Source organism: Streptomyces sp. NBRC 109706 (assembly GCF_000974485.1).
Lineage (GTDB): Bacteria > Actinomycetota > Actinomycetes > Streptomycetales > Streptomycetaceae > Streptomyces.
In genome coordinates this window covers 226682-279275 of sequence record NZ_BBOM01000011.1, presented here as the reverse complement: position 1 = coordinate 279275, position 52594 = coordinate 226682, and the positions used below count along the sequence as shown (strand labels likewise).

Sequence of the window (52594 nt, the reverse complement as noted above, 5' to 3'; positions counted from 1 at the left end):
GGTGGAGGCAGGCACGTGCGGGCAGCGACGAACCGCCAGCACCCGGGATCGACTGGGAGGCGGACGGCGGCCCCAGGGTCTACAACTTGCCCGAGGGGAAGAGCCTGGAAGATGCCGCTCAATCCCTCGCCTCACACCTCGCAGCCCCCGCGATCAGAGAATTCCAGGAGTCTCCGGCGATGGTTGAACTTCGCGAGTCGATGCGCCGCGCTCTTGAGGGTCGGTCATCCCGAGGTTGATCCCCCTTCCGCGTAGGCGGTGCAGCCTTTCGACTCCCGCTCGAAATCGCCCCGTTGCCGCCCCGGCCCCCGCTACGCCAGCCTCAGGCCCGCACTAGCGGCCCAACGAGAGGAGAGCGCGGCACCATGTGGCCGTTCAAGCGTGAGCGTCCGGTCAGCGACTACCAGCGACGGAAGGTCGACTTGCTGGCGAAAGCCGCCAGTAGCTCGGAGGTGGTACTCGTCTGCCATCCAGACACCTGGCAATTCATCGTTGAGCGGTGTTCCGAGAAGGAGGAGCACTTCAGCGCTCCCACCGAGGAGGCAATCTCAGCAGGGGAGGATGGCCGGGTTCGCGTCCCGGTCTCCGGGAGGACGCTCGCCGCGATCCTCAGCCGGATGACCTTCGACGCCGCCCCAGTCGACTACGTTAAGGCGATCAACGGGATCGCGACCCATGTCAAGGACTCGATCACCAGCGCCTTGGAGGGTGATCACCCCCAGGAGATCGTGATCGACGCTCATCCGAACGACCAGGCACGTTGACACACCTCCGCCCCGGACCATGGCAGTTGGCCCGGGGCGGAGGTCGCCTTCGGTCAGGCGCCGATGGCGGTCTGCGCGCCATCCTCGAACGCGCGGACCACCTCGACCATCTCGCTGTACACCTGCTCCAGCAGCGGCCGGTCATCCTCGGAGTACACCGCCACCTTGTCGATCCGCGACCCCGCCGGGCCCGGAATCTTCTCCGGCCGGCGGCCGTGCACCTTCAGGTAGCGGTCCGACGCTCGCCGACCGAACGGCGACTGGAACTTCGTGACCGTCTTCGGCTTGTGGCCCTTCTCCGCGAGGAACGTCGAGGCGTACAACGGCGTCTCCGCCGCCTCCAACTCCGGCCGCTCGCCCATCACCCGCGCCATGATGATCTTTCCTGTGGCGACGGCGTAGGGCTCCGGCAACACCGGCCGCAGGATCGCCAACACCTCCGCCTGCTCCCGATACGGCAACGGGCCAGCAGCGGCCGTCACCTCCCGCCGGCCAGGAGCATAGGCCCCCGTCCGGCGAATCTGCGGAATCACCTCATGCGTGATCCAGCGCTTGAACGCCTTCGCCTGCGGCTTCCGAGAGCGCAGGATCAACGAGTACAGCCCCGGCTCGTTGACGACGTAGGTGTTCGGCTGGTGCCGCCCCGTCGAATCGACGACTTCAGTAGTACTGAACTCATCCTCGTCCAGGCCGCGCAGGGCCTCGGTGACGTTCTTCAAGGTGAGAACCTTCAGGACGTCGGCGGCCACCCACCACGGCTCGCCGTCGACCAGCACGGTGCGCACCTCGGCGCCCTCGAACGCGAAGACCTGGGGCTCACCGCTCACTGGGCGACCGCCCGCCGAGCCAGCACCCGCAGCTGCTCCGCGAACGCCTCCAGCGAGTCGGCGAACGTGGCCACCTCGGCGGCCGGCACCGACATGCCGCTCCCGTCCAGGACCAGCATCACGTCCGGCGCGTCCGCGTAGTCATCGTCGATCGCCAGCCGGGCCTGGAACGTGCCATCCCGCCACCCCGCCGGCATCACCAGCTCGACGGCCTCCGACTCGTGCACCGTCGGGAACCGGTCGCCGTGGTCGGCGCACCACGAGTAGTGGGGGGTGGGGGCGACGGGGGCGGGGGTGGTGGGTTGCTTAATTCTATGAGTCGCTGTACTCATGACTTTGACACCTCTCTGCTGAGGTCTTGTCGATCAGCGGGCCACACACCCGCTCGGTCATCCGATGGATTGGCGTCCACCGGTCTTGCGGCGCCCGGGGCATCCCAACTGCCCCGGGCGTTCGTGCTGTTCAGAGACGTTAGAGCGAGTGGACAGGCCGACGCGAATCCGCCCCTCAGCCACCGCGCGCTTTCGCCAGCATGTCAACCGGTAGAGCACCCTGATCGCGGGCGGCAAGTCACCCTGGTGGCCGTCCCAGGGTTGACCGAAATCCCCCGGCCATCTCAGACGCTAGGTCATGATCCGCACCGGCAGGTCGCGAACCAGAAGATGCCGCAATGTGGGACATTTTCCATTCTTCTATTTTCCCTGTCGCAGCAGGTCAGGCGAGCCGAAGGTAGGAAACCGGCGAAACCGACCTACGGCTCGTAGCGGAAGTCGACACCAGCCGGCGGCGACCGAAACCCGCCCCTCACCCGCCCGACTCGAACCGCAGACGAGCAACGTGGGCTACGGGGCGCGTCGTGAGACGAAGAGGCCGAGGCCACCTCTATGGACGAGCACTCCTTCGCGGAGCAGGCGGTCGGTGGCGGTCTCGGCCGTGCTCAAGCTGACGCCGACCGCCGCCGCCATCACCTCGCGGCTGGGCGTCTTCTGGCCGGGCCTCCATCGCGCGGAACGGATCTCCTGTCGGATCAGCTCGGCGAGGGCGTCGGCCTTCCCGCGCTTGATTCCCGCGAGGCTGGGCCAGTCGTTGCCCAGCTGGGCCGTCTCGAAGTTGTCGCGGTTGTTGTGAGCCGGCCGTTCGGACTTGATGGCGGCGACCTCGGCGACCTCGGCCGTCCGGCGCGAGGTGAGCCACTCGACTTCCCGGCGGGAGATCTGCCGGCTCCACGGGCTGAGCTGTTGGTGCTCCCTCCAGCGCTGATCTGGGTCCTTGCTGATGCCGACGTAGAGTAGTCGGTCGCGCTCGTCGTAGAAGCGGTAGAGCGCGGTGCGCTCGGAGGATCTCGGCATGGCGTCCTTTCGCGCAGGAAGCTGCGCCACGCTCCGTGTGGAGCGGGTGACGCCAAGACGGTAGCCGCTTAATCGCATCCATATCAAGCGGTTGCGTGAATCCAGGCACAACTCAGCCCTCCGTCCATGGGCGGAGGGCTGGTAGAGGTGCTGGTCAGTTCGCCGTGATGCTATAGCTCGCCTTGTAGATGTGCCCCGGCTTCACCAAGAGGGTGACCTCGATCGGACGCCGGTTGTCGCTGAAGACGACACGGAAGAGATCCAGGACCGGGATTTCCCCGGGGAGTTCGAGGAGCAGGTACTCCTCCGTCGTAGCGAAGCGCGTTCCCCAGATGTCGTCCTGGCCGCGCGTGGGGTACCCCATCTGCTCCAGTAGCGCCGGGGACCCGCCGGGGATCTTGCGCCGGTCGGCAAGGCGGGTGCCGTGCGCCAACTCCAGCGGGTAGTACGACCACACGACCTCAGCGGGCGAGTTGTCCAACAGTCCGACGCGTTTCCTCAGCTGCGCCCGGCCGCCCTCCTCCAGGTCGAACACTTCGCGGACTCGCCGCGGGGGCGCGACCTCCGCGACCTCCAAGATGCGGTTGCTGCCCTTCTGGGACCGCTTCTCGGCCTCGCTGATCCACGAGTACGGCCGCCCGGGGGCGGCCGGGGTCATCAGGGAGGCGGGGGCGATCTCCATCGGCGCCCTGTCGCGGACGAAGACGCCCTGCCCGGAGTGGCCGACGAGGAGCCCTTCCGACTTGAGCTTCTTCAGGGCCCTCTGGACGGTCACATTGGAGGTGCTGAACTGCCGGCACAGCTGCTCCGTGGTGGGGAGTCGCCGGCTGGGCTCCCACTCCCCGAGCATGATCAGCCGACGGATCTCATGAGCGATGGTGTCCGCGATCGGACGCGGGTCCGCTCGCTCCTCAGGCGTGGTCACTGAACCTCCAGTTCATAGCGGAGGCGTCGCGGGGCCTTCATGACCATGAGCGATGCCTCAACAGGTGTGTGATCGGAGTAGGTCGTGCGGGTGAGCGTGAGCACGGAAGCCCCGGCGGCGAGGCAGAGGAGCGCGCCCTCCTCGTCGCTGGCGATCCGCTGCTCGATGTACTCGACGGCTCGGGTGCCCGGGTAGCCGAGGTCGGCGAGAGCGGTCGGCGCCCCGCCACGGATCTTCTTCGAGCTGGCCAGCGCTGTGCCGGCGGCGATCCGTGATGGGTAGTACGAGCTGGCGATTTCGATCGGTTCCCCGTCGAGGAGGATCAGCCGCCGCCGCACTACCGAGCTGTCCCCAGCGGCCAGGTCCAACAGCTTGGCGACCTCCAGCGGCGGGGCGACGTCGTCAACGGCCAGCAGTTGCTGGCCGCTTCGTCCGGGTGCTGCGCTGGTCCAGGTGTCGCTCTCTCCGTGCGTGCGGGGACGCAGGTATGCCGCCGACGACGTGGTCCACTTCTCGGCCATTGTGCCTCCTGCTCATCTCCGGCGGTCCGCGGTCTGACCTCAACCTTAAGACCTTGATGCGCCAAGAAACCGGCCACGCCGTGGACTCGCGTGACCCGACACGCTTGATACCTGGATAGTCATGCGCTTATGGTTCTCCACGAACGCGACAACTGCGATTAGGAGTCCTGATGCTGCGTGTGAAGGAGGTCGCCGACCGTCTGAGAGTCCACCCCGCCACCGTTTACCGGTGGATCAACGACGGCCACCTCCCGGCCGTGCGCTACGGCCGGCCCGTGGTGGCCGGAGCGGCCCGACGCGGTGGAGGGGCGATCCGAGTGCCCGAGGAGGCGCTGACCGAGTTCGCCGCCCCCGCCCCCGTCCCTGACGCCGTCCCGGTGTTGGCGGCTTGAAGTGGAGCGGCCCTCGGGGAGCGGCTACTCCCCGGGGGCCTGGTGATCAACCCCGTTCTCAACCCAACTCGTGTCGAGAGAAAGAGAGATCAACGTGAAGCGTAGTGGAAGCGCGCTGTTCGACGGCGACGCCGCCGGCAGCAGTGAGCTGGCCCGCGCGGCCCGGTCCCGCACCACGGTGGCGGATGCCGACGGCGCCTACCGGGCCGAGCTGCTCACCGAGTACCTGCGGGTCCAGGGTGACCTGGCGCGGGAGATCGAGCTGTTGGCGCATGCGCAGCGGTACGACAACGCGCACCCGACCGAGGAGCCGTTGGTGGCCGAGCTGGTCGCGGCCGTCGAGGGCGACCAGTACGAGGTGGCGGCGTGAGCGGGCAGCGGACGGCCGACTGGCCGGCGGGCGTCATCGCCCGCTACGCGACCGTCGGCGGCGGATTTGTGGATGTGGCTGAACGGTCCGGCCAATACAGCAAGCCGGAGCCGACGGAGACCGCTGCGTCGTGCAGCGGCTGTTCGACGGTACACGTGGTCGACTGGGGCTGGTCTGCGTACCACGACGAGTTCGGGACGGGGCTGCAGCCGGACTTCGACGAGGGCGGGCGGTGCTCGACTCCGGAGGCCCGTGAGTGGGCGCAGTCGCACGCCGAGTCGTGCCGCGCCCTGCCCAGGCCGGGGGGTGCGTGATGAACGACCCGAGCCTGTACACGGCGGTGCGGCCGGCGGTGTCGTCGCCGGCTGGGTGGCGGCGGCGTGCGGCTGAGGAGGCGGACGCGTCCCGGCTGTGGACGGGCATGGACGGCGGCATCCTGTCGGGCCGGGAGTTGGCTGATCTGCTGGCTGGCGCGCGCGAGCATCTGGTGCGGGTCGGCTGGGAGCCGGTGCCGTTCGAGGGGATCGTCGGCGCGCTGATGGACGTCTCCAGCGGCGACCTGGCGCTGTGGTCGGCGGCCGAGCGGCTGCTGGAGATCGTGCTGGCGGCCCGCTCGACGGTGGCCACCTGGGGTGTGGACCTGGACGCGTGGGAGCGCCGGACGGGCCGCACCTGGGCCGAGGTGTCCGAGCTGCTGACCACCGCCGCCCAGTTCGCCCGCGAGCACGGCCCCCAGGGGGGTGCGCGGTGAGCGAGCAGACGCCGGCGGAGGCGGCGGCTGAGGCCGCGAAGCGCGCGGAGGAGCAGCGGCGGCAGGCCGAGGCGGACCTGCGGGCGCACGCCGCGCAGGTCGCCGCCAGCACCTCGCCGCTGGAGAAGACCCGGTGACGGACGCCGAGCTGGGCCTCCAGCTCGCCGCCGACGGCGAGGCGGAGGCACGGGGGATGCACCCCGACGACCGCCGCACCTGCCACACCCACCAGTGCTGGGCCGCCGACTGCGCGGACCACCCGATGCACGCGGACCCGCACGGCCACGTTCTGCGCGGTCTCCACCGCACCTGACCATCACTCAGCCCCGGACCCGCCGCGATGGCGCCGGATCGGATCCGGCCCGGGGCGCGCCCCCCACCCCCATCTGAGAGGACATCATGCGAGACACTCTGCGCCCCATCAACTACCGCACCGCTGGCGGGAACACCGTCACGGTCGAGCTGAGGCAGTTCGAGCTGTGGCGCTCCGCTGTAGCGGAGGCCCGGTGCGGCGGCTGCCACGAGCAGAAGACGGCCCGGCTGGACCGTGACCGGTTCGGCCACAAGGTTGCCAGCGACGCAGACCAGGACGTCGTGAACTCCCTGCTGCCGTGGGCCGGGTCGCACGCGAAGTCGTGCCGGGCGCTGTGATGGGCGCCTCGATCGTGGCGGCGCTGGCTGCTCTGTCCGGCGTCGGGATCACCACGCTCACGCAGGGGTTGCGGGACCGGTCTGGTCTGCGACGGGCGGCGCGGGAGCGGGACCGCAGGCTGGTGGCGGATCTGCTGGCCGCGGTCCGGGCGCATCGCGCTCAGCAGTATCTGAAGATCGCGGACCGGCGGGAGGGGGTCGCCGACTCCCGGGAGGCCCGCGCCGAGCGGTACGCCGCCCGGTCCGCCATGTTCGACGCGCTGGATGACGTGGTCCTGCTGATTGCCGACGCCGAGGTTGTGGCCGCCGCTCAGGTGGCGGTCGACGCGGCGGTCGCGATCGGTGACCTGCCGAATACCGTCCCGGACTACGAGATCGAGCTGGCTGCGGCCGGCGGCCGGGCCCGTGAGGCCCACACCCACCTGCGGCAGACCGCCGCATCGAACATCTGAGGAGGGCGAGATGCCCGAGAACAGGATCGACGGCTCCACGGCGGAGACCGTGGTTCAGGCCGGCGAGGTCAAGGGGGATGTCAAGGCGGCCCCGATCGTCGGCGGCAACAACTACGGCGTTGCGATTGGCGAGTCGCACGGCCCAGTCCACACCGGGACCGGCTCCATCATCACCAACAACAGCTGACCGTCTGGCGGTAGCCCACGCGTCCCGGCGCATCCCGGGGCGGGTGGAGATCCGCCAGTGGATCACGGACACGACCACCCAAGGACTGATCATGCACATGACACGACTAGATCGACGGTGGGCGAAGGCCCGCACCGTCCCCGATCTGGCCGGGTTGACGGCCGACTGGCTGGAGGGTCGCCTGCCTGGAGGCCACCCCGGCGGCTACGACCGACCCGACGAGGAGACCACCGACCTGGTCCCGGACCTGGCGCGGCTCAACCGGGCCGGCTGGGCAACCGACTGCAGCCAGCCCGGCGAGTCCGGGCCCCGGTGGGACCAGCGGGCCGCCGTGGACGGCTGGGTCGCTGACGACCGGCTGTGTGACGAGATCGCTCATGTCGCCGACGGGTGGGGCCTGATCGTCGTGCGGCAGTCCGACGAGGAGTGCATCGGCCCGGACACCGGGGTGCCGGTCACCCGTGCCGGCGGCCGCGCCGAGACCTGGTTCGGACGGCGTCTCGCCGGTCGGGACCTGCGGCACTCGCTGCCGGGCCTGCATCGCCGCGCCTACCGGGCGCTGGACGGCGCGACCTACCTGACCGTGGTCGACCCTGCGTGGGGTCGAGCCGACCGGCTGTGGCACGTGCTCGACAGGGCGGTGCGGTGATGCTGCTCAGCTACTTCTGGACCGTCGAGGGCGTGATCGTCGGTCAGGGCCAGTTCAGGGCCAGTTCAGGGCCTACGGGTCCTCCGTCGCGACGCCCGGCACCAGCGAGGACGATCTGAAGGCCGCCATCGCCCGCGACATCGCGGGACAGCGTGACGTCGCCGAACCGGGCGACGTCATCGTCGGAACCCTCCGCTACAGCGTCGGCTGACGCGTCATACCTACCGAAAGGAACTCCCTCATGGCGAAGATTTACAACCCCGGCACGTACATGGCGTCCTTCCTGATCGTCTGGGCCGAGCGCGGCCCGGCCGGCCAGGACGCCAACCACCGAGTCACCCGCGTCACCCTTGACCGGCCTACCTCGGAGGCCGTGATCCGCAAGTACGTCGTCGACCTCGCCCTCCAGGACATGAAGGCCGAGCGCCGTCGTCACCACGTCACCGAATTCCGCATCACCCGCGCCTGACTACCGAGAGAGGACCCCCATGTCCACCACTGATTTGGCCCGGCTGGCTGGCGCGGTGGCGACCCGGCTGGACAGCATCCACGGAGTGATGCTGCCGCTGGTGGTGCTGCTGGCGACTGCCATGGCCGTGGTCGCCGTCCCCGTCGTCGCCTCCGGAGGCGCACTGATCATCCTGCGGCGCGGCGTGCGGAGCGCCTCCAACTGGCAGCCCAAGCGGGCGCGCCGGGCGGGGGGTGTGCGGTGAGCTGGGCCGAGGACCGCCGCGCCGACCGCGCGGCCGACGCCGAACAGAAGCGCCTCGACGCCGCCGCCCGCGAGGAGTTGGCCCGCAAGCGGCGCGAGGAGGAGGACGAACGGCAGCGCGCCAAGAAGGCCGACGAGAAGCGCGAGAAGAAGCAGCGCCGGAAGGACCGCCGCGAGCGGTGGGCCACCACCCGCGCCAGCCTGCTGGCGAACCTGGACACCAGCCTGGCGATCGTCGCGATGACGTGCTCGATCGGTCCGGCCTTCTACTTCCAGCTGAAGGCGATGATCGGCGCCGGGGCGCCCCTGATGGTCGCGCTCGCGCTCGCCATCATGCTGGAGTCCGGCGCCCAGGTCGCGACCATCACCGGCGAGAAGGCGAAGCGCGACGGCCGGCCGGTCGGCCCGCACCGCATCGCGATGTGGGGCTGCGCCTCGATCGCCGCCGGCATCAACGGGATGAAGGCGCCGGCCATGTTCCCCGGCGCCAGCTGGATGGTCATCGTCCTGGCGCTGTCCTCCTACGGCGGGGTGGCGTTCTGGGAGCTGCGGAGCCTCGGCCGGCACCGAGGGAAGGGCGCCCGCACCAAGCAGCAGCGCGCCGAGGCGAAGGCCCGCCGGAAGCACGAGAAGAAGCGCCGCAAGGAGAAGCCGGTTTGGACCCGGTACGAGGAGATCCTCACCGCGCACCCCTACGGCACGGTGGACCGCGAGGAGGCGTGGGCCGAGGCGTGGCAGGACGTGACCGGGGCGCCGCTGGGTCAGACCGTGGCGGTCGTCGCGGGCCGGCTCGCCGCTACCCGTGCGGTGGAGCAGACGGTTACCGATGCCGGGCACACGCCCGAGTCGCTTGCCGTCGAGGCGTTCCTGCGCGACGTGTTCCCCGCCTCTGGGAGGGGCGACGACGGCGAGGGCGGTATCCCCCTGCGCAGTCCCTCCGGTGGGCCGTCTGGCGGCGCCCCCGAGGCCGCGAAAACCCTTGGGCGTAAAGGGAAGCAGGCGTCTGGACGTGCCTCGTCGAAGACCCCGCAGAAGCCCATCGAAGAGGCGGACCTGGAGAAGGTCCGGAAGTTCGCCGATGCGCTCGGCGACACCTCGAAGCTCTCCGCGCGGAACGTCCGCGAAGTCCTCGGCGGCGGCGCCAACGAGTACATCATCCGCGTCCGCGATGCGGTGAAGAAGGAGCGTGAAGACCAGTGACGACCGAGACGATCCAGACGGCTGTCGAGCCGTCGAACGTGGTGCAGCTGTCGGACCGCCGCCCGACCATGCCGGCGGACACGAGCGTGGGCACGATCCGGATGCCGGAGGCGCCGCACGCAGAGCAGTTGCCCGACGCGTCGGTGAGGCCCACAGTCCGCGAACGCCTCGGGCAGGCGGCCACCGTCACGGGCGCCGCCTGGACATGGCGGCACGGCACGTCGATCGCCCGCCTGACCGCCCTCGGTGTGGCCGTGCCAGTCCAGCGCGCCTGGGACTACGAGCGTGCCGGCGAGGTCGCCGATCAGATCCGCCTCGCACAGGAAGAGCTGCGCCTGTGTGTCGACCCGCAGCGGCGCCGTGAGCTGGACACGGAGATCGAGGAGTTGCGGGCGCGCCGTCAGCGCGTCGCTGCCGCCCGTCACCGGGAGCACGCCACCCTCGCCGGGCTCGGCGCGGGCGGGGCCGCCGTGGTCGCCCTCCTCGTCGCCACGGTGATGGTGGGGCTGGTCGTGCCCGCCGGGGCGGCAGCCCTTACCGGCACCGCGGCCTACGTCGCCGGCCGCAGGGAGCAGGCCCGGCGCGACAGCACGGTGTCGCTCGGCGCGGCCAGCGGCAGCAGCAACGGCGGCGGGACGGGGCGGCCCCAACTGCCCACCGGCGGTGGTGACGATGAGGGAGGGGAGCGCGACGAGCAGCCGGCGCAGGTCGCCACTGCCCCAACGCGCCCCCTGTTGGGCGAGGAGGTCATCACCTCCGCACTGCGGACAGCGGGCCTGCTGACCGACAGCCAGGCTGTCGAGATGGTCGGCCTGCCAACCCCGGCCGGTGAGGGCGCTGTGGAAGCTACGTTCGCCCTGCCTGGCAAGACCACGGTCGCTGACCTGCTGGACAAGTCCGACAGGGTCGCGAAGGCGTTCCGGGTGCCGAAGTTGCGGATGGACATCCGTGAGGGTGAGCACCCCGGACAGGTCCGCCTGTGGTTGGCGTCGACCGACCCGTTTGAGCAGGCGGTCCCCTCCCCGCTGCTGGCCAATGCGGTGCGTCAGGACGTGTGGCACCGGGGCATCCTGATCGGCTTCAACCGGCGCCGGCAGCCAATCGCGCTCCGTTTGCGGCACGTCATGGCGCTGCTGGGCGGGATGTCCCGCACGGGTAAGGGCATGATCCTGCGCTCTCTGCTCTGCGGCCTGGCCCTGGAACCCCGCTGCAACATCCGCCTGGTCGCTGGCGCGAAACCGGGCGAACACGTCGGCTACGGCCGGGTGTGCAGCACGTTCTTCGGTCGCCGCCCGAAGAGGCTGATCCTCCTACTGGAGGCGCTGTTGGAGGAGGCATACCGGCGGGAGGAGTACCTGGAGGACCAGGGCCGCGCGAAGCTCTCCGAGGCGGATCTCGATGAGTTCCCGCTCGAAGTGCTGATCATCGACGAATACAAGCAGTACGCGAACTCGTCGGAGCGCTACCTCGACCCGAGCGACCCCAAGGGGGAGCGCACCCTGAAGTGCGCCGACCGGATCGCTGAACTCCTCGAATCCCTTGCGGCGTTCGCGGCCGCGCTGAACATCACGGTGCTGATCTCGACACAGGACCCGGACGCCAACACCATTCCGCGCGGCTACAAGTCCAACTCCGGCGCTCGGGTTTCCACCCGGACGGGTGGGGCCGCGCAGACCAACGCCATTTTGAAGGACGGCGCCACGGGCGCCGGCCTGCGCGCCCACGACATTCCCGAATCCCTCACGGGCGCGGCGATCGTGGACATCGATGGGAACGCCGGGGAGTTGATCCGCGGCTTCTTCATCGAGGACGAACACTACGACGGCGCGCGGCCGTTGATTGACGCCGGCGTGGAGCTCCGCCGCGAACTGGGCCGGTTGCCGGGCCAGTTCGCGGATCCGATCGAGGCTGAGCTGGTGGCCTACACCGGGTACACCTCAATGGCTGGCGGGCCGGGCGGTCGCGGCCGACCGGGAGAGCCGGCGGTGACTCCCGACGCCGGGGAGCTGGGTGTCATCCAGCTGATGGTGGCAGTGTTCCGCGCCGCTGGCGAGGACGGGAAGCCGGCCGACCGCCTGGCCACCGCTGACCTCCTGCCCCGGTTGGCCGACATGGCGCCGGGGACCTGGTCGCCGGAAGCCCTCGCCGCCGGCGGGGACGACCAGGCTGGCTATGTCCGCGCTGGCGGGACGGCGTTGCGCAAGGCGATCGAGGAGGCGCTGGCCGGGACCGGCCGAGAGCTGCCCGTGAGGCAGTGGAGCAGGGGAGGCCGGGCCAACGGCTACCTGTGGGCGGACGTTCAGGCCGTCGCCGGGATTGTCCTGGAATAGCCGTCGGTACGGGGTCGGTACGCCTCACAAACCCGCAGGTCAGAGACGGGACGATGCCGGTACGCCGCCCCTGGTGGTCGGTACGCGTACCGACCGGATCGCTGGCCGTACCGACTCCATCCCGTCTCTGACCTGCGGCGAAGCTCAGCGTACCGACCGCATACGGACGAACAAACCATCACAAACAAACCACTCCCCGAGAGGAGCCCCACATGGGCTGGATGATCCAACATGCCCGCCACGCGCCGTCCTACGGCGCCATGAAGGTCCTGATCGCCGAGTTGAAGCGGGTGCTGCCCGCTGATCATCTCGCCCCCCTCGATCCGCTGATTGCGGGCGTCTGCGGCACCGGAGGCTGCCACTTCGACCTCACCCCCGGCCAAGCCTGGGCGACGGCGCGGGCACTGGACGCCGCCGAGGCTCGAATGAAGTGGCGCCCCAGTTCCCGCCGGCATCTGCCGCTCGTCCGCGACCTCGCGACCGCCGCCGACACTGCCCACCGCACCCGCCAGCCCTGGCGCTGGCGCTGACAGCCCAGCCACAAACCGACAGGAGACAGAAAGTCATGAAGTTCAAGATCAAGACCCCGAAGCTGCCCAAGCCCACTCCCAGTCTGCGTAAGCAAGCCAAGGACTTCGGTCGCCGCGCTAAGCCCGGTCGCCCCTACTACGTGGTTGACGAGTTGGTGGGCGGGCCCGACCGGGGCCTGCGTGTCGTCACCGAGGTCCGCTTCACCCGCCGCGCCCTGGTTGGTCTCATGAGCGGCTCCATCACCCCCGAGGGGCTGTGGGAGCAGTACGGCGGCCAGGTCTACGAGGACCGCGGGCACCCCGCCATCCGGCATCTGAAGACCACGGTGGAAATGAAGGAGGACGGCGACAAGTGGGAGGCCCAGCTCCTCGGGAGCGCCGGTCACGCCCAGCAGGTCGCCGATGCGGCCACCGGCACCCGGTTCCGCTCGATCTGGTAGCCCCGCCTGGGGCGCCCCCTTCGCCTGGCAGCACCGGGGCGCCCCTGCACCACCGAACCCACCAACGAGCACGGAGGTAGACCTCATCATGCCCGCGCCCCTGCTTGATATCCGAGTCAGCAGAGCCGATCTCGATCGGCTGCATGCCGGGATTGAGCAGTACCTCACCCAACAGGCCCCGGCCGCCCCGCCGTCGTCGGTCGGCCGCGTGGACGATCTGATCCGCCAGGCCGGCATCGTCACCGGGCCCGCGCCCCGCCAGCCCGGCCGCATCGCCCGAGCCATCCGCCGCCACCGGGCCGTTGCACGGCAGGTGACGGTGGCCGACCACCTCGACCTGGCCGCGCACATAATCCAGACCCGCGGCTGGGCTCAGCGAACCCTCCAGGACGCCCGCGGCGCCGTCTGCATCCTCGGCGCCCAAACCCTCCTCGTCCATCTCGGACACCCACGTGAAGTCACCGAGCGGGCCGGTGACTGGCTCAACCGCCAACTCGGCGGCGGCGCCACCTACTGGCAGTGGCAGGACTGCCGGTGGCGCACGCGCGATCAGGTGCTCAACCTGCTCCGGACCGCCGCCGCCAATGCGCGGATGGAGGGCATCTGATGGCGCGCACCCTCGTGCGGGACGCTGACCGCTGGGTGCTCACCGTCGGCGGCGTAGTCGTCGGCCACCACGCGCCGTTCACCTCCGACATCAATGCCGATATTGAGCAGGCTGCGGCCTGGGCCGAGGGTGTCCTCGGTGCGACCGAGCTGTTGCCCTGGCGGCACGTCAGGAGCCGCCGCGGCGAGCAGTGGGAGGTGTGATGGCCGATCTGTTCGTCCTGCTCTTCGTCGCCCACCTACTGGCCGACTACCCGCTGCAGACCGACCGGCTGGCGGGCCGCAAGGCCGGCTGGACGGAGGGGCCCGAGGACCCCAACCCCGGCCTGCACCACCACGGGTGGGGCGCCAACCTGATCCACGCTGGGACGCACGTCCTGGTGTGCGGGATCGCCCTGCTCGCCGGTGTCGTGGTCCTCGGCGCCGACATCAGCCCGGCCGGGGGCATGCTCGCCCTCGCCTGGATCGGGGTGACGCACAGCCTGATCGACCGGCGTTGGCCCGTCGTCTGGTGGCTGGAGCACACCGGCCAGAAGGAGTTCCTGCGGCACGGCGGTGCGGCCCACGTCGACCAGGCCGCGCACCTGCTGGTGCTCGTCATCGCAGCCGTCGCGCTCGCCGCTTGACCAGCGATCACCGACATGTCACACTGCTCGCGGACGCCACCCGTGCGTCGCGAGCCACCGAAACCCCCGCCACCGCGCGGGGGTTTCGTCATGCAGGGGGTGACCGTGACCCAGGAGCCGCCCTACCCAGACGAGCTGGTCTACGGCCACGAAGCCGCCGCCGAGGTCGGGGTTCCTGAGCAGGTCATCCGATCCTGGGCCAGCCGCGGGCGCGTCCGGCGATACCCCGGCGACGGCCGGCCGTCTGGCCAGGGCCACGGCTACCGCACCATGTATGCCCTGCCCGACGTGCGCGCCGCCGCAGCCGGCTACCGACCTCGCCAGCGCGCCGCATAGACAGCCCTGCACGGGCGGCCGTGCAGGGCCGAAACTCCCGCCGCCCGGCGATGGGGTGAAGAGCCTCCTCCACGGGCCCCACGGCAGCGAGCACGACGCCAGGGTGGTCGTGGAGCGCGCGGCGACCGGGCGGCGGGACAGACTACCCGAGGCGGGTGGAGTGGGGACGCGCCGCCCGGCGGGCACCGGGCGGCGCAACCACCGTCACGGAACGATCACTCGCCGGACGGCGGGCGGGCAGGTGCGAGAAGCTGCCCGGCATGAGAACCCGCACTGCCGTACTGGCCACCGTGACCGCCGCCCTAGCCCTCTCCGCCTGCTCCAGCAGCGACGACGACTCCGAGGCTGGCGACCGGGCCGCCGCCGAGTACAGCGTCCTGAACGAGGAACTGCCCGATGGGGGGATCGGCGAGGCCGAACTCCTCATGCCCGACGCCACGGTGGACACGGCTGAGGCCGCGATCCGCGACTACGCCGACAGCATCGACGGGCCAACCGCCGTCACCGTGCAGGTCGTGCGAAGCGAGGACGCGGCCGTCATCGTCTGCCGAGCCGACTGGCCCGAGGTGGATACGACCATGAACTGCCCGGACCCGGGCGGGAACTGACCCAGCTCGGGGGGTGAGCGTGCCGTCTCGCCCGCCCCGCGTGTGCCTCGGGTGCCGCCAATCGATACCCCCCGGGCCCTGCCCCGAGTGCACCCCCCGGGATACTCGGGGGGTCGACCGGGCCCGCGGCTCAGCCCACCAACGGGGCTACGGCCGACGCCATCGCGGCAGGTTCAGGACTGCCGTCCTCGCGCGGGACGAGACGTGCACCTGCGACCAGGAGTGCCGCAACCACGGCGCGCTGCTCCACGAGCCAGGCGACTGCGACCAGCTCAGCACCGTGGCCGACCACTGGCCCCGGGGAAAGCGGACCCTCCGGGCGGCCGGTCTGGACGATCACGATCCGCAGTACGGGCGCGGCTTGTGTAAGGGCTGCCACGACAGGTGGACTGCTCGATCCTCTCCAGGTGGCTGGGCTGACAGAGGGTAGGGGCGTTCGCATCGCTCAAATCGGACATACCGGAGACCGCCCAGGTGGTGAGCGCTCTACCGCTGGCGGTTTCCTGCTTTTGTGACGGGTGGTGACGTGACCGTGGGTGCACGTGGCCCCCTGAAGATCCCGAAGCACCTGAAGGCGGTCCCGACCGGCGAGCAGGCGGCCGGCACGGTGGCCGAGCGCGTGGATGCCTCGGCCCCGCCGAAGCCACCCGGGTTCCCCGACGACGACCCGGAGTTGGTCGCGCTCTGGGACGCGATCGTCCCCCAGCTCGACCGCGCCGGGCTCCTGACTCCTGCCGACGGCCCGACCATCGAGCTGGCCCTGAGGCACTTCCTCGCGGCCCGCCAGGCCGGCAACGCGTTGGCCGGCGGCGAGGTCGTGCTGGACGACCCGGCGCACGGCGGGACGGCGAAGAAGAACCCGGCCGGCGCCGAGATGCGGTCGCAGTCCCAGCTGTTCCTGGAGTACGCCAAGCAGTTGGGGATGTCGTTCGCGGCGCGCGCTCGGATGCCGGCGAAGGAAGAAGGCGGGGAGGCGAACCCCTTCGCATAGGGGGTGACGGCGGTGACGGTGAAGGTCCCCGGGAAGCGGGTCCTCGACAAGCTGAAGCTCAGCCCCGAGGTCGCCTGGTACCTGCTGGACCGCGGCTACGAGCTGCCGAACTGCCCACCGCGGTGGAAGACGCCGGAGCCGCGCGACGTGGCTGGCGCCGTGTTCGACCCGGCGAGGGTCGACAGGGTGGTGGATGCGTTCCGCCGGCTGAGGCACACGCAGGGGAAGTGGGCGGGCCGGCCCATCACCCTGCGGGCCTGGCAGATCGCCTACCTGATCGGCCCCACCTACGGCTGGGTGCGGCCGACGGCGGACGGCGACGGCCGGATGGTGCGGATCATCCAGACCCAGTACCTGGACATCCCCCGGAAGAACGCGAAGACCACGATCGGCGGCGGCCAGTGCATCTACCTGACCTGCGCCGATGCCGAGCCGGGCGCCCAAGTCTTCGCGCTGGCCACCCGCAAGGATCAGGCGCGGCTGTGCTTCGATCCGGTGCGCCTGCTGGCCACGCACGCCCCAGACCTCAAGGGGCACGTGAAGCCGCTGAAGGACAAGATCCTCCACCCGCGCAGCGGCTCGTTCTTCAGCGTGATGTCGAGCGCGGGCGACGCGATGCACGGCACCAGCCCGCACGCGGCGTTCGTGGACGAGGTGCACCTGCACAAGACGCGCGACCTGATCGAGGCGGTGGAGACCGGCACGGGAGCCCGTGAGCAGCCGCTCATCATGTACGCCACGACGGCCGACTCCGGCGCCCCGTTCAGCCCTTATGCGGAGCTGCGGGAGTACGCGGAGAAGCTGGCCCGCGGCGCCTTGGTCGATCCGACCTTCTACGGCGTCGTCTTCGCCGCAGAGAAGGGCGACGACCCGTTCGCCCCGGAGACCTGGCTGAAGGCCAACCCGGGCCTGGCAGCGGGTGACTCGCCGACGATGGAGAGCATGGAGAAGGCCGCGGCGAAGGCCCGGCAGAACCCCATCGAGCTGGCCTCGTTCCTGCGGCTGCGGCTCGGCATCCGCACGAAGCAGGAGACGAAGTACATCTCGTTGGAGGAATGGGACCGGAACGCCGGCATGGTGGACCGGGCGCAGCTACGGCGGGCCGAGTGCTACGGCGGGCTGGACCTCGCCGCGACGAGCGACCTGTCCGCGCTGTGCTGGATCTTCCCGAACGGGGCGCCCGCCTCGGGGATCGAGGGGTACCGGGCGCTGTGGCGGCTGTGGACGCCGGAGGCGAACCTGGCGGCGCTGCGGGACCGGACGGCCGGCGCCGTGGACGTGTGGGTGCGGCAGGGCTGGTTGACCGTGACCGACGGCGACGTCATGGACTACGGCCACATCCGCGAAGCGATCAACGCCGACCGCGCGTGGTTCAACGTGCAGGAGATCGCCTACGACCCGTGGAACTCGACCCAGCTCATCACGGATCTCGTCAGCGACGAGGCGCCTATGGTGGAGATGAGGCAGGGCTACCGGTCCATGTCGCCGCCGCTGAAGGAACTGGCGCGGCTGCTACGGCAGGGGACGCCGGAGGCGCCGCTGCTGGAGCACGGCGGCAACCCGCCAATGCGCTGGATGATCGACAATCTGGCGGTCGCTACCGACCCCTCGCTCAACGTGAAGCCGGACAAGAAGTCGTCGGCCGACAAGATCGATGGCGTCGTCAGCTTGATCATGGCGCTGGACCGGGCGCGGAACCGGAAGCCGCTCAGGCGTAGCGCCTACGACGAGGACGACGACTGGGACGAGGACGGCGACGCGATCGCCGGCTGACAGGGGGTGCTCGGTGGGCCTCTGGCAGCGGTTCAAGGCGGCGGCGTGGTGGGGTAGTCGTCCCACCCGAAGTTCGTGGGCGCGGCCCGAGTTCGGCTGGCAGCCGCTGGACCTGACGCACGTACTGGGGCAGGACCCGTCCGAGCTGTGGCGGACCCAGCCCCACCTGCGGACCGTGGTGGACTTCATCGCCCGGAACGTGGCCCAGCTCGGGCTGCACACCCACGACCGGGTGTCGGACACCGACCGGCGCCGGGTGACCACCTCGCCGGCGGCATCACTGCTGCGTCGGCCGAACCCGGATCAGACGACCTACGAGCTGGTCTACGCGACGGTCGCCGACATGGCGCTGCACGACAGGGCGTTCTGGTGGGTGTCGCGGGACGCCTCGGCGGACACGGGCTGGGTGCTGCGGCAGATCCCGACGGCGTGGGTCGTGCAGGGTCTGGGAGGCACGGTGTTCGCCCCGGGCGAGTGGGTGGTGCGCCCGCCCGCCGCGACGGAGCCGATCGTGATCCCGGCCGCCCAGATGGTCACGTTCCACGGCTGGGACCCGGGCGACCCGAGTTCGGGCAGCTCGCCGGTGCGCGCGTTGAAGCTGATCCTGTCGGAGCAGATCCACGCGTACACCTACCGCGAGCAGGTGTGGCAGCGCGGCGGCAGGGTCGCGGCGGTGATCGAGCGGCCGATGGACGCACCAGCCTGGGGCTCGAAGGGGAAGGAGCGGTTCCGCAAGGAGTGGCAGTCGAGCTACACGGGCTCGGGCCCGGAGGCCGGCGGGACGGCGATCCTCGAAGACGGCATGAAGCTCGTCAAGGCCAGCTTCAGCGCGCGCGAGGACGAGTTCGTCGCAGCCGCCACGCTGTCGCTCACGACAGTGGCCAGCACCTACCAGGTCAACCCCACGATGGTCGGCGTCCTGGACAACGCGAACTACAGCAACGTGCGCGAGTTCCGCCGGTCGCTGTACGGCGACTCGCTCGGCCCGTGGCTGACGATGCTCCAGGACCGCATCAACGCCTTCCTGCTACCCATGCTCGGCGAACCGGCCGACCACTACGTCGAGTTCCCCGTCGAGGCGAAGTTGCGCGGCTCCCCGGAGGAGCAGGCGGCGGCCTTCCAGGGCGCGGTTGGGCGGCCGTGGATGACGGCCGACGAGGCGCGCGCGAAGCAGAACATGCCCGCGATCGGCGGCGATGCCGCCGAGTTGGTGACACCGCTGAACGTGCTGGTCGGCGGACAGGCGTCGCCGCAGGACTCGGCCCCGCCTCCGGACCCGACAGCCGACCCTCTGCCGCGTGAGACGAGCGGGGTGGTGCGGGGAAAAGCGGTGAAGGCGCCGATCCGGGCGCGGCCGGTGCGGGCCGACACCTACGAGCAGCAGTATGAGCGCCGACTCGCACGCTGGTTCGGCGACTTCGAGGCGGCGGTGCTCGCCGGGTACGGCGCGGCGAAGCGCGGCCCGGTCCGCGTCAAGCAGGTTGAGGACTACGTGGACCGCGAGGCGTGGCAGCAGTCCCTCGCTGACCTCCTCCTCCAACTCGGGCTCGCGACATCGACTGCGGCAGCCGAGGCCCTGCTGGAGCAGATCGGCCTGCCGCCGGAGGACTACAACGCCGAGGCCACAGTCGCGTGGCTGACCGCGATGGCCGCCGGCGTCGCCGAGGGCATCGTCGGCGCGACGATCGCCGAGGCCGACGAGGCGCTGGAGGACACCGGCCGAACCGACGACGAAGGGCAGCCGGTACCGCCAGAGGAGCGCCTGGCCGGCGCGCTCGCGGCGGCGGCCGGGTCGCGGGTGCCGGAGATCGCCGCCAGCCAGGTCACCGCGATGAGCGGGTTCGGGCAGACCGAGGCGGCGCGCGGCGCCGGAGGCGAACCAACGAAGACGTGGCGCGTGCAGTCCACCAACCCAAGGCCGGCGCACCGGCGGATGGACGGCGAGACCGTGCCGCTGGACGACCGGTTCTCCAACGGCGCCCGCTGGCCGGCGGACAGCTCGCTGGATGACGCGCAGCGCGCCGGCTGCAAGTGCGCTGTCGAAGTGGCATTCGAGTTCTGAGCCCGGGAGGGGCATTGTGCTGATCAAGGACGCACCCGCTCGGGTGAAGGTCACGGACGTCGACGCGGAGAGCGGCGGCGGGGAGTTCACCGCGCTGGTCTCGGTGTTCGGGAACATCGACAGCTACGGCGATGTCGTGCAGCCCGGCGCATTCGAGCGGACGCTGAAGGAGTGGTCGGCCAGCGGCTACCCGATCCCCGTCTACTGGGGCCACAACCTGGCCGACCCCGACTACAACATCGGCTCGATCGTCGAGGCGGTGGAGACCGACCGCGGCCTCCAGGTTCGCGCCCAGCTCGACATGGATTCCCCGAAGGCGCCGCAGGTCTACCGTCTACTGAAGGGCGGCCGGGTCAAGGAGTTCAGCTTCGGCTACCAGGTGCGGGACGCCGGGTGGGGCGAGAAGGACGGAGCCGAGGTCTACGAGCTGCGCGACATCGACCTCTACGAGGTGTCCGTGGTGCCGGTCGGCGCGAACCCCGCGACCGAGCTACAGACCGTGAAGGCCCTCGGCGAACGCACCGGTCGCGCTGTGGCCCGGGCCCTGGAAGGCATCAAGGCTGGACGCGTCCTGTCCGGCAAGAACGAGAACGCCTTGCGCGAGGCGCGCGATCAGCTTGTCGCCGCTGCCGAGGGCATCGACGGCGTGCTGTCCGCGCTCGATACGCCGGAGCCCCCGGTGGCCGACGAGGCGGGCGACGAGAAGAAGAGCCAGGAGCAGACCCCGGCCACGGAGCAGGAACCGGACCCCGCCGCCGGCACCAAGTCGGATGAGCCGGGAGCGCCCACGCCTGACTTCGCCGCCGCCTCCCTGGAGGCCAGAGTCAACATCAAGAAGAGGAGTGCGCAGTGAACCTGCGTGAACAGCGCGACGCCGCGCTCAAGGCCGCCCAGGAGCCGATCGAGGCCGCGAAGACCGCCGGGCGCGCGATGACGAAGGACGAGATCGCGGAGAGCGAGAAGCACCTCGCCCGCGTCGACGAGTTGGACGAGCAGATCGGGCAGGCCGAGAAGGCGGCGGCTCTGGCGGCGAAGGCATTCGCCGTGCCCGCCGGGCAGCCGAATCCGGGCGGCACCGGTGAGGCCGTCGGCGTGGCCGCGAAGCTCGCTGCCGACGAGGCGTACAAGTCGGCGACGCTCGCAGCGAAGTCCCGCACGCGGTTCAGCCAGCGCAGCGTGGAGTTCGGGGCGAAGGACTTCTCGACTGGCGGTGCGGCCGGCGGGCTGGTGCAGACCCAGTACGGGCAGGTCGTTCCCGAGGTGCTGCGGCGCCCGACGATCGCGACCCTGCTCGGGTCCGGCACGCTGTCGGCGACGACCCTCACCTACTACGTGCAGGGGCCGACCACCGGAGGATTCGCGCCCGTCGCCGAACTCGGCGAGAAGCCCGCGATCGACTTCGGCTTCGAGCCGCAGATCGAGACCCTCACGAAGATCGCCGGCATCACCAAGATCTCGGACGAGTCCTTCCAGGACGTCCCCTACCTGGTCAGCGTGATCGAGGGACAGATGCGGCTGCGTCTCGTCCTCGCCGAGGAGGACCAGCTCCTCAACGGCGACGGCACGGGCATCAACATGACCGGCATCCTGAACCGGGACGGCATCCTCACCGAGGCGTCGGCCGGCCCGGACGACGACCTGGACGCGCTGTTCCGCGCGATGACGAACATCGACCTCGCGACCCAGCTGCCGGCCGACGCCGTGGTCATCAACCCGCTCGACTACCAGCGGCTGAGGCTGTCGCGCGATGCGAACGAGCAGTACTTCGCGGGCGGCCCCTTCACCGGCGCCTACGGCAACGGCGGCTTCGGCCTGAACCCGGGGCTGTGGCAGCAGCGGACCGTCATCACCTCGGCGATCGCCGAGGGCACGGCTCTCGTCGGCGCGTTCGAGATCGGCGGCCAGGTGCTCCGCAAGGGCGGCGTGAGCGTCGAGATGACCAACAGCGACCAGGACGACTTCATCCACAACCGGGTGACGTTGCGCGCTGAGGAGCGCCTGCTCCTGGCCGTGTACCAGCCGGCGGCTTTCTGCGAGGTCACCCTCGCTGGGTCCGGTTCCTGATCGACTCACCGGCCGGGCGGTCCTGCCGCCCGGCCACACCGGAGGGAGAGTGTGCGATGTCCCGTGCGGCGAGGTTGCGCGAGTACGAGGTGGACGTCCGGCCGGGCGTCACGCTGACGATGAAGCTGAGCCCGGAGAAGGTGGCCGAGCGTGGCGACCCGAAGCGGGTCCGTGAGGTGAAGGCGCGGCCGGCGCCCAACAAGTCCCGCCAGCTGGCGAACAAGTCCACCGGGGGCTGAGGTGGCGTCCCTGGAGGAGCTGCGGGATCGGCTGCGGCGCCGGCCGGGGACCGACCTGACGGATGAGCAGGCGGATGACCTGCTGGCCGAGGCCGCCGACGTGGTGCGGGACTACTGCGGCTGGCGGGTGTGGCCGCGGTTGACCGGCACGGTGACGGTGGACACGGTCGGAGGGCCGGTCGCCGGCCTGCCGTCCCTGATGCTGCACCAGGTGCTGGCGGTGGAGACTCGGCCGCAGCACGACCTCGCCCCGGATGCCTGGGCGGCTGTGGCCGGCGGGTGGGACTGGTCGGCCGGCGGCTGGCTGTGGCGGTGCGGCTGTTGGCCGGACGGCCCGCGCCGGCTGCGCGTCGAGATGGACTCGGGCTACGAGGAGCCGCCGGGCGCGATCGGCTCGGTGCTGATCGCGGTGGCGGCGCGGACGGCGACCGCCCCGGTCGGCGTCTCGTCGGAGCAGGCGGGCGGCGAGTCCGTCTCCTACGCAACGAGCGGGTCCTCGGACGATTCGGGCGCCGGCGGCATGCTGACCGGCGCGGAGCGCAGGGTGCTGGACCGATACCGGCTGGCCAACAGGCCGTAGGGGGTGGACTTGTGCCGTTCCCCTGGTTCACCGACAGCATCACCCGCGTCCGCGCCCCGCTGGTGGACAACTCCTACGGCGACCCGGAGCGGGACTGGTCCGCGGCCGAACGCACGACGCTGACCGGCTGGCGCGTGCAGCCCGTGCAGGGCTCCCGCCAGCCCGCCGCCGAGACGATCCCGCGCGACGGGCTGGAGAGAAACCGGCGCGCGTTCGGACCGCTGACCGTCGACATCGAGCAGACCGACCGCATCGAGTGGGCCGGCGCCACCTGGGTCATCGACGGAGACGTCGACCGCTGGCGCGGGCCCACGGGGCGGCTGGCCCACATCGAGATCCTGCTGACCCGGATGGAGGGATGAGCCGTGGCGCGTGCGACCGTCCGCATCCAGATCGACTACGAGGGAGTCGGCCGACTGGCAACCGGCGACGAGCTGCGGGCCGATCTCCAGCGGCGCGCCGAGCGCGTGGGCGCCGCAGCCCAGGCAGCGGCACCGGAGATGCAGGAGGGCGCGATCGAGGTCGACGCCACTACGCGGCGCGGCCGGGACCGGGTGCGCGGCATCGTGACCGCCCGCCACCCCGGCGTCCTGCACGCCGAAGCGAAGCACCGGTTCCTCGGCAGGGCGATCGACGCGGCAGGCAACTGATGGCCGCCCCAGCGGTCCGGTTCCCGGACGCCACGCTGGTGGCGGTCGACTACCTGCGGCCCCTGCTGGACCCGGTGCACGTCGGCACCCGCGTGCCGAGGCCGCGCCTGCCGGAGATGGTGCTGCTACGCCGCCTGGGCGGACCGCGGCGAAACCCGATCGTGGACGACGCACGGATCGACGTGCAGGTGTGGGCGCCCGACGATTCCCGGGCGTCCGACCTCGCGGAGTCCGCCCGGTATCACCTGGCCCGCATCTGCGAGGCGGTGCCCGAGGTTCGCGTCTCGACAGAGGAGACCGGGCCGACCCTCATTCCCGACGCGCCCAGCGACGTACCGCGGGTGCTGATGACCGTTGTGCTGTCGGTCCGTGGAGCGGTGCCGACCTAAGAGAGGAGCGCACCGTGGCGAAGAACACGGACAACGCGAGGGCCTGGTACGGGTTCGACAGCGGCCTGTGGGTGACCCTCCCGGGTTCCCCGGTCGCCGAGTTCCCCCTGCCTCCGATCCACGACGAGACGGGCGCGTTCGTCCCACCCGGCGACGAGTTCTACGAGGTCGGCTGGCTGTCGGAGGACGGGCCGACGCAGGGGCGGAACCGGACGGTCGAACGTTTCCGCGCCTGGCAAGGGAACTCGATCGTTCGGACAGCCGTGACCGAAGACGACCACACCGTGCAGTTCCAGGCGCTGGAAGACAACTGGGTGGTCGCCGGGCTGCGCTACCCCGACAGCATCACGACGACGACCGGCGACCAGACGCAGACCGTGGTCGTCCAGCAGTCTGGCGAGGACGTGCGAAGCGGCTGCCTCGATCTCGTCGACGGCGGGATTTGGAAGAGGATCTACATCCCGACGTTGGTCGTCGACGAGCAGGGCGACATCGCTCACACGGCGGGGCAGCTCACCTTCTACGAGATGACGCTTCTGGCGAAGGTCCACGTCATGGAAGTGGACGGCGTCTCGCGCGGTGTCGCGCTGATCGAGAACACCAACAACCCCGCCATGATCATGCCGGGTTCCTGACGGAACCCACCCCCCTCATCTGGGGCGTCCCCGCCATGCGCGGTCCGGGGGCGCCCCGCCGCTTTCCTGACCGCGCGCCCACTGAGGAGACCGCGCATGAGTAGGACCACGTTCGACTTGGAGGAACTGCGGCGCAGGGCCGCGCAGCGGAAGGGCGGTGACCGGCTGACGATCACCGTCAGCGGGAAGCCGTACAGCATCCCCGCGCCCGGCTTCTGGCCGGACGAGCTGAAGGAAGCGGCGCAGAAGGTGCGGGAGACCGGCGACGTGCCGTTCGCCCGCCGCCTGATGGGCGCCGAGCAGTACGACCGGTTCGTCGCCGCCGGCGGGCGGGCGGACGACTTGCTGCTGCTGATCGACGAGCACAAGAGCAATCAGGGTGTCGAGAGCCTGGGGGAATCTTCGCCCTCGTCGACCTCCTGAGCGAGTACGGCGGGGAGATCGAGCACGACCTCCTCATCCTCGGGCTGGACTTGGACGACATCGGCGCGCCGCACCTCACATGGGGGCGACTGTGGCGGCTCGTCCACGTCATCCCGCAGACCTCCCGCAGTGCGCTGGCCTGGGCCAAGGCGCGCGAGTCCGGCGTGTACCCGCTCGATGTCGAGCTGTTGGCAGGCACGTTCGATGCGCTGGCCACGGCCAACTGGCAGCGCTCGAAGAAGGGCTCGCAGCCCGGCTCCGCGCCGAAGCCCGTCCCGCGCCCGAGCAAGGTTGAGGCCCTGCGCGGCCAGGCCCGCGACCAACTGATCGAGCGAGGCAAGGCGCTCCTTCGCCGGCAGCGTCCCCGACCACGGCCGCCCGGCCACTGACCACCGGCTGGGGGTGACCGCCATGGCCACCGCCACCGGACCGCAGGTCGGCACCGCCTGGATCGCGGTAACCCCGTCCTTCCGCGGCTTCGGATCTGATCTCCAGCGGGGGATGACGGACGAGCTGACGCGGGCCGCCCGCCGCGCCGGTGACGATGCGGGCGACGCCGCCGGCGACGCCCTCAACTCGTCGTTCTCCGACCGCATGTCGGGGTTCGCCGACAGCATGTCCGGCGTCGGCGCGCTGGCCGGCGGCACCCTCGCCGTCGGCCTCGGCGTCGGCATGGCCGCCGCCATGGACACCAGCGCGGCCACCAGCCGGCTCGCCGCCCAGCTCGACTTGACCGCCGACGAGGCGCAACGCGCTGGCGAGATCGCCGGCGACGTCTACGCCAGAGGATTCGGCGGCTCGATGGGTGAGGTGTCCGAGGCTGTCGGCGCCGTCGCCTCGTCGGTGTCCAGCCTCGCGGACACCACGGACGCCGAGATGGAGCAGATGACCGCCTCGGCTGTGGCGCTGGCGGACATCTACCAGTGGGACGTGGCGGACGCGGCCACGGCCGCCGGTCAGGCCATCGAGAACGGCCTGGCTGCCGACGGGGTTGAGGCGTTCGACCTGCTCGCCGCAGCGGCAGCGGCACTCCCCGCCTCGATGCGTGGTGACGTGCCGCTCGTCATCCAGGAGTACTCCGAACAGTTCCAGCGGTTGGGCTTGGACGGGGCAACCGCCTTCGGATTGATGAGCCAGTTCGTGCAGGCGGGCGGGCGCGACATTGACCAGGCCGCCGACGTGATCCATGAGTTCGCGCGGATCACGGCTGAGGACACCGAGGCCGCCGCCGAGGCGTTCCAGGGGCTCGGGCTCAACGCGGAGAGCATGTTGGCCGCGATCCACTCGGGCGGGCCCGAGGCCGCTGCGGCCATGGGGGATACGCTGGAGGCCCTCCGCGGCGTGGAGGACCCGGCCGAACGCGCTCAACTGGCAGTCGAGTTGTTCGGCGACATGGCCGGAGAGTCGGCAGACGCCCTGCTGGCGATGGACCCAGCGACCGCGTCTGCCGTTGACGGGCTGGACGACGTGTCGGGCGCCGCGCAGGGCGTCACCGACGCGCTGGAGGACGACCCAGGCCAGCAGTTCGAGTCCCAGATGCGGACGCTCGCCGGGACGCTGGGCGATGCCCTGATGCCGGTGCTTTCCGGGGTCGCCTCGTTCGCCAGCCAGCATCCCGGGCTGTTCCAGGCGATCGCGGTCGCCGTCCTCGTGGCGGCTGGCGCCTTCACCGCGCTGTCGATCGGCCTCTGGGCGGTGAACACGGCGCTGCTGGCCAACCCCGTGACGTGGATCGTCCTCGGCGTAATCGCCGCGATCGCCCTGCTGGCCGCCGGGGTTGCGGCCGTCATCATCTACTGGGACGAGATCGTCGCCGCCACGAAGGCCGCCTGGGACTGGGTCTGGGACAAGATCTCGTCGATCGCGCAATGGGTCGTCGACTTGTTCATGACATGGCATCCGGTCGGGATCATCATCTCCCACTGGGACGACATCAAGGCCGCCACCGGCGCAGCCTGGCAATGGGTGCTGGACCGCATCAGCGACGCCTGGACCGGGATTCGTGACGGCGCATCGGCGGCCCTCCGTGGCCTGCGTGATCTGATCTCCGACGCCTGGCAGTGGGTGAAGGACACCACGTCAGGCGCCTGGGGTGCCGTGCGCAACGCCATCGTCACCGGACTGTTGGGCGCGTGGCGGGCCGTGTCCGGCGTCGGCGGCTGGTTCGTCGACATCGGCCGCGCGATCATTGCGGGCATCGCGTCTGGCGTCCGTGCCGCTGCCGCAGGGCTGCGGGACATGGTGGTAGGCGCTGCGCGCTCGGCCCTCAACGGCGTCAAATCCTTCCTCGGCATCGGCTCGCCGTCGCGGATGTTCGCCGATGAGGTCGGCCAGTGGATTCCCGCCGGCGTCCAGGTCGGCGTGGAGGCCGGCACGCCTGCACTCACCCAGGCCATTGACCACATGGTGCAGGTTCCGGACCCGCCGACGGTGCGTGCGACCGTCGCCACCGGAACGGCAGCCACCGCCGCGCCGACGATCGAGATCGTGGCCGGCGACCGACACCTCATGGCCTGGCTGGAGGGCATCGTGCGCACCCAGTACGGCGGCGACATCCGGCGTGTCGGGGCTGCGTGGTGAGCCGCCGAGCCACCGTCCGGGTCGGGCTGACCCGGACGACGAAGCGCCACCGGTCCGCCGCTGCCGCAGCCGCCGAGGCCGCCTGGTACGAGCGCGTTCCGTGGGCCGCCCCCCGCCTGATCTCGATAGAGGGCCCGGTGTTGGTGCTGGAGACGTGCACGCCGCAGGTCCGCTGTGGGCCCCGCTGGCGGCCGGTGCGCGGGCTGCACGAACTGCTGCTCCGGCTACACGCCGAGGGTGTCCACCACCGTGACGTCCACGTCCGCAATCTCGTGCGCGGGCACGACGGTCGGCCGCTGCTCATCGACTGGGAGACCGCGATCTACCAGCCGTCCGACCTGTCCTACGACCTGCATGGGCCTGGCGCGTCCGGGGTGCCCGTGCCGGAGATTCACGCCGCGCACACCCCGCAGTGGTGGGGCAGCCCGCAGCGCATGTCGATCAAGAACCAGTGGGGGTGCGATGTACCAGCCCAGACGCCGTAACGGCCGCGACATCGGAACGCCAGCCCGGCCCGCCGCGCCTCGATACGAGGCGATCGCCCGCGAGCTGGACGGACAGAGCGGGCTGCGCGTGCTCGACCTCGGCGCCCACGAGGGGTACTTCGCACTGCGGCTGGCCGAGAAGTTCGACTGTCACGTCACAGCGGTGGACGACTGGCGCGGGCTGCGGCCAGCGCTGGAGGAGGCCGGCGATCCGCGCGTCACCGGCATCTACGAGCGGATCACCCCAGAGTCGCTGGCGGGCCTGGGCGACTGGGACGTCATCCTGTGCCTCAGCGTCCTGCACCACGTGCCGTGGTGGGAACAGATGCTCACCCAGATCCGCGCCCAGTCCCGGCTGCTGGTCTGCGAGGTCGCCGTCGCTCACGAGGTGCTGCCCCGCGCGGTGGCGCACTGCCCGGAGATCCCCGACGCGGTGAAGGCCCTCGGCGGCCGGATCATCGCCCGCACTCCCGGCTACCGTTCCCGGAAGCTGCGGCCCATGTACGCGATTGGAGACCTCGGTTGACCGCGAGCTGGCCGATCGGCGTCGTCACCTCCGCATGGGGCGCCTACGGCCGCTACCTGCCCGAATGGGTAAAGAGCGTCGCCGCGCAGACCGTGCGGCCGGAGATCGTCACCGTGCTGGACGCCGGAGTTGACGACATCGGGCCGACCCGTGAGGCGCTGGACGAGTCCGGGCTGCCGTGGCAGGTCGTGCGCGACACCTACCGGGGCATGGGAGCGGCGAGGAACCGGGCAGTGGAGGCGACGCCCACCGAGTGGGTGATGCACCTGGACGCCGACGACCTACTCCTGCCGCACTGCCTCGCCGACGTTCGGGCGCTCGCCCCGTGGGCCGACGTCGTTTCCGTCGGGATGCGACGCGGACGACGGGAGATCGTGTTCCCCCGCGCCTCCGCTCGCCAGGCGCTGTCCGGTAGGCAGGTGGCGTTCTCGTGCGCCGCGTTCCGGCGCAGCCTCTGGACTCGGTCACCGTGGCACGAGGCGAACGACTGGATCGACAGCGCGTTCTGGCTCGGGCTCGCGCGGCGAGGCGCGCGGTTCGCCGGCGCCACGCGGCCGGGCGCCGTCTACCGGCAGCACGCCGGGAGCTTCAGCCGTCGCCTCACCCACCGGGACCGCGCGGCGGCCCGTGCCCAGCTCGACCGGATGGTTCGCGACCCGGCGTGGTCCCCGTGAGCGTCACCGTGGTGATCCCGTGGCACCCGGGGTGCCCGCACCGGGAGGCGGCGCTCGGCTGGGTGCTGGCCCGCTGGCGGGCTGCCGGCTACGAGCCGCTGCTCGGCCGGGCGCCGGCCGGGCCGTGGCGTAAGGCCGCGGCCGTCGCCGACGGGCTGCGGCGGGCGGCGGGCGGTGTGCTGGTCGTGGCGGACGCCGACGTGTGGACGGACGGCATCGGCGAGGCGATCGACGCGGTCGCGGGCAGGGCGCCGTGGGCGATCCCGCACGGGCCCGTGCGCCGCCTGACCCGGGTTGCGACCGACGCCGTACTCTCCGGTGGCCCGCTCGACGGGCCGCTGGAGCAGCCGCCGTACCGCGGGTTCGAGGGTGGCGGCATCGTCGCGCTACGCCGCGACCTCTACAACAAGGTGCCGCTCGACCGGCGGTTCGCCGGATGGGGACAAGAAGATGAGGCGTGGGCGCTCGCCCTCCGGACGCTCGCCGGGCCCCCATGGCGCGGGGATGCCCCGCTGTGGCATCTCTGGCACCCGCCCCAGGCGCGCGACTCCCGCCGCTGGGGCTCCGCCAACTCCCGCGCCCTGTATCGCCGATACCGCCGCGCCGCTGGCCGGCCCGACGGGATGCGGACCCTACTGGATTAGATGGAGGCGCCGTGACGTACCCGACCCGCCCCTGGTGGACCCCAGTCCGGCTGGAGATGGCGTTCGGCACCGACCCGGCGAGCGACCCGGCGGCGTGGGAGTGGACGGACGTCACCGCCGACCTGGACCGCACCCAGCCACTGACGATCACCCGGGGTCGGCCCGACGAGTCCGGGCAGACCCAACCTGCCCGCGTCTCCCCGCGCTTGGTGAACAACCACAGCCACTACACCCCCGGCCATCCCGCCAGCCCGCACTACCCACACGTCCGCCAGGGCGTCCCGGCACGGATCAGCGTGCAGGCCGGCGGCTCGCATCTGCGCGTGCCTAACGCGGACGGCGCGGGCGCCCGCGCCGCCGGATCTGCCGCGCTCGACGTATCAGGCGATTTGGATGTGCGCGTCGAGATGGCGCTGGACCGCGCTCCGGCCCAATGGGGCAGCGACCCGCCAGCCACCTACACCGCCTGGGCTCACGGACCGCAGCAGATCATCGGTCGCTACAACCTGGCAGGCGCACGCATGTGGCGAGTGTTGATCAGCGAGAGCGGGGCCGTCAGACTTGGCTGGTCGCCCGACGGCACCGCGCTGATCGAGGCATTGTCGACCGAGGCGATCCCGTACCCGTCGGGGTCTCGATTTGCCCTGCGTGCGGTGCTGGACGTGGATAACGGCGCGTCTGGATGGACCGCGCAGTTTTACGTCGCCCCCGCACTGTCGACGGGGGTATGGCGCGCTCTCGGGCATGAGGTTTCCGGCACTGGCACCACCAGCATCAATACGGCCGGCACGGCCGCGCTGGAGTTGGGCAACCTCGCCACGCTCGGATTCCTGCCGGGCGCCGGACGCTACTACCGGGCAGAGTTGCGCGACGGGATCGACGGGCCGCCCCTCGCCGGCCCGGACTTCACTGCCTCGCCCCCTGGCGCCAGCACGGTGACGGACCCGCAGGGCAACACCTGGGCTGTGGTGGGCAGCGCCGAGGTCACCGACTGGCGCATCCGCATGACCGGGGAGGTTGCCGACTGGGCGCCGACCTGGCCATGGGGAGACCTCTCGAACCCGGCGCGCCCCGGCGACCGGCCGGGCGAGGCCCGCTGCGACATCACCATCGCCGGCCCCCTCCGCCGCCTCGGACAGGGGCAGAAGGCGTTGGCCTCGACGCTGCGCCGCCGTATCCCCTCCTACGGCCCGGTTGCGTACTGGCCGATGGAGGAGGACCGGGCGGCAACGTGGGCATACTCCCCGATCGACGGCGTCGCGCCCATGATGACCTCCGGGCTGCAGTTCGCCGCAGTGGATACCCTGGACGGCTCGTCCCCCCTCCCCGCCGTGACGGACGGCGCAACGCTCAGCGGGATCGTTCCCGCACCGTCCGACCCGAGCGCGACGGGCTGGCACACCGAGTTCGTCGCGAGCATCCCGCGCCCGCCCGAGACAGAGCGCACCGTCATGCGGTACCGCTCCTCCGGCACAGTGGCGGAGTGGTGGCTCCGCCTCGGCCCCACGAGCGCCCGCGTGATTGGCTACAACCTGGACGGCGGCACCGTCGTCTCGCAGGGCGCCACGATCGGCCCCGACCTGCACGACGGCCGCTGGAACAGGTGGCAATTCAGGGCCAGCCAGTCCGGCGGCACGGTGTCGTGGGTGATGGTGTGGTGGCATGTCGGCACCGGCGGCGGCCAGATGTCGGGGACCTATCCAGGCAGCGCAGGGCGGATCACGAGCGTGCTGTCCGCACCCGAATGGCACGCTGAACTGGCCGGCATGGCACTCGGGCATATCGCCGTGTTCGCTCCCCAGCGGCTCACCGCCTACCAGGCGGCCGACGATGGTTTCGCTGGCGAAACGGCACTCGCGCGGATGCGGCGCCTCGCCGAGGAAGAGCAACTGCCGATGTCCGTGCTCGGCGTCGCGTCCGAGTCTCCGGCGATGGGGCCGCAGCGCCCCGCCGCCCTGCTGACGCTGCTCCAGGAGTGCGCGGACGTCGACGGCGGCGTGCTGGCCGAGCGTCGGGAGGTGCCGGGGATCGCGTACCGGCCCCGACAGGTCCTCTACAACCAGACGCCTGGCGTCCAACTGTCGGCACGGAGCAATGAGATCGACAACCCGTTCACGCCGGTGCTCGATGACCAACGCCTGCGGAACGACATCACGGCGTCGCGCACGGGCGGCTCGTCGGCGCGTGCGGTGGACGACCAGTCCGTCGCTGAGGTGGGCCTGTACGACGAGGCCGTGACGGTCAACGTCGCGGAGGACGGCCAGCTCGCCGACATCGCCGCATGGAGGCTGCACCGGGGCACGTGGCCAGGGATGCGCTACCCGGCCGTCACCAGCGCGCTGGACGTGGCGCCGAGCGTGATCGACCCGTGGATGGATCGGCTGGAGGGCGACCGCATCCAGGTCACCGACCTGCCGCCCCAACACCCCGACGAGACCGTCGACCTCATGGTCGAGGGGCTGACCGAGACCCTGACTCCAACCCGCTGGAGCATCGAGGCAGCCGCCTCTCCGGGTGGCCCGTGGCGCGTTGGCGAGATTCCTCCAGACGAGGATGACCCTGACGTCCCCACGCACGTCGACACGGACGGCACTGTGTTGGTTGTCGATACCGACGAGTCGACCACCACGCTCTACCTGCGGACCACCGACGGCCCCGAGTGGGTCACCACCGGCGGGCCCGACGGCGGCGACGCCGCTCCCGGTGACCTCCCGGTCGACCTGTCCGTTGCCGGGGAGATCGTGCGCTGCGAGCGCATCGAGCCTCTGGCCTGGGACATCTACGACCGCACCGTCACCGGCGGCTGGGGTGACACAACCACGGGGGTGGCGTGGACGAGCAGCGGCGGCCCGACCTCCGACCGGTCCGTAGCGAACGGGCAGGGCATCATCACGCTGTCCTCGCCGACGACGCAGCGGTTCGAGGTACTCCCCTTCGGGCTGTCGGACTGCCAGCTGCTCGTCACCATCACCCCGAGCGCCGTAGCCACCGGATCCGCCCTCACGGCTGGCGTCGTCATGCGCGTCTCCGGATCGGCGTACTACCGGATCCGAGTTCTCCTCGGCACGGAGGGGACGATTGGCATGGACGCGGCGCGCGTGACCACGGCCATCGGTTCCACGGCGCCAACCCCGTACACCTACGTGGGCGGCAGCGCACTCCACCTGCGGGCACGGGTGGACGGCGACCGGCTGCGGGCCCGCGTCTGGCCCGCCGGGGTGCTGGAGCCCGACGTGTGGTGGCTGGACCGCACCGTGGAGACCGACCCCGTACCGGTCGGCGTCGTCGGCGTCGTCGCGAGCGCGGAGTCGGGCAACACCAACGTGTCACCGCAGCTGGCATTCAGCTCGTGGCAGGTGGTCAACCCCCAGTACGCGGAGGTCACCCGCAGCGTCAACGGCATCACCCGCGCCCATCCCGCCGGAACAGACGTGCGCCTCGCCCACCCCATGATCGTTGCACTTTAGGAGGTGCCATGCCCTGGCCCTGGAGACCCGGGATGCGGGTCACCGCCGGCAGACTGGAGGAAGACAAGCCCGCCGTTGTTGAGCAGCCCTCCGACATCGAGGTCGTCAACTCGACCAGCCTCGTCAGCACCAATATCGCGGTTGAGGTCCAGGCGGGCGGCTACTACCTGTTCCGACTCCGCATCGCCTACGGCTCCGGCGGCGGCGGTGCTCGATTCGCCTGGCAGGCACCATCCGGCACCTCGATGGTCCGCCGCGTAGAGGGCGTCGCCAACGAGTCCAGCGGAGCGGGCGGCCTGATCGTCATGCGGGCCCGCGAGCCCGGGACGGAACAGGTGGTAGGTGGCGGCATCACGTTCGCCGGCTACCACGAGGACTGCCAGGTCAACGTCGGCTCTGTGAGCGGGGCATGCACTCTTCGGTTCGCGCAGGGTTCCAGCAGCAGCAGCCCCACGATCGTGCGCACCCAATCCCTCGTTGAGGTGCTCCGCATCCGCTGACCCCCGTCCTGTTGCCGGCTCCGGCGCGGGGCCGTTCCATGTCCGGGAGGGCTCATGGATTTGATACCGCGTGCTCGGTGGGGTGCTCGGGCGTGGCGGGAGCCCTCGGGCTCCATCCGCTACGCGGGCCCCCGGAAGGGCGTCAAGGTGCACTACCTCGGCACCCCGTACTCCAGCCGCCCGCATGCGCAGTGCGCGGCCTACGTGCGGCAGTTGCAGGCGTCCCACATGGACGGCAACGGCTGGTCCGACATCGGGTATTCGCTCCTCGTGTGCGAGCACGGCTCGGTGTTCGAGGGCCGCGGGCTCCAGCGCCGCAACTCGGCGAACGGGAACACCTCGTTGAACGAGCAGCACTACGCGGTGTGCGCCCTGCACGGCACGAACGGGACCCCGGGTGATGCGCTGCTGCGCGGACTGCGCGACGCCATCGACCACTGCCGCACCCGGGGCCCGGCCGGCAGCGAGATCAAGGGCCACCGCGACGGTCACCCGACGGCCTGCCCGGGGGATGCCCTGTACGCGTGGGTCCGCGCCGACGCCCCCCGCCCCGGCGGCAGCCCGTCGCCCCCGACCGAACAGCCCAAGGAGGGCCGGCCCATGGACCGCTACTACGAGAAGTCGAAGCCGCTGACCCTCAAGCCCAACGTATGGACCACGGTCACCTGGGACCGGTTCCACGTCCAGGGCACGGGGTGGACGGAGAAGAAGGCCGAGCAGACCCTCCTCAAGGGCGCGCACGCCTTCGTGCTCGGCGTCGGGTTCCGCGTCGGCGGGCTGGAGCGCGGTGATGAGGTGCAGGTGCGGATCGCGCGGAACCACCGGAAGGCCGGCGAGGACTGGAAGCGCGCGAAGTCCTGGCCGATCGGGTCGCCCGTCCACGCGGGCGGCCGGGGGCACTTCGTACACACCTGGCCCGGGATGCTGCCCGGCAGCGACGACAACCGGCTGGTCGTGGACCTGCTGAACGTGACCGATCGCGACCTGACCGTAGACGAGCTGGTGGCCAGCCTGCTGGCCTGGCCAGCCTGAGAGAGGGGTACCGAACCATGACCACCTGGACCTTCTGGCGCGCGACGCTGGAGCGCGCCGTGCGCACCTTCGCGCAGGCGTTGGTCGCCGTGCTCGGTGCCGACGCAGTCGACGTGCTGAGCGTGGACTGGCCGGCCGCCCTGGCGACCGCCGCAGGCGCCGCGCTCCTTGCGGTGCTCACCGCCGTTGCCACCCCCGGCGGACCCGGAGCGACCGAGACACCTACGCCGAGCCGCAGCGACCCGCTCGCGGGGAGAGCGGGCCGCCCGTGACGCCCGACCAGATAGCCGTCTGGGCCGGCGCTGGCACCGCCGTGTGTGCGCTCCTCGCCGGGCTCTGGCGCGCCGGACGCGCCGCGATCCGCACAGCCGCCAGGCTCGATGACCTCGCGGACGACTGGCGCGGCACCCCCGAGCGGCCCGGAGTGCCAGCCCGGCCGGGAGTCCTGGAGCGCATCGCCGGCATCGAGCAGTGCACGGAACGAATCGCAGGCCGCCTGACGCGCGTCGAGGAAGAGCTGCACCCCAACGGGGGCGGGAGCCTGCGCGACGCCGTCAACCGCGTCGACGCCCGCACCGCCCGTATCGCACCCGACAACTGACCACGCCCCAGCCCGCCACGACGGCGGGCTGGGGCACTTCGTCATGCGGCGGCCTCACGGGCTGCCCGGAGTGTCGCCCCCAGCGTCGCGTGGATAGTCAACTCGGGCCGGGCGTGGGCGAGCTGGGTGTACACGTCAGCAACACGGGGGTACCCCGGATCGGCGCCGACGACCATGCGTCGCCCGGAAGCCGCGGCGAACCCCAGCTCGTACATGCTGATGGGCTGTGTCGTCAGAGCCGCGTCACAGGGCGGGAACCAGAATAGGATCATGTCGGCGACCTGGAGGTGGCGGTACTCCCAGGCGATCTGGACCGGCGTCTGGGCCGGGTCGTCGATCGGGAATTCGCGGCGCCTCGGATTGAACACCGTCAACCCGGCGGCCAGCAGCTCCCGCGCGGCCACCCGCTGCCAGTCCGGGCAGTGAGTGACACCGCCGGCAAGGAACACGCTCACCCCCATCCCGGCGCCGGCCGGGGTGGGGGCTTCGACGTAGCTCGTCACCGCTGGACGACGGGCTTCTTGATGTCCCTGTGGTCCACCTCGACGCCGATCCCCTCGGTCCGCAGATACCGCGCGACCTCCTCCGCGACCGCGACCGAGCGGTGCCGACCCCCGCGGCACGCGACCGTCACCCGCACCAGCCGGCGGCGGCGATCCGAGTACCCGGCGAGCACCGCGCGCGCCTGCTCCGCGATGCGCTCCACGATCTGCATGGCCCCCGGGGTACTGAGCACGTGGTCGCGCACCCGGCGGTCCAGGCCGGTCAGCTCGCGCATCTTCGGGTCGTGGTGCGGGTTGCGGAGCTTGTCGCTCAGGTCGAAGTAGAGATGGTCGCCGCTGGGGCGCTTGCTGGAGTGGAGGGTGCCGATCGTCTCGATGAGTACCTGGGTCAGGGCCATGACTCCATGGTGACGGCTCGGCGACGTCCGTGGGCGGGTTGCCTGTTGCCTCTTCGGACTGGTTCGCCACCGCTCGCCGGTCGGCACCAACCAGCTGTTCATCTAACGGTCGTTACATGGAATCGGTGAACAGCATGCCCCGTGAGGGGAATCCGCACGGAAAGCTGTTCATCAAACGGTTCATCAACAGGTATCGTTCAAGTACCCACACCGAACCGATTGATGAACGAGGAGCCCTGTGGCGCTAGTTGGACTCGTCCGCGTATCCACCGACAAGCAAAACGTCGACCGACAGCACGACGCGCTCGACCCCATCTGCATCAAGGTCTTCGAGGAGAAGGTCAGCGGCAAGCTCGCCGTCGCCGACCGCCCAGGCCTCAGCGCCGCCGTCGACTACCTCCGCAGCGGCGACATGCTCTGCGTCCAGGAGGTAGACCGCCTCGGCCGCGACACCCTCACCGGCCTCATGACCCTCGCCGAGCTGTTCAAGCGCGACATCGCCGTCAAGGTTCTCGAAGGCGTTGGGGCCGGCGAACACAAGGAGATGAACCTCCTGCTCGAACTCGCCCTCGTCCTCGCCTCCGAGCGCCGCCGCGACATCGTCAAGAAAACGAAGGACGGCCTCGACGCAGCCCGCTCCCGCGGACGAGTCGGCGGCCGGCGCCCCGTCATGACGGAGGCGCTGACCATCCAGGCCGTCGTCCTGCGGGAGAAGGGCTTCACCCTGCGACAGATCCAGCCCCACCTACGGATCGCCGAAGGCAAGCACAAGGGCAAGAACCCCAGCATCGGCGCCATCTCCCAGGCGCTCCGAGAGCGCGACACGGAGGCCGCCGCGCCGGAGGGTGGCCGACCGTGACGACGCCGACCAAGTGGGAGATCGCGCAGCACTGGGCGCGCTCGCTCCGGCGCGACAGGTTCGCCCCGCGCCTGTACGACTTGGGCGAGCCCTGCTGCTTCGCCTGCGGGTACTACTCCGAGCACTGGGACAAGAAGACGGCGAAGGCCAGCTGGGAGCGGGCGGCGCTGGAGCGGGCCCACGTCGTCCCGCACAGCCTCGGAGGTGACGACGGAATCGACAACCTCATCCTGCTCTGCAAGCCGTGCCATCAGGAGTCGCCGGACTGGCCGGACCCCCGGGAGATGGAGCGTTGGATCGCCACGCGTGCGCCGCGGATGAGCAAGGAGATGGACGGCGTGCTTGCTTGGCAGCAGGCGGCGGTCGAGGTGCCCGAGTTCCTACCCCTTGTTGAGGAGCTGGCCGGCGAGGGCGCAGACGGCAGTCGGCTGATCGAACTCCTGCAGGACGCAGCGAGGCAGGCCGGGCTCCACTGGGGCGTCGGCCTCAGCCAGGGAACGCGTGTCGCGATCCTCCGGGCAGCCGCTGAGCGGGCCACCGCCGAGGTGGAGTTGGCCCGATAGCGGTAGCCGCCATCGCACCCTGCGTGGCAGCCTGCCGTCATGAGCCCGGATGTGGCGGTGATGGTGGCGGGTCTGCCGCGCGGCGTGCGGCTGGAGCAGATGTCGGCCGCCGTGTTGCCGCCGCTCACGGAGGGCCCGTCCGGCATCGCCACAGAGGCGTGGGGGATGCGGTGGCTCGCGGCGGCGGATCAGGCTGCTACCCGAACAACAGCTCGTCCTGGCTGAGCCACTGGCACTCGCCGCAGACGCGGCCGGGCACTCCGGAGGAGTCGACGCGGCCGTAGGCGCCGGCCGCTGCGCCGCAGTTGTCGCACGGCGGGCTGACTGACGAAGTGGTTCGCGGACGGCGCGCGGTCCGGCGGCGGGCGGCCTTCGACCAGCCGCTCGCCGACTGCTCGGTCACGGCACGTCCCGGAGCCACTGCCACCGGCCGGCGGCGTCGGGCTCGTAGAGCGACCGTCCACCGGGATACGCGCAGCCCGCCGACGGGAGCGCGACGCCGCCGGCCCGCTCCTCCTCGGGCACGGCGGACAGGTCAAGCGTCTCCCCATCGCAGGGGCCGCCGTGGAGGATCACCGTGGTCACGGCCCCATGGTGTCAGCCGGGACTGACAGGCGGGGCCGATTCCGGTGCGGGCCCCAGCAGCCACTCGGCAACTTCACCGACGCCAGACGTTGACGCGTTCGGTTGCCAGTAGCGGCGCCCCATCGGGCCCTTTGATGTAGGCCGGAATCCACTGCTGGCGACGCTGTTCGCGGCCAGGGCCGTAGGGCTGCTGGCGCCAGTGGCCGGAGACGACCCAGCGGTGCCGGTAACGGCGGCCCTCGTACTCGTCGTCTTCGGGGGGGCGGTCGCTCGGGGTGTATTGCCGGCGTAGGTCGACCACGGTGACGTCCGGGGAGGGCCGTCCTTCGCGGTGGGCCCGGCGTCGGTCAGCGGGGCCGGCGGCCTCCCGGGTGCGGTCGACGAGTTGGGGCTGCTGCATCAGCAGCCACGACGCGGCCAGCGCCGAGAGCACGGTGGCGATGTCCGGGTCGGCTTCGGCCAGCGGCACCGGGTCGGTGGTGACGGGCAGGACGGCGCCGGAGGTGACCAGGATCGGGGCGGCGTCGATGCCCCGGTCGGTGAGGGCGTCCAGGCGGCCCTGCGCGGCCCAGCGTTCGGCGAGAGCGCGCCGGGTGAACGCAGTCCAGATGGCTAGGCCATCGGGGTGCGGGCCCCACATTAGGGCCTCAACCTGCATGTCGAGGTGGTCGACGGTGACGGTGCCGATGCCGCCCTGGTAGTAGATGAGGCCGCAGGGGGAAGGCCGGTCGGCGGTGGCCCAGCGCGCGGCGGCGAGCTGGGCGCCAGCGGAGACCGCGAGGGCGGCCATGTCCGGGGTGACGACGTAGAGGTCGGCGTGCCGTATGTGCTTGATGAGCAACTGGGTGGCGTCCTCGTCGCGCTGCCCGTGCTCGTCGGCGACGCTCTGTGTCGCGCGATCCGCTGTCGGTGGGGTGGTGAGGTAGCGGATGGTTTGGTCCCGCAGGCGCGGGAGGTGGACGGGGCGGATGCTGGTGGTCACCGGGTGCCTCCTCGGACGTGCGAGGGCCGCCACCTGGTGGTGGCGGCCGGGGCCCCTCGGAGGGTCGATGAGACAGGAACCGTATCAGGCGTCGGGCGTTGCGGGGCGCTCGTCCAGGTCGGTGCGATGACCCTGCCCCGGTCGGCGGGCGGCGGCGTCGCGGACGGCCGCCGCGTCGTACCGGGCCTCGGGGCGACCGCTGGCGCCGGTGACGTAGTCGGCCGCCCCGAGGCCCGCGCGACGCAGGAACGTGCGCGCGCCCGTTCGGCTGGCCACGCCGAGGTGGTCTACAACCTGCCCGATCAGCCACAGCTCCCGCTCGGTGGACTCACTCATCGTCAAGCGCTGCCCGGACGGTGGCGAGGTCGGCGGCCGGCATGGCGAGCTCGCGGTAGGCGATCTCACCGTCCACCGTCCCGGCCTCCTCCGTCGGGGTGACCAGTAGGTAGACGTCGGGGTCGTCCATGGATAGGCCGTGCTTCGCGGCCCAGGTCAGGATCTCGTCGGGGACGTTGATGCCCGCGACGCCGGGCTCGACGGCGCGGGCGGTGGGGGACTCGCCCCGGACGACCGACCAGACGGCGGTGCCGATGGCGTGGGACATGGCAGCTCCTTGGGTTCATGGCTTCGGGTGGCTCCCTCAACCTCTTCCAACTTTGACATACGTGTGTCGAAGTTGGCAAGCTGTGCACTACGCCGCCGAGCGTTGGGCGAGCGGCATCCCGAGCAGGTCGCCTCGGCTCCACCTGGTGCCGCACCCGGCGCACGTCGCCGCGTCCGTGGAGACGCCGACGCGGAGCAGCCCCTGGCACGGGCAGACGACGGCGACGCGGCGCTCGGCGCGCTCGCCGAGGGCGGCGGTGCGCACGGCCGACCAGGCGTGCCCGATCTCCCGCAGCGCCTCCTCCACGGCCGGGTGCTGGCGGCACGCCCAGTCGAGGCGCCAGCGGAGCCACAGCGCCGGACCGGCCGCCGCGTTCGGCAGCCACCGCTCCGGCAGGTCGTGGCCGGCGACCGACGCCCAGTCCCGCGCCCACGAGTCCAACAGCGCCGGCACCTCGACAGACAGGTCGACGGCGTGCAGGGCAATCGGCGGGCGCGACCCGGCCGGGCCGTGGACCGCCACCAGCCCACCTGTGCGGGTTGGGACCGGCGACAGGGCGGCCAGCAGCGCGGGCAGTTCGGCCAGGCGCTCGGCTGCACGCGACTGGCATCCGGGGCAGGCTAGCCGGTCCAGATCCCAGGCGGGCAGAGGGCGGTAGCAGGCGGTGCAGCAGGGGGCGAGGGTGGTCATGTCGTGCTCCTGGTGCTCGTGCGGGTGGCGCGGGGCTGTGTGGGCGCCTGCGGGGCTGTCAGGGGTCCGTCCGGTGTCGAGGGCCGGGGAGGGGAGTTCGGGCGCGAGAGGGGTGCCGAGGCAGTTCTGTGGGGCCACGGCGCCCCGGTGGTGGCCCGGCTGGTGCCGGGCCACCGGGGGGTTACGGCGTGGGGGCGTCGGGGTCGAGTGCTGCGCGGACCTCGTCCCAGGCGTCGTGCCAGCCGGCGTTGTAGGCGAGGTCGTTGGGCAGCCCGCGTTCCTCGCGCGGGGTGGTGGGCAGCGCCCCCCGCACGCGGTTGAGCGCGGCTTCGGCGCGATCGAGGCGGTCAAGGCGGCCCGCCGCCCGGCGTTGTGCCTGGGCGTCGTACTGGAGGATCGTGCGCCACATGTCGTCCAGGTCGGGCTGCACCTCGGCCATGACGGCGTCGGCGATGGTGTCGGCGTCGGCGTTCGGGTAGGTGCCTTCGGCGTCGGCGATGAGGGCCGCGATCCGGTCGCGCAGCCCGGCGAGCGGGGTGGGGACGATCGCGCAGGGGCCACCCGCGCAGGCGCCGGTGTCGCCGCACTCTGGGCACTCTCCCCGCCGTGCGCTCTGGGTGTCGGCGTGGATCGCCTCCACGATCCGGGCGCGGAGGGCCGGCAGGTCGTCCCGGTGGAGGCCCAACTCGACTGCCCACGTGCCTGCTTCGGTGTCGAGGTAGGTCAGGCCGGGGATGCGCAGCAGGATCTCGTCGGGCGCGCCGGGCATGGCGGTGATGGCCGAGTGCTCGGGCTCGACGGTGGGGAGTCCGACGCCGAACGGCTGTGTGCCCGCCTGAGCGCCGTTCTCCCCCTCGGTGGCACTCGGGTCCACTCGGGGGGCTGGCGGGCCGTCAGGGGCCCCGTGGGGCGCCGTGGTGGGGGCGTTGCTGTGCGGGGGGACGGCGGACTGCTGCCACCACACCCCCGCCTCCTCGTCCTGGTGCCGCCAGCGCGGGTGCGGGCCAGCGGGGAGGCTGCACGTCCAGTCGGTGAGCTGATCCCCGCACACGGCGGGCGTGGGCTCGGTCATCAGCGGTTCCTCCTTGGGGAGTTGCGGCGTGCGGCTGCGCGCCTCGTGGCGCGGTTGGCGCGGGGCTGGCCGGCGGCGTGTGCGGCGCCGATGCGGTCGATCTCGGCCCGGATCGCGGGGTCGGCGACGATGGCGCCCGCGATGAACAAGGCGAGCCGCCAGGTGTCCACGTGGCAGTTGATGCGGGCAGCGAGCATCAGGCGCAGCCGGTCGTCAGCCGGCAGGTCATCAGCGAACGGATTCATGGTCTGGTCCTCCTGGTGGCCGGTCTGGTTGGGTGGTGGGGCGCCCGGCTGGTCACGACCCAGCCGGGCGTCCTGGCGGGTGGTCACGGGGTAGTGGTGCGGTCGAGGTCGTCGGCGACTCGGCCGAACTCGGTGGCGGCGCGCTGGAGATCGGCGACGATGCGGCGGGCGATCACGGCGGGGGCCGAGAGCGGTGGCGGCGCCGGCGCCGGCGTGGTCGTGGTGCAGCTGTCGGTGGGCCACACGGTCGGCGGCGCCCCAGCTGGCCGGGTGGCGGGGATGGTGACGATGAGCGCCCGGACGTCGGTGCCGGAGGCGCGGAACGCGCCGGCGGGGAGCGGCTGGACCTGGCCGCCGCGGTCGGCCACCAGCTGCCGGAACCGGGCGGCCGAGGCGGCGGTGGCGGTGGCGTGGGACATGACGGCGACGAGGAGCCCCTCGGCCCGCAACGCACCGAGGGCGTGGGTCACGTGGGCGATGTCGGCGCCGCGGGTGAACGGGGGGTTCATGATCACCCGGTGGTAGACCGGGTCGGGCCGGGTGGCGAGGAAGTCCGCGACCAGCGCGGTGACGCCCGGGTGGTGGGCGGCGCGCAGCACCTCGGCGTGGCCCGGCTCGACCTCGACCGCGTCCACCAGGGCGCCCGCCGAGGCGGCGGCGAGGGCGAGGGCGCCGCGCCCGGCGGACGGCTCCAGGACTCGCATCCCCGGGGTGATCGCGGCCAGCTCCAGCAGACGGGCGACGACGGGCTCCGGGGTGGGGAAGTACTGCTGTGCCTGGATCGTCTCGCGCGGGGTGGTGACGTGGCGGGTGGTCAGCAGCCGGGCCAGCGCGTCGGCGGCGTCGTCGGGGAACACGTGCGCCTGGGCGGTGCGGTCCCACCGGCCGCCCGCGCCCTGGAGCACGGTGTCGATCCGCTCGTACAGGCGCGGGTCGAGCCGTGGGCCGGCGAGGGTGAGCCGGGGGCCGGTGGTGCGGGCCCGGGTGCGCAGGGTGGTGAGTATGTCGTCGGGGATGATCACGGTCGGGTCCTCCAGGTGGTTGTCGTGGTGGGATCGGGGGGCGCCCGCGCCGGGTCGAACGGCGCGGGCGTCCTGCTGTTCGGTCACGGGGTGGTGGCCGCGGTGATGAGCGCGCGGGCGAGGGGCGGGGGGATGGCGTTGCCGATCTGCTGAGCGACGTCGCGGCCGGACCACGGGTAGTCGGCGGGGAAGCCCTGCAGCAGCCCGGCCTCCGAGTGGCTGAGCCGCGGGAGTTCGCGGGTGCCGTCGGCGGAGAGCACGCGGTTCCGCGAGATTTTCGACGTCACGGTGAAGGCGGGTTCGTCGGACCGTCGCCGGCCGCGGTTCCGCGGGTCGCCGCCGGTGCCGTAGTTGCTGACCACGACGAACGGCTCGGGCCGGGACAGGGCGTCGCCCTGCGAGATCCAGCGGGGCAGGCCGATGCTGATCAGGTCGGGCTCCTGCCGCCACGGCCGGTGGGTGGGCTCGGGCAGGACGGTCCGCCCGTCCAGGCGGGCGACGAGCACGGCTCGGCGTCGAGTCTGCGGTACGCCGTACTCCTCCGCGCGCAGCACTCCGGTGGCGACGCCGTAGCCCTCCCGGGCCAGGACGGCGCCGATCACCTGCCACACCGGCAGCACGGCGGGCACCTGCTCCAGGACGACGGCCCGGTACGGCTGACCGTCGTCCAGGGCAGTCAGGGCCCAGCGCAGCGGCTCCAGCACGAGGCCGGTGCGTTCGTCGCCCCATCGGGCTGCGGTCTGCTGGCGTGCGGCCATGGCCCGAGCGGCATCCAGCACCTCGGCCAGCGCGCGGCGCCCGGAGCCGTCACCGGCGTGGCTGTAGGTCTGGCAGGGCGGCCCGGCGGCCAGCACGGTGGCGTCGGGGACGCTGTCGGGCCCATGGTGCCGGACGTCGGCGTGGATCGTGGCATGCCCGGCGGCGGTTCGGGTGGTGACAGCGTCGGCGTCGTGCTCGATGCCGACGGTGGGCAGGCCGAGTTGTCGCGCGGCCTCGTCGAGTCCGCCGGGGCCGGCGAACAGGTCGGCGATCACGTTCCGCTCCTCTCGGTGGTGCGGGATGGGTGGCTGGCGGGGAGTGCCCTGCCGCGTCGGGTGGTGCAGCGAACGCCGGCGGGGGCGCGGCACCAGGGGCAGGCGACGGCGAGTTCGGGTGGGCGGGGGCGCCGGCCGGGGATCGGCGGGGCGGTCATCGCTGGCCCGCCGTCCAACAGTCGGGGCAGATGTCGCGGCCGTCGCGGGTACGGCGCCAGCCCTGCCGCCGGAGTCGCGCACGGGTCTCGGTGGCGGTGCACGGCGGGCCGGGCGGCGTGTCGTGGACGTGGCACCGCTCGCCGGGGGCGGTCTCGGCGTCGCACTCCAGCCAGACGACGGCGGTCATTGGGTGGCCTCCCATCTCTGCCGCGCGGCCTGCGCCCGCTCCCGGTGCGGACCGGCGCCGCGCGGACGGCCGGACGGGAGCCGGCAGCCCTTGCCCATGGGCGCGGTGCAGCGGGGGCAGGGGATGGACATGGGGCCGGGCGCGCGGCGGGGCGCGGGGACGGCCCGCCCGACGCCGCCGAGGAGTTGGGCGACGGGCCGGGGCCGTTCCAGCCCGGACGCGGCACGGGTCCGCTGGCCGCGCAGGGCGGCGAGGTAGGCGGTCACGTCGTCGGGGTCGGCGTCGGGCACCTCGACCGTCAGGCCGGGGCCGACGTAGTCAGCGGCGGCCTGGGAGCGGCGCTCCCGCACGGCCTGCCGGATGTCGGCGATCTTGACCCACTGCTGGGTGCGGATCAGGTCGGCGGCGGCGGCCATGCAGTCCCGGTACGGCAGGTCGCCCAGGGCGGCGTGCCACACGTCGGGGGTGCCGGCCTCCATGCGGTTCAACACGTTGGCGGCCGAGAGGAGTTCGAGTAGGTCGGCGGTCTGGTTGAGGTTCATCACTGCTCCTGTGCGCGGGCGCGGAAGCGGGCGATCACGGACGAGTTGTGGCTTCCGCCGGTGGTGCCGGTGGCGGCGGCGGGGAGTGCGGGGGCTCCGGGGGTGCCGGCGGGGACGGACGGCATGTCTTCCCAGATGCGGGTGAGGTACCGGGCGGACCGCGGTGGGTCGGCCGGGTTCCAGCGGCGGCGGGTGAACTCCACGAGCGCGGGGATGCTGCTGCGCTTGATGTGGGCGTGGATCTTGAACCACTCCACCTCGGAGAGGCGCCAGCCGACGACCATCCCGGCGGCGGTCAGCTGGTCCACGAGATCCCGTGCGAAGTCGGGCACCAGGGGGCCGTCTTGCGTGCCTGCTTGCTTCTTCTTCTCCTTCGTAGAAGGAGAAGAAGGACGGGACGGGGACGGGGCAGCGTTATTAACGCCGTTACGAAACTCGTCTACCTGCGACGACGGCCGATTTTCGGGGTCGCTTCCGTTCGCGTTCGTGTCGCCGTCGTGTCGCGTTCGTGTCGCCGAGCCGTCGTTTTCGACGCCAGAACCGTCATCCGTAACGCCGTTACGCGGGGCGTTACTCTCTCCGTTACGCGCGGCCTCTTCGGCGGCGCGCTTCGCCTCACGCTCGGCCTTCTTCCGCTCCCGCCACGCCTTCTGCCGGGCGGCGTTCGCCTCCCGGTCGGCCTTCACCCGGGCACGGTCCGGGTTGTACTCCAGGTAGTCGTGCACCTCCCAGCCGTCGTCGGTCCGGTCCCACAGCCCGGCCTTCTCCAACTCGGCCGCCGCGGTCTTGGCGCCGCGCACCCGGGAGATAAGGTTCAACTCCCGAGTGGCGATGCGGCCTTCGGTCAGGTTCTCGGAGCACCAGCAGAGCCCGGAGACGTACAGCCGGAACGCTCGGTCGGACAACAGCGCGACCTTCCGGTGAGAAGGGAAGCGGTCGTCCAGGCGAACCCAAGGCATCGGTGCTCCTGCGTGGTCAGTTGGTCGGGGTCGGGGTGGCCGCGCGGTCGGCGGCGATGGTGCGGCGGCGTTGTTTCTCGGCGCGCTCGGCGGGGTCGAGGCCGCCTCGGATGCCCCAGCGGCGCACCCGCTGCGGGTTGGCCGGGTGCTCCTCGGCCATGGCGGCCTCCAGGCAGGCCACGCGGGAGGGGCGGGCCCAGCAGATCTTCTTGGCCACGTCGGCGGTCTGGCCGGTGGTCGGATACCAGGCGTCCGGATCGGCGCCCGGCCGGCGGCACGCGGCCGACAACTCCCAGTCGTGGCTGGTCATGCCGACCCCCGGGCGAGGAGTTGTTCGACGTAGCCGGTGCTGTAGCTGACCCGGTCGGCGATCTCCTTGGTAGTCAGTCCGCAGGCCGCCAGGTGCCGCACTTCCCCGGCCTTGTAGGCCGCTTCGCTGCGGATGGTCCGCCGCTCCTCGGGCTCCCGCTCGGGCGCTTCGGGGTTGTCAATCTCGCCCCAGTCCTCCCAGAACAGCGGGTCGGGCCAGCCAGCCGCCAGCGCCTCCTCGCGTGCCGCGCGGGCTCGGATGGGCTGCACTCCGTTGTCCTCCGGCTGCCGCGCGGCCAGCGCTTCGTAGGCGAGTGAGACGCGGTAGGCGGTCCAGGTGGTGACTGGTCGTTCGGTTTTGACGAGGTACTGCACCCACTCCTTGTGGGCACCCATTTCGCGTGCGATTGCCGCGCGGGGCCAGCCGGCGGCGATGAGGGCGCGGAGCCGGCGGCGGGTGCCTGTGCCGTCGGTGCGCTGGTTGTTGCGCATCGCGGCGGGCGGGGGCTGGACGGCGAGGATCGCGTCGTGGGTGGTGCGGCGCACGGTGCTCCGGCCCTGTGTCAGGCCGTAGAGGGTGTCGGGGCTGACGCCAGCGGCGTCGATGATCGCCTGGTCGGACATGCCGGCCGCATGGAGCGCGTCGAGGTGGCGCCGGGCGTCCTTGGCGGGCACGGTGAGCGGGCGGCCGATGGAGCGCAGGTACCTCGCGCGCTTGACGTCGGCGCCGCGCTGGCGGCGGCAGGCGTCGCAGCGGCAGCCGCGTTCGTAGCGGCGCGTCGTCCCGTGCGGCGGGAGGGGCCTGGTTGCGGTGGTCACGCGGCCACCTCCTCGGCGCCGCCGCCGATCCACCGGCGACAGGCGGACGCCTTGGTGGTGGCGCGGCGGGAGGGGGCGTAGCCGTGGGCGCGGATGACCCCGCGCCGGGCGGCGATGGCGAGTTGGGGGCCCCACTGGTGGTGGTCGTCCGGTTCGTCCACCAGACCCTCGCGGACGAGGTCGGCGGCCTGGAACGGCACGCCCCTGCGCGCCATGACGGTGATGGCGGCCTGGCAGGCGGCGGCCCACGACGGGGCGGTGCGCTGCTCGGCGCGGGCCATGCCGTCACGCTTCGCGCGCTCCCCGGCGGCGGGGTTGACCGTGCCCGCGACGACGGCTGGGAGCTGGAGCTGGGTGCCGGTCACGACGCCGCTCCGTCCGTGGCGGCGAGGATGGCGCGGCAGGCGGCCAAGTCGCGGTCGGACTCGGTCAGCACCTCGCCAGAGGGCGTGAAGACGCGTAGCGGCGCGGTCTCCCAGGGAAAGACCTCCAGGTCGTGTTCGACGGTGTACGCCTGCCCGTCCTCGTGGGTAGTGGTGGCGTCGCTGTAGTGCCGGGCGCAGAGCCACGCTCCGGTCGGGGTGGTGTAGCGGGCGTCGTTCCAGAACGCGGCGGGGGCGTCGAGGCGCCAGACGGGCCGGAGTTGCTGGCACCGCTGGCAGCGGCCGACGGCGGGGATCGGCTCGGTCATCGTGTGCTCCTCTCGGTATCGTTCGGGGTGGCCGCCCCCGGCAGTTCGAGTGCCGGGGGCGGCCGAACATCAGGGGGTGGAGAGGCCGCTAGCCATGGCGGCCGCGATGTCGGCGTTGTACGCCTGCGTGGCGGCGTCGTAGCCGGCCGCGCACAGCCACGTGATGGGCGGCTCGTAGTCCGGCTCGTCCCACGGCTGGCGGAGCGGCTGCCACCTGTACAGGCGCCGCGTCTGGTCGCAGTGACCGCACTGGCCGTCGTGGGACGAGCCGTCGATCAGGGCGGCCTCCTGCCGGGCGAGGTCGGCTTGGCAGTCGTCCCAGGTGATGCCGCAGCCGACACAGGGTCCGGGGCGGACGATCGACCCGTGTGGGGGCTGGATCGGGAAGGAGTGCTTGCAGAGGGAGACGGTCATCTGTGCTCCTCAGGTGTGTTGGTGTTGGGGGTTCCGCCGGCCGGGGCTGGTCACCGGCCGGCGGAACCGGTCAGGGGGTGGATCAGGGGCGGGGGTTGGGGCCGTCGGTGACCCGGTGCTCCCGCAGCACCTCGGTCAGCAGCTCGTCATCCCGCTCCGGCACGGGGCCGGTGCTTGACCACAGCGCGGGCGTGCGGGCCAGCACCACCAGCCCCACGCCGAGGCCGATCAGGCCCGCCGCCACCGCGATCAGCGGCATGTAGGCGCTCACCGCGCACCCGCCTGCTTCAGCGCGGTGCCCCGGGCCCGGATGTACTCGCCGAGGCTGGTGGGCGTCTCGCCGTCCAGGTACGGGGACGCCAGCAGGCCGCGCGCCTCAACCTCGGCATACAGGGCCAGCAGCCCCTCATAGGTCGCGTCCGGCGCCTGCGCCCGCTCCAGGTACTCCCCCGGGTCCGCCGCCCGGGCGCCGTCCTCCAGCCAGCCGAGCAGCTGCCTCGCGACCTGCGCCCCGTCAGGCTCCTTGAGGACCTGCTTGTGGAGCGCGGGGCAGCGGGACTTGATGACCGTCAGCGTCGTGTCGACGTCCATCGAGCCGACGACGTCGAACTCGTACTCCACGTCGCGCCGCTGCTCGGCGCGCGTCCCGAGCCGCTTCGGCTCCAGAACGCCGGACTTGTTGCGCTCCAGCGACCACTCGGTGTGGGCGCGCATCGTGGCGACGACGTGCCCGGGGTAGGAGAGGAGAGCATCGATCATCTGGTTCTGCATCGGGGTTCCCTCCTTCCAGCCCGCGAAGGAGTTGTTGCCGTACCGGGCCTTGGCCCGGTCGACCTGCTCCAGCGTTCCGTCGGTGCCCTTCCAGAAGTGGCTCAGGCTGTCGATCAGCACGGCGTCGAAGCCGGCCTTCGCGGCGACGGCCAGCGCCTTCACCAGATCGCGCGGGTCGTAGCGGTACATCTGCAACGTGTCGAACTGGATGCCGCGCGTCCCGACGTACTTCGACGCGGAGCCGCGCTCGGTGTCGATGACGGCCAGCCGGCCGCCGGCGGCGAGGCCGTGAGCCAACGCGAGGCCGGTCCAGGTCTTCCCGGAGCCCGAGACGCCCATCAGTGCCACGCGGGCCTTCGCCTGCTCCTTCGTAGCCGGGCGGAACACGAACTCGCCGTCGCCGAACTCAGCTTCCTGGGGCGCCGGTTGGGCGGTGCGCTTGGGTGCGGGCAGCGTCATGACAGGTACTCCTGAGCATCGCGATCAGCCGCCCACGGCGGCAGAGACAGGTAGTGAGTGGTCTCGCCGTAGCCCGGCCAGATGCCGGTGCGCTGGCACTCGGCGTAGACCTCGCGGGCCCGCCGGTTCCTCGCCGACCCCAGCAGCAGCGCATCCGCGCTGAGCTGGACCGTTCGCACCAGGTAGGGCGGATCCTTCTCCTGGAAGATGAACTCGAACTTCATGTCCGCCGTCCCGAGGACGGCGCGGACGCCGTCCAGGTACCACGGGGCCTGCTGGTGGTAGCCCCACCGGTAGATCGACTGCTGGATCGCCTCCAACGAGGCGTCCGAGCAGGTCTTGTAGTCCGTCACGGCCAGCGGCGACAGCCAGTCCACCCGGGAGCGGCACCACACGCCGGTCGCGTCGTCGCGCCAGATGAACGTCTGCTCGGCCTCACCCGCGGCCAACAGCTCGGCAGCGCGCGGGTGCTTGTGCACCGCCGTCGCCATGGCCTGCGCCTGGTCGTACTGGGCGGGCAGCAGCGGCACCCCGCCGGCGGCGCGAATCTCCGCCCGCTCCGCCTGGGCGTCCTTCTTGCGCCAGTCGTCCCAGTCGACGCACACCACGTCGGGCCCGTCGCCGAGGACGATGGAGTGCACGGCGGTGCCGAACTCCATGTGGTCCGCTGGCGCCGGTGAGCCGTGCTCGCGCTCGTGGTGGAACTTCGCCGGCGCGGCGAGGATCTTCCGCGCGCCGGTGGAGGACAGCGACCCGCCCGGCACCGGGTCGGCGTGGTACTGCTCGGCCGGGATGTCGTAGACGCCGGGCACAACCTCGGCCGTCGGCGCGCTCACGACGCCTCCCCGAGGTCGAGCGGCGCGGTGTGCGCGGCGCCCGTGCCGGCGGCGTTGCGGTACGCGGCCTGGTAGTGGTGCAGGCTCCCGGCGGACGGGTGGCCCGGGGTGCCGGAGATCTCGCCGCAGCGGCGGGCGAGGCCGTCCGCGCGGGTCTGCTCCTGCTGGGCCAGATGCTCCGACGGGAGCTGCGGGGTCATCGCGCACCCCCGGCGGTGTCGATGCCGGCCAGCCAGTCGTCGGTGAGATCCGGACGATGCCGGGCCCACTGGGCGCGCGCCGCCTCGTACCGGGGCGGGTCGTAGTCCTCGGACCAATTCTCGGCGTGGGTGCGCCAGCTGGCGCGCACGGTCTCGTAGGCGGCGTCGGAGTAGTCGTAGCCCGTCGCCGGATCAATGTCGGCGATGGCAGTTCCGCGTGCGAGGCACAGCGCCGTGCGCGCGTCCGCGAGGCTGGTCCGCCTGTCGGGTCCGGGCGTCGCCGCTACGGCCATCAGCCGTGCGATGGCCCGGCGGGTGGCGCGCTCAGCCACGGTCGCCACCCCCGGCGGTGTCAGCCTCGTCGGCCATGCTGGCGACCACCCGGGCGGCAGCCGCCCAGACGGCAGACTCCAGCCGCTCAGCGTGCAGCAGCAGGCGGGCCTCCGCCTCCCGCAGAACCTCGGCGCGGGTCGGCTGCAGCGGGGCGGCGTCGAGGAAGGGGCGGACCGCGCCCCTGCTCACCTTGTCGGCGAGCGTGCTGATCAGCTCGGCGCGCTCCCAGTAGTGGCGGGCGCGGGCGGTCGCCCGGCGCTTCTCCTCCTGCATCGCGACGGACCGCTCCTCGCCCGCCTTCTTGACCAACCACGCGACCGTCGCGTCCTGCGCCTCCCGCAGCACAGCCGCGCGGGTGGCCGTCTCCTGCCGGGAGGGCCGGGCGGCGGACAGCGCGTCCTGCTGCTCGGCCACCACCGCGCGGGCCGCGTCCCGCTGCTGCTTGAGGTCGGCCGTGTCGAACGTGTACCGGCGCTCAACCTCATCGACCCGGTCCCGCAGCCGCTCCACCTCAGCCAGCAGCGCGTCCACGTCCTCGCGGGTGTGGGCAATGAACCGGCCGTCGTCGTCGGCCGGGTGGATGTCGGCCACGGCGATCCCGTGGCCGGTCATCACCTCCCGGTCGGCGTAGTCGTACTGCCACGGCCCTGGCGTCGCGGCCTCGGCGCGGGCGGCGATCGCGGCCAGCCGCTCCGGCGACATCGGCGTGTGTTCACTCACCGTCGCCACCACCCTGCGGACCCTCGGCGGCGTCCAGCTCGGCCAGACGGGCCAGCAACGCCTCGCGCTCGTCCGGCTCCGGCAGCCACGCCGTCACGCGCACCGGCACACCTACGTGCTCCGTGTGCAGCGCCGTCATCCGCGACCGCCCGCCCCCGACGTGCACCAGCACGTCGCCGGACGGCCTCACGTCGCCGCCCATCAGGCGGTGCGCCGCCTCCAGCAACTCCGGCCCGTCGGGACCCACGGCGCTGACACGCAGCCCCACCGTGCCATCCGGCTGACGCCCCACATCCCAGGAGACGCCCGTCGGGTCGCCCATGTCGGGCAGCAGGTCCAGCAACTCACCCATCACGCGATGCAGATCGCGCATTGTCGGGTGCGGGTCAGGGTCATAGGTGATGGTCGTGCGGGTAGGCTCGGACACGGCCTACTCCTCTCTCTGTAGTGGTGCAGGGGATAGGTCAGGCGCCGCAGCCACGGCGCCCCGGGCCGCCCGAGGGCGGCCCGTTTGCTTGTCAGGCGGCCTTGCCGCGCTGGCGCGGTATGCGCGCCAGCGGCTCCGCCGGTCGCATCTCGACGGTGTTGGCCCGCTGAGAGTCGGCGTCGAGGAGGCGCCGCTCGTGCGCCTCCACCTCGGCCAGCGGGAAGAGCAGGATCCGGCCACGCCTCATGGCGGGGGGCGTCTTGCCGCGCTGGCGCAGGTTGTAGATCCCCTTGGGGTCGGTGTGCCACCGCGCCGCCAGTTGGCTGACGGTGAGGTGGGGGGACATCGTGGTGGTCATTACTCCTCGCTGATTTCTGAGTAGGCGATCTCGGCGATTGCTGCCGTGACGTGCGGGTTTTGCTGGAGAGCAAGGGCTATCCGGCGCAGCACGTCGGGGCTCGGGCTTGCTTGGTCTCGTTCGATCCGCGAGAGCCATGAGGGGGAGATGCCGATCAGGTCGGCGAAGGCCCTGAGGCCATAGCCGGCCCCCTCACGCTTGCGCCGGATACGTGCTCCCCGGGCTTGCATGAAGCAATGGTAAGCAATGAACGGAGCATCAGCAAGCCTTAGCAAGCAATCAGAAGTAACGCGCTGGTCAGGTGCCCCTTTG

Annotated in this window: 81 protein-coding genes (1 of these 81 only partly in view); 48 read left to right on the top strand and 33 right to left on the bottom strand. The window is 71.7% G+C overall.

Annotation, left to right across the window (positions count from 1 at the left end):
- Positions 1–239, top strand: the 3' portion of a protein-coding gene (locus AOM46_RS26180; protein WP_062215809.1) for a hypothetical protein. It extends 292 nt beyond the left edge of the window; only the last 239 of its 531 coding nucleotides appear in the window; its start codon lies beyond the left edge, outside the window; the stop codon is at positions 237–239.
- A gap of 126 nt (positions 240–365) precedes the next feature.
- Complete coding sequence (locus AOM46_RS26175; protein ID WP_062215807.1) at positions 366–764, top strand: hypothetical protein; 399 nt, start codon at positions 366–368, stop codon at positions 762–764.
- Between the two features lie 53 nt (positions 765–817).
- Here AOM46_RS26175 and AOM46_RS26170 read toward each other — a convergent pair whose 3' ends face one another.
- From AOM46_RS26170 to AOM46_RS26150, 5 genes are all read right to left on the bottom strand, one after another.
- A complete protein-coding gene (locus AOM46_RS26170; protein WP_199824065.1) occupies positions 818–1549 on the bottom strand; it encodes a Bro-N domain-containing protein in 732 nt (243 codons plus the stop codon).
- A gap of 38 nt (positions 1550–1587) precedes the next feature.
- Positions 1588–1818, bottom strand: a complete 231-nt coding sequence (locus tag AOM46_RS26165) for a hypothetical protein (RefSeq protein WP_062215803.1) — start codon at positions 1816–1818, stop codon at positions 1588–1590.
- A 615-nt stretch (positions 1819–2433) separates the two neighbouring features.
- A complete protein-coding gene (locus AOM46_RS26160) occupies positions 2434–2940 on the bottom strand; it encodes a GIY-YIG nuclease family protein (protein WP_062215801.1) in 507 nt (168 codons plus the stop codon).
- 154 nt (positions 2941–3094) lie between these two features.
- Positions 3095–3865 (bottom strand): GntR family transcriptional regulator, encoded by a 771-nt coding sequence (locus AOM46_RS26155; RefSeq protein ID WP_062215799.1) that lies wholly within the window; start codon positions 3863–3865, stop codon positions 3095–3097.
- On the bottom strand, positions 3862–4386 hold the full coding sequence (locus tag AOM46_RS26150; RefSeq protein WP_062215797.1) for a UTRA domain-containing protein: 525 nt from the start codon (positions 4384–4386) through the stop codon (positions 3862–3864). The genes AOM46_RS26155 and AOM46_RS26150 overlap by 4 nt, the downstream gene beginning before the upstream one ends.
- Positions 4387–4556: 170 nt before the next feature.
- On the opposite strand from AOM46_RS26150, the gene AOM46_RS26145 reads away from it, so the two are divergent.
- The 43 genes from AOM46_RS26145 to AOM46_RS25940 all read left to right on the top strand — a co-directional run bounded on the left by AOM46_RS26145 (position 4557) and on the right by AOM46_RS25940 (position 35541).
- On the top strand, positions 4557–4778 hold the full coding sequence (locus tag AOM46_RS26145) for a helix-turn-helix domain-containing protein (protein ID WP_062215795.1): 222 nt from the start codon (positions 4557–4559) through the stop codon (positions 4776–4778).
- Between the two features lie 94 nt (positions 4779–4872).
- Complete coding sequence (locus tag AOM46_RS26140) at positions 4873–5148, top strand: hypothetical protein (protein ID WP_062215793.1); 276 nt, start codon at positions 4873–4875, stop codon at positions 5146–5148.
- Positions 5145–5462, top strand: coding sequence for a hypothetical protein (locus AOM46_RS26135; RefSeq protein WP_062215791.1), 318 nt, complete (start codon positions 5145–5147; stop codon positions 5460–5462). Before AOM46_RS26140 ends, AOM46_RS26135 begins: the two co-directional genes overlap by 4 nt.
- Positions 5462–5899, top strand: coding sequence for a hypothetical protein (locus AOM46_RS26130; protein ID WP_158920663.1), 438 nt, complete (start codon positions 5462–5464; stop codon positions 5897–5899). Before AOM46_RS26135 ends, AOM46_RS26130 begins: the two co-directional genes overlap by 1 nt.
- A complete protein-coding gene (locus AOM46_RS34280; RefSeq protein ID WP_158920660.1) occupies positions 5896–6036 on the top strand; it encodes a hypothetical protein in 141 nt (46 codons plus the stop codon). The genes AOM46_RS26130 and AOM46_RS34280 overlap by 4 nt, the downstream gene beginning before the upstream one ends.
- A complete protein-coding gene (locus AOM46_RS26125) occupies positions 6033–6212 on the top strand; it encodes a hypothetical protein (protein WP_062215787.1) in 180 nt (59 codons plus the stop codon). The genes AOM46_RS34280 and AOM46_RS26125 overlap by 4 nt, the downstream gene beginning before the upstream one ends.
- 86 nt (positions 6213–6298) lie before the next feature.
- Positions 6299–6550, top strand: a complete 252-nt coding sequence (locus tag AOM46_RS26120; RefSeq protein WP_062215785.1) for a hypothetical protein — start codon at positions 6299–6301, stop codon at positions 6548–6550.
- Positions 6550–7002, top strand: coding sequence for a hypothetical protein (locus AOM46_RS26115; protein ID WP_062215783.1), 453 nt, complete (start codon positions 6550–6552; stop codon positions 7000–7002). Before AOM46_RS26120 ends, AOM46_RS26115 begins: the two co-directional genes overlap by 1 nt.
- A gap of 10 nt (positions 7003–7012) precedes the next feature.
- Positions 7013–7189: a hypothetical protein gene (locus AOM46_RS34275; protein WP_158920657.1), complete on the top strand. Its 177-nt coding sequence runs from the start codon at positions 7013–7015 to the stop codon at positions 7187–7189.
- Positions 7190–7286: 97 nt separating this feature from the next.
- The gene (locus AOM46_RS26110; protein ID WP_158920654.1) at positions 7287–7838 is read left to right on the top strand and encodes a hypothetical protein; all 552 of its coding nucleotides are present in this window, start codon (positions 7287–7289) and stop codon (positions 7836–7838) included.
- A gap of 241 nt (positions 7839–8079) precedes the next feature.
- Entirely contained in the window at positions 8080–8307 is a 228-nt protein-coding gene (locus AOM46_RS26105; protein WP_062215779.1) for a hypothetical protein, read from the top strand.
- 19 nt (positions 8308–8326) lie between these two features.
- Positions 8327–8551 carry a hypothetical protein gene (locus tag AOM46_RS26100; RefSeq protein WP_062215778.1) on the top strand — a complete coding sequence of 75 codons (225 nt, stop codon included), beginning with the start codon at positions 8327–8329 and terminating at the stop codon, positions 8549–8551.
- Complete coding sequence (locus AOM46_RS26095) at positions 8548–9750, top strand: DUF2637 domain-containing protein (protein WP_062215776.1); 1203 nt, start codon at positions 8548–8550, stop codon at positions 9748–9750. The genes AOM46_RS26100 and AOM46_RS26095 overlap by 4 nt, the downstream gene beginning before the upstream one ends.
- Positions 9747–12080: a hypothetical protein gene (locus AOM46_RS26090; RefSeq protein ID WP_062215774.1), complete on the top strand. Its 2334-nt coding sequence runs from the start codon at positions 9747–9749 to the stop codon at positions 12078–12080. Before AOM46_RS26095 ends, AOM46_RS26090 begins: the two co-directional genes overlap by 4 nt.
- A gap of 212 nt (positions 12081–12292) precedes the next feature.
- Positions 12293–12610 (top strand): hypothetical protein, encoded by a 318-nt coding sequence (locus tag AOM46_RS26085; RefSeq protein WP_062215772.1) that lies wholly within the window; start codon positions 12293–12295, stop codon positions 12608–12610.
- A 35-nt stretch (positions 12611–12645) separates the two neighbouring features.
- A complete protein-coding gene (locus AOM46_RS26080; protein WP_062215770.1) occupies positions 12646–13050 on the top strand; it encodes a hypothetical protein in 405 nt (134 codons plus the stop codon).
- Between the two features lie 88 nt (positions 13051–13138).
- Positions 13139–13657, top strand: a complete 519-nt coding sequence (locus AOM46_RS26075) for a hypothetical protein (protein ID WP_062215767.1) — start codon at positions 13139–13141, stop codon at positions 13655–13657.
- The gene (locus tag AOM46_RS26070) at positions 13657–13860 is read left to right on the top strand and encodes a hypothetical protein (protein ID WP_062215765.1); all 204 of its coding nucleotides are present in this window, start codon (positions 13657–13659) and stop codon (positions 13858–13860) included. Before AOM46_RS26075 ends, AOM46_RS26070 begins: the two co-directional genes overlap by 1 nt.
- Positions 13860–14282, top strand: coding sequence for a DUF3307 domain-containing protein (locus AOM46_RS26065; RefSeq protein ID WP_107080183.1), 423 nt, complete (start codon positions 13860–13862; stop codon positions 14280–14282). Before AOM46_RS26070 ends, AOM46_RS26065 begins: the two co-directional genes overlap by 1 nt.
- A 596-nt stretch (positions 14283–14878) precedes the next feature.
- A complete protein-coding gene (locus AOM46_RS26055) occupies positions 14879–15226 on the top strand; it encodes a hypothetical protein (RefSeq protein ID WP_158920651.1) in 348 nt (115 codons plus the stop codon).
- Between the two features lie 526 nt (positions 15227–15752).
- A complete protein-coding gene (locus AOM46_RS26050) occupies positions 15753–16217 on the top strand; it encodes a P27 family phage terminase small subunit (RefSeq protein ID WP_062215757.1) in 465 nt (154 codons plus the stop codon).
- A 12-nt stretch (positions 16218–16229) separates the two neighbouring features.
- Positions 16230–17990, top strand: a complete 1761-nt coding sequence (locus tag AOM46_RS26045) for a terminase large subunit (protein WP_234314009.1) — start codon at positions 16230–16232, stop codon at positions 17988–17990.
- 13 nt (positions 17991–18003) lie between these two features.
- Positions 18004–20052, top strand: coding sequence for a phage portal protein (locus AOM46_RS26040; RefSeq protein ID WP_062215754.1), 2049 nt, complete (start codon positions 18004–18006; stop codon positions 20050–20052).
- 16 nt (positions 20053–20068) lie between these two features.
- The gene (locus AOM46_RS26035) at positions 20069–20905 is read left to right on the top strand and encodes an HK97 family phage prohead protease (RefSeq protein WP_062215752.1); all 837 of its coding nucleotides are present in this window, start codon (positions 20069–20071) and stop codon (positions 20903–20905) included.
- Entirely contained in the window at positions 20902–22116 is a 1215-nt protein-coding gene (locus AOM46_RS26030) for a phage major capsid protein (protein WP_062215751.1), read from the top strand. Before AOM46_RS26035 ends, AOM46_RS26030 begins: the two co-directional genes overlap by 4 nt.
- 56 nt (positions 22117–22172) lie before the next feature.
- A complete protein-coding gene (locus tag AOM46_RS26025) occupies positions 22173–22355 on the top strand; it encodes a hypothetical protein (protein WP_062215749.1) in 183 nt (60 codons plus the stop codon).
- A 1-nt stretch (position 22356) separates the two neighbouring features.
- Entirely contained in the window at positions 22357–22935 is a 579-nt protein-coding gene (locus tag AOM46_RS26020) for a hypothetical protein (protein WP_062215747.1), read from the top strand.
- A gap of 11 nt (positions 22936–22946) precedes the next feature.
- Entirely contained in the window at positions 22947–23297 is a 351-nt protein-coding gene (locus tag AOM46_RS26015; protein ID WP_062215745.1) for a hypothetical protein, read from the top strand.
- Positions 23298–23300: 3 nt separating this feature from the next.
- Positions 23301–23585, top strand: coding sequence for a hypothetical protein (locus AOM46_RS26010; protein WP_062215743.1), 285 nt, complete (start codon positions 23301–23303; stop codon positions 23583–23585).
- A gap of 38 nt (positions 23586–23623) precedes the next feature.
- The gene (locus tag AOM46_RS26005) at positions 23624–23974 is read left to right on the top strand and encodes a hypothetical protein (protein ID WP_234314006.1); all 351 of its coding nucleotides are present in this window, start codon (positions 23624–23626) and stop codon (positions 23972–23974) included.
- A gap of 14 nt (positions 23975–23988) precedes the next feature.
- Positions 23989–24609, top strand: coding sequence for a hypothetical protein (locus AOM46_RS26000; RefSeq protein WP_062215739.1), 621 nt, complete (start codon positions 23989–23991; stop codon positions 24607–24609).
- 96 nt (positions 24610–24705) lie between these two features.
- Positions 24706–25032, top strand: a complete 327-nt coding sequence (locus AOM46_RS25995; RefSeq protein WP_062215737.1) for a hypothetical protein — start codon at positions 24706–24708, stop codon at positions 25030–25032.
- Positions 25033–25082: 50 nt separating this feature from the next.
- Positions 25083–25421, top strand: coding sequence for a hypothetical protein (locus tag AOM46_RS25990; RefSeq protein ID WP_062215735.1), 339 nt, complete (start codon positions 25083–25085; stop codon positions 25419–25421).
- A gap of 22 nt (positions 25422–25443) precedes the next feature.
- A complete protein-coding gene (locus AOM46_RS25985; RefSeq protein WP_158920648.1) occupies positions 25444–27612 on the top strand; it encodes a hypothetical protein in 2169 nt (722 codons plus the stop codon).
- Entirely contained in the window at positions 27609–28097 is a 489-nt protein-coding gene (locus AOM46_RS34270) for a phosphotransferase (RefSeq protein WP_158920645.1), read from the top strand. Before AOM46_RS25985 ends, AOM46_RS34270 begins: the two co-directional genes overlap by 4 nt.
- Positions 28075–28623: a bifunctional 2-polyprenyl-6-hydroxyphenol methylase/3-demethylubiquinol 3-O-methyltransferase UbiG gene (locus AOM46_RS33525; RefSeq protein ID WP_067226587.1), complete on the top strand. Its 549-nt coding sequence runs from the start codon at positions 28075–28077 to the stop codon at positions 28621–28623. Before AOM46_RS34270 ends, AOM46_RS33525 begins: the two co-directional genes overlap by 23 nt.
- On the top strand, positions 28620–29297 hold the full coding sequence (locus AOM46_RS32530; RefSeq protein ID WP_062215726.1) for a glycosyltransferase family A protein: 678 nt from the start codon (positions 28620–28622) through the stop codon (positions 29295–29297). The genes AOM46_RS33525 and AOM46_RS32530 overlap by 4 nt, the downstream gene beginning before the upstream one ends.
- Positions 29294–29941, top strand: coding sequence for a hypothetical protein (locus AOM46_RS34265; RefSeq protein ID WP_067226624.1), 648 nt, complete (start codon positions 29294–29296; stop codon positions 29939–29941). The genes AOM46_RS32530 and AOM46_RS34265 overlap by 4 nt, the downstream gene beginning before the upstream one ends.
- 11 nt (positions 29942–29952) lie before the next feature.
- Complete coding sequence (locus tag AOM46_RS25960) at positions 29953–33408, top strand: hypothetical protein (RefSeq protein ID WP_062215721.1); 3456 nt, start codon at positions 29953–29955, stop codon at positions 33406–33408.
- An 8-nt stretch (positions 33409–33416) separates the two neighbouring features.
- A complete protein-coding gene (locus AOM46_RS25955) occupies positions 33417–33908 on the top strand; it encodes a hypothetical protein (protein ID WP_158920642.1) in 492 nt (163 codons plus the stop codon).
- Positions 33909–33962: 54 nt separating this feature from the next.
- Positions 33963–34940, top strand: a complete 978-nt coding sequence (locus AOM46_RS25950) for an N-acetylmuramoyl-L-alanine amidase (RefSeq protein ID WP_107080179.1) — start codon at positions 33963–33965, stop codon at positions 34938–34940.
- 17 nt (positions 34941–34957) lie between these two features.
- Entirely contained in the window at positions 34958–35212 is a 255-nt protein-coding gene (locus AOM46_RS25945) for a holin (RefSeq protein WP_062215716.1), read from the top strand.
- The gene (locus tag AOM46_RS25940; protein ID WP_062215714.1) at positions 35209–35541 is read left to right on the top strand and encodes a hypothetical protein; all 333 of its coding nucleotides are present in this window, start codon (positions 35209–35211) and stop codon (positions 35539–35541) included. The genes AOM46_RS25945 and AOM46_RS25940 overlap by 4 nt, the downstream gene beginning before the upstream one ends.
- A 41-nt stretch (positions 35542–35582) precedes the next feature.
- Here AOM46_RS25940 and AOM46_RS25935 read toward each other — a convergent pair whose 3' ends face one another.
- Both AOM46_RS25935 and AOM46_RS25930 read right to left on the bottom strand, forming a co-directional pair.
- On the bottom strand, positions 35583–36044 hold the full coding sequence (locus AOM46_RS25935; protein WP_062215711.1) for a nucleoside 2-deoxyribosyltransferase domain-containing protein: 462 nt from the start codon (positions 36042–36044) through the stop codon (positions 35583–35585).
- Positions 36041–36442: an RNase adapter RapZ gene (locus tag AOM46_RS25930; RefSeq protein ID WP_158920639.1), complete on the bottom strand. Its 402-nt coding sequence runs from the start codon at positions 36440–36442 to the stop codon at positions 36041–36043. The genes AOM46_RS25935 and AOM46_RS25930 overlap by 4 nt, the downstream gene beginning before the upstream one ends.
- Before the next feature lie 238 nt (positions 36443–36680).
- On the opposite strand from AOM46_RS25930, the gene AOM46_RS25925 reads away from it, so the two are divergent.
- Genes AOM46_RS25925 through AOM46_RS34260 form a run of 3 tightly spaced genes read left to right on the top strand, consistent with a single transcriptional unit; the run spans position 36681 to position 38089 of the window.
- Positions 36681–37301 (top strand): recombinase family protein, encoded by a 621-nt coding sequence (locus AOM46_RS25925; RefSeq protein ID WP_062215709.1) that lies wholly within the window; start codon positions 36681–36683, stop codon positions 37299–37301.
- Positions 37298–37864 carry an HNH endonuclease gene (locus AOM46_RS25920; RefSeq protein WP_062215707.1) on the top strand — a complete coding sequence of 189 codons (567 nt, stop codon included), beginning with the start codon at positions 37298–37300 and terminating at the stop codon, positions 37862–37864. Before AOM46_RS25925 ends, AOM46_RS25920 begins: the two co-directional genes overlap by 4 nt.
- Positions 37865–37903: 39 nt before the next feature.
- A complete protein-coding gene (locus tag AOM46_RS34260; protein WP_158920636.1) occupies positions 37904–38089 on the top strand; it encodes a hypothetical protein in 186 nt (61 codons plus the stop codon).
- Positions 38090–38263: 174 nt separating this feature from the next.
- Here AOM46_RS34260 and AOM46_RS25915 read toward each other — a convergent pair whose 3' ends face one another.
- The 26 genes from AOM46_RS25915 to AOM46_RS32525 all read right to left on the bottom strand — a co-directional run bounded on the left by AOM46_RS25915 (position 38264) and on the right by AOM46_RS32525 (position 52512).
- Positions 38264–38449, bottom strand: a complete 186-nt coding sequence (locus AOM46_RS25915) for a hypothetical protein (RefSeq protein ID WP_062215705.1) — start codon at positions 38447–38449, stop codon at positions 38264–38266.
- A 73-nt stretch (positions 38450–38522) separates the two neighbouring features.
- Complete coding sequence (locus AOM46_RS25910) at positions 38523–39431, bottom strand: hypothetical protein (RefSeq protein ID WP_062215703.1); 909 nt, start codon at positions 39429–39431, stop codon at positions 38523–38525.
- 84 nt (positions 39432–39515) lie between these two features.
- Entirely contained in the window at positions 39516–39767 is a 252-nt protein-coding gene (locus tag AOM46_RS25905) for a hypothetical protein (protein WP_062215702.1), read from the bottom strand.
- Positions 39760–40035 carry a hypothetical protein gene (locus tag AOM46_RS25900; RefSeq protein ID WP_062215700.1) on the bottom strand — a complete coding sequence of 92 codons (276 nt, stop codon included), beginning with the start codon at positions 40033–40035 and terminating at the stop codon, positions 39760–39762. Before AOM46_RS25900 ends, AOM46_RS25905 begins: the two co-directional genes overlap by 8 nt.
- Positions 40036–40122: 87 nt before the next feature.
- A complete protein-coding gene (locus AOM46_RS25895) occupies positions 40123–40725 on the bottom strand; it encodes a hypothetical protein (protein ID WP_062215698.1) in 603 nt (200 codons plus the stop codon).
- Positions 40726–40906: 181 nt separating this feature from the next.
- Positions 40907–41797 carry a hypothetical protein gene (locus AOM46_RS25890; RefSeq protein ID WP_062215696.1) on the bottom strand — a complete coding sequence of 297 codons (891 nt, stop codon included), beginning with the start codon at positions 41795–41797 and terminating at the stop codon, positions 40907–40909.
- Positions 41797–42129 (bottom strand): hypothetical protein, encoded by a 333-nt coding sequence (locus tag AOM46_RS25885; RefSeq protein ID WP_062215694.1) that lies wholly within the window; start codon positions 42127–42129, stop codon positions 41797–41799. The genes AOM46_RS25890 and AOM46_RS25885 overlap by 1 nt, the downstream gene beginning before the upstream one ends.
- Complete coding sequence (locus AOM46_RS25880) at positions 42126–43151, bottom strand: methyltransferase (protein WP_062215692.1); 1026 nt, start codon at positions 43149–43151, stop codon at positions 42126–42128. Before AOM46_RS25880 ends, AOM46_RS25885 begins: the two co-directional genes overlap by 4 nt.
- Entirely contained in the window at positions 43148–44098 is a 951-nt protein-coding gene (locus AOM46_RS25875) for a DNA cytosine methyltransferase (RefSeq protein WP_062215691.1), read from the bottom strand. The genes AOM46_RS25880 and AOM46_RS25875 overlap by 4 nt, the downstream gene beginning before the upstream one ends.
- A 154-nt stretch (positions 44099–44252) precedes the next feature.
- Positions 44253–44444, bottom strand: a complete 192-nt coding sequence (locus AOM46_RS25870; protein WP_062215689.1) for a hypothetical protein — start codon at positions 44442–44444, stop codon at positions 44253–44255.
- On the bottom strand, positions 44441–44986 hold the full coding sequence (locus AOM46_RS34255; RefSeq protein ID WP_062215687.1) for a hypothetical protein: 546 nt from the start codon (positions 44984–44986) through the stop codon (positions 44441–44443). Before AOM46_RS34255 ends, AOM46_RS25870 begins: the two co-directional genes overlap by 4 nt.
- Positions 44986–45945: a hypothetical protein gene (locus tag AOM46_RS34250; protein WP_158920633.1), complete on the bottom strand. Its 960-nt coding sequence runs from the start codon at positions 45943–45945 to the stop codon at positions 44986–44988. Before AOM46_RS34250 ends, AOM46_RS34255 begins: the two co-directional genes overlap by 1 nt.
- A 16-nt stretch (positions 45946–45961) precedes the next feature.
- Complete coding sequence (locus tag AOM46_RS25855) at positions 45962–46255, bottom strand: WhiB family transcriptional regulator (RefSeq protein ID WP_062215685.1); 294 nt, start codon at positions 46253–46255, stop codon at positions 45962–45964.
- Positions 46252–47073 carry a hypothetical protein gene (locus AOM46_RS25850; protein WP_062215684.1) on the bottom strand — a complete coding sequence of 274 codons (822 nt, stop codon included), beginning with the start codon at positions 47071–47073 and terminating at the stop codon, positions 46252–46254. The genes AOM46_RS25855 and AOM46_RS25850 overlap by 4 nt, the downstream gene beginning before the upstream one ends.
- The gene (locus tag AOM46_RS25845) at positions 47070–47438 is read right to left on the bottom strand and encodes a hypothetical protein (protein WP_062215683.1); all 369 of its coding nucleotides are present in this window, start codon (positions 47436–47438) and stop codon (positions 47070–47072) included. Before AOM46_RS25845 ends, AOM46_RS25850 begins: the two co-directional genes overlap by 4 nt.
- Positions 47435–47764 carry a hypothetical protein gene (locus tag AOM46_RS25840; protein WP_062215682.1) on the bottom strand — a complete coding sequence of 110 codons (330 nt, stop codon included), beginning with the start codon at positions 47762–47764 and terminating at the stop codon, positions 47435–47437. Before AOM46_RS25840 ends, AOM46_RS25845 begins: the two co-directional genes overlap by 4 nt.
- A 69-nt stretch (positions 47765–47833) precedes the next feature.
- Positions 47834–48178, bottom strand: coding sequence for a hypothetical protein (locus AOM46_RS25835; protein ID WP_062215680.1), 345 nt, complete (start codon positions 48176–48178; stop codon positions 47834–47836).
- 82 nt (positions 48179–48260) lie between these two features.
- Positions 48261–48449 (bottom strand): hypothetical protein, encoded by a 189-nt coding sequence (locus AOM46_RS25830; RefSeq protein ID WP_062215678.1) that lies wholly within the window; start codon positions 48447–48449, stop codon positions 48261–48263.
- Positions 48446–49408 (bottom strand): ATP-binding protein, encoded by a 963-nt coding sequence (locus AOM46_RS25825; RefSeq protein ID WP_078857190.1) that lies wholly within the window; start codon positions 49406–49408, stop codon positions 48446–48448. The genes AOM46_RS25830 and AOM46_RS25825 overlap by 4 nt, the downstream gene beginning before the upstream one ends.
- Positions 49405–50244: a PD-(D/E)XK nuclease-like domain-containing protein gene (locus AOM46_RS25820; protein ID WP_062215676.1), complete on the bottom strand. Its 840-nt coding sequence runs from the start codon at positions 50242–50244 to the stop codon at positions 49405–49407. Before AOM46_RS25820 ends, AOM46_RS25825 begins: the two co-directional genes overlap by 4 nt.
- Complete coding sequence (locus tag AOM46_RS25815) at positions 50241–50444, bottom strand: hypothetical protein (RefSeq protein ID WP_062215673.1); 204 nt, start codon at positions 50442–50444, stop codon at positions 50241–50243. Before AOM46_RS25815 ends, AOM46_RS25820 begins: the two co-directional genes overlap by 4 nt.
- A complete protein-coding gene (locus AOM46_RS25810) occupies positions 50441–50776 on the bottom strand; it encodes a hypothetical protein (protein ID WP_158920588.1) in 336 nt (111 codons plus the stop codon). Before AOM46_RS25810 ends, AOM46_RS25815 begins: the two co-directional genes overlap by 4 nt.
- Entirely contained in the window at positions 50769–51497 is a 729-nt protein-coding gene (locus AOM46_RS25805) for a hypothetical protein (protein ID WP_158920631.1), read from the bottom strand. Before AOM46_RS25805 ends, AOM46_RS25810 begins: the two co-directional genes overlap by 8 nt.
- Positions 51490–51924, bottom strand: coding sequence for a hypothetical protein (locus tag AOM46_RS25800; RefSeq protein ID WP_158920629.1), 435 nt, complete (start codon positions 51922–51924; stop codon positions 51490–51492). The genes AOM46_RS25805 and AOM46_RS25800 overlap by 8 nt, the downstream gene beginning before the upstream one ends.
- A 91-nt stretch (positions 51925–52015) precedes the next feature.
- A complete protein-coding gene (locus AOM46_RS25795) occupies positions 52016–52282 on the bottom strand; it encodes a helix-turn-helix domain-containing protein (protein WP_062215666.1) in 267 nt (88 codons plus the stop codon).
- Positions 52282–52512: a helix-turn-helix domain-containing protein gene (locus AOM46_RS32525; RefSeq protein ID WP_078857189.1), complete on the bottom strand. Its 231-nt coding sequence runs from the start codon at positions 52510–52512 to the stop codon at positions 52282–52284. The genes AOM46_RS25795 and AOM46_RS32525 overlap by 1 nt, the downstream gene beginning before the upstream one ends.
- Positions 52513–52594 lie beyond the last annotated feature (82 nt).

What these genes read in the sequence shown, in the direction of transcription:
- AOM46_RS25795 (WP_062215666.1), bottom strand. Translation starts at nt 52,282, where the DNA reads ATGACCACCACGATGTCCCCCCACCTCACCGTCAGCCAACTGGCGGCG.
- AOM46_RS26120 (WP_062215785.1), top strand. Translation starts at nt 6,299, where the DNA reads ATGCGAGACACTCTGCGCCCCATCAACTACCGCACCGCTGGCGGGAAC.
- AOM46_RS26065 (WP_107080183.1), top strand. Translation starts at nt 13,860, where the DNA reads ATGGCCGATCTGTTCGTCCTGCTCTTCGTCGCCCACCTACTGGCCGAC.
- AOM46_RS26100 (WP_062215778.1), top strand. Translation starts at nt 8,327, where the DNA reads ATGTCCACCACTGATTTGGCCCGGCTGGCTGGCGCGGTGGCGACCCGG.
- AOM46_RS33525 (WP_067226587.1), top strand. Translation starts at nt 28,075, where the DNA reads ATGTACCAGCCCAGACGCCGTAACGGCCGCGACATCGGAACGCCAGCC.
- AOM46_RS25900 (WP_062215700.1), bottom strand. Translation starts at nt 40,035, where the DNA reads ATGTCCCACGCCATCGGCACCGCCGTCTGGTCGGTCGTCCGGGGCGAG.
- AOM46_RS26075 (WP_062215767.1), top strand. Translation starts at nt 13,139, where the DNA reads ATGCCCGCGCCCCTGCTTGATATCCGAGTCAGCAGAGCCGATCTCGAT.
- AOM46_RS26145 (WP_062215795.1), top strand. Translation starts at nt 4,557, where the DNA reads ATGCTGCGTGTGAAGGAGGTCGCCGACCGTCTGAGAGTCCACCCCGCC.
- AOM46_RS26105 (WP_062215779.1), top strand. Translation starts at nt 8,080, where the DNA reads ATGGCGAAGATTTACAACCCCGGCACGTACATGGCGTCCTTCCTGATC.
- AOM46_RS26150 (WP_062215797.1), bottom strand. Translation starts at nt 4,386, where the DNA reads ATGGCCGAGAAGTGGACCACGTCGTCGGCGGCATACCTGCGTCCCCGC.
- AOM46_RS25815 (WP_062215673.1), bottom strand. Translation starts at nt 50,444, where the DNA reads ATGACCCCGCAGCTCCCGTCGGAGCATCTGGCCCAGCAGGAGCAGACC.
- AOM46_RS34260 (WP_158920636.1), top strand. Translation starts at nt 37,904, where the DNA reads ATGAGCCCGGATGTGGCGGTGATGGTGGCGGGTCTGCCGCGCGGCGTG.
- AOM46_RS26085 (WP_062215772.1), top strand. Translation starts at nt 12,293, where the DNA reads ATGGGCTGGATGATCCAACATGCCCGCCACGCGCCGTCCTACGGCGCC.
- AOM46_RS25835 (WP_062215680.1), bottom strand. Translation starts at nt 48,178, where the DNA reads ATGACCGTCTCCCTCTGCAAGCACTCCTTCCCGATCCAGCCCCCACAC.
- AOM46_RS26070 (WP_062215765.1), top strand. Translation starts at nt 13,657, where the DNA reads ATGGCGCGCACCCTCGTGCGGGACGCTGACCGCTGGGTGCTCACCGTC.
- AOM46_RS25985 (WP_158920648.1), top strand. Translation starts at nt 25,444, where the DNA reads ATGGCCACCGCCACCGGACCGCAGGTCGGCACCGCCTGGATCGCGGTA.
- AOM46_RS26055 (WP_158920651.1), top strand. Translation starts at nt 14,879, where the DNA reads ATGAGAACCCGCACTGCCGTACTGGCCACCGTGACCGCCGCCCTAGCC.
- AOM46_RS25855 (WP_062215685.1), bottom strand. Translation starts at nt 46,255, where the DNA reads ATGACCAGCCACGACTGGGAGTTGTCGGCCGCGTGCCGCCGGCCGGGC.
- AOM46_RS34255 (WP_062215687.1), bottom strand. Translation starts at nt 44,986, where the DNA reads ATGAACCTCAACCAGACCGCCGACCTACTCGAACTCCTCTCGGCCGCC.
- AOM46_RS26110 (WP_158920654.1), top strand. Translation starts at nt 7,287, where the DNA reads ATGACACGACTAGATCGACGGTGGGCGAAGGCCCGCACCGTCCCCGAT.
- AOM46_RS25955 (WP_158920642.1), top strand. Translation starts at nt 33,417, where the DNA reads ATGCCCTGGCCCTGGAGACCCGGGATGCGGGTCACCGCCGGCAGACTG.
- AOM46_RS34250 (WP_158920633.1), bottom strand. Translation starts at nt 45,945, where the DNA reads ATGCCTTGGGTTCGCCTGGACGACCGCTTCCCTTCTCACCGGAAGGTC.
- AOM46_RS25995 (WP_062215737.1), top strand. Translation starts at nt 24,706, where the DNA reads ATGAGTAGGACCACGTTCGACTTGGAGGAACTGCGGCGCAGGGCCGCG.
- AOM46_RS25870 (WP_062215689.1), bottom strand. Translation starts at nt 44,444, where the DNA reads ATGACCGCCGTCGTCTGGCTGGAGTGCGACGCCGAGACCGCCCCCGGC.
- AOM46_RS26080 (WP_062215770.1), top strand. Translation starts at nt 12,646, where the DNA reads ATGAAGTTCAAGATCAAGACCCCGAAGCTGCCCAAGCCCACTCCCAGT.
- AOM46_RS26115 (WP_062215783.1), top strand. Translation starts at nt 6,550, where the DNA reads ATGGGCGCCTCGATCGTGGCGGCGCTGGCTGCTCTGTCCGGCGTCGGG.
- AOM46_RS25950 (WP_107080179.1), top strand. Translation starts at nt 33,963, where the DNA reads ATGGATTTGATACCGCGTGCTCGGTGGGGTGCTCGGGCGTGGCGGGAG.
- AOM46_RS26160 (WP_062215801.1), bottom strand. Translation starts at nt 2,940, where the DNA reads ATGCCGAGATCCTCCGAGCGCACCGCGCTCTACCGCTTCTACGACGAG.
- AOM46_RS25895 (WP_062215698.1), bottom strand. Translation starts at nt 40,725, where the DNA reads ATGACCACCCTCGCCCCCTGCTGCACCGCCTGCTACCGCCCTCTGCCC.
- AOM46_RS26175 (WP_062215807.1), top strand. Translation starts at nt 366, where the DNA reads ATGTGGCCGTTCAAGCGTGAGCGTCCGGTCAGCGACTACCAGCGACGG.
- AOM46_RS32525 (WP_078857189.1), bottom strand. Translation starts at nt 52,512, where the DNA reads ATGCAAGCCCGGGGAGCACGTATCCGGCGCAAGCGTGAGGGGGCCGGC.
- AOM46_RS25840 (WP_062215682.1), bottom strand. Translation starts at nt 47,764, where the DNA reads ATGACCGAGCCGATCCCCGCCGTCGGCCGCTGCCAGCGGTGCCAGCAA.
- AOM46_RS26130 (WP_158920663.1), top strand. Translation starts at nt 5,462, where the DNA reads ATGAACGACCCGAGCCTGTACACGGCGGTGCGGCCGGCGGTGTCGTCG.
- AOM46_RS25905 (WP_062215702.1), bottom strand. Translation starts at nt 39,767, where the DNA reads ATGAGTGAGTCCACCGAGCGGGAGCTGTGGCTGATCGGGCAGGTTGTA.
- AOM46_RS34275 (WP_158920657.1), top strand. Translation starts at nt 7,013, where the DNA reads ATGCCCGAGAACAGGATCGACGGCTCCACGGCGGAGACCGTGGTTCAG.
- AOM46_RS25945 (WP_062215716.1), top strand. Translation starts at nt 34,958, where the DNA reads ATGACCACCTGGACCTTCTGGCGCGCGACGCTGGAGCGCGCCGTGCGC.
- AOM46_RS25930 (WP_158920639.1), bottom strand. Translation starts at nt 36,442, where the DNA reads ATGGCCCTGACCCAGGTACTCATCGAGACGATCGGCACCCTCCACTCC.
- AOM46_RS26025 (WP_062215749.1), top strand. Translation starts at nt 22,173, where the DNA reads ATGTCCCGTGCGGCGAGGTTGCGCGAGTACGAGGTGGACGTCCGGCCG.
- AOM46_RS25825 (WP_078857190.1), bottom strand. Translation starts at nt 49,408, where the DNA reads ATGACGCTGCCCGCACCCAAGCGCACCGCCCAACCGGCGCCCCAGGAA.
- AOM46_RS25890 (WP_062215696.1), bottom strand. Translation starts at nt 41,797, where the DNA reads ATGACCGAGCCCACGCCCGCCGTGTGCGGGGATCAGCTCACCGACTGG.